This is a genomic window from Dyella sp. (genome assembly GCF_036384435.1).
Taxonomy (GTDB): domain Bacteria; phylum Pseudomonadota; class Gammaproteobacteria; order Xanthomonadales; family Rhodanobacteraceae; genus GSA-30.
This window is the reverse complement of sequence record NZ_DASVMI010000183.1, coordinates 1-52499: the sequence shown is the minus strand read 5'-3', so window position 1 is coordinate 52499 and position 52499 is coordinate 1. Positions and strand designations below refer to the sequence as shown.

The window sequence follows — 52499 nt, the reverse complement described above, 5'->3', positions numbered from 1 at the left end:
AAAGGGATTGGCCACGTTCTGGATATCTTCGTGCATCACAACGCCGAGCTGATCCATGGGAGCACTCCAAATGAGGAAATTGGATGTCTGGCCGCCGATTCGCGGCTTATTTACCCTAGCACGGATTTATTTGGCAAATCGGTCGCCATGCAAGATGACGCCGCAATTATGAAGCAAGTCACATTTTCAAATATATAACCAACAATGGCAAACGTTCCTCTAAAGTGGCCAGACATTCAGAAATCCAAAGTAATAGATACACTATATTTTCTTACGCCGCTAGCTTGCATCGAGCAACCCAATCAAGGCAGGGTAATCAGCTTTCATTTCATCGACGGCGTCATGATCGTTGAAGAGCGCAAACGCCAGAAGTGCCTCGGTGACGACATCCCCTACGGCTTGCGCATCATTGCTCGTAAATCGTTTGGGAATTCTCCCCCTGACTTCATTCACGATCTTCTTGGCGGTGTCACCCTCAATATTTTGCCTGATCCAATCTACGACCGACTTACTGGATGAATCAACAAATTCATTGACCTTATCAGGATCCTCTTCTTCAGCAATTTGATTGTAGACCTTCTCGAACCAGCTGCCTCCGCTATATTTCTTATCGTCACTTGCCGTATGATTCGAGATTGTCACTCCATCATTGACAGTTGCCTTGCTATTGTAGATCGATGCAATCGTCTTGGTCACCGTTTCGTCTGTATCGGTGTTCTTCGCGCTACATGCGAAGCTCGCATTGACCGTTCCCGATTTGGAACCTGCATTGGAATTGTCGCTCGCTACCGATACATTTACCGTGTAATCAACCTTTTGCTTGTCCTTGAGTATCCATTTCTTGACCGTCTTCTCGACATGCGAGTGATGTGCGCTGTTCGCTGAAGCCGTAATAGGGAATAGATTATAGTCTTCGCCAGGTCCGCCGACGTTATGATTCAGCAAATGACCTTTGATATATTTCTCAGTCGACCTCAATTTAGGCGTGGTCGGCAACTTGGCCATAAGGTTTTTCTGGGCGGAAGCCTTGGGCGGACTTCCCATCAAATCACCTACGTCGACATTCTCGTCGTGGAGATTTTTGGCCGTCATGGATAGACCGACATTCTCCGTGCTTCCCTTCAGCTTACCCTCAGTCCATGTGACCGTGGTCTTTTTTGCGCCAGTGCCCACCGTTGTCGTCTTCAGCTGCGCGATGTTTGGAGAGTTTGCCAGGCGATGTTGAATCAATGGCCTAGAGCTTGAAAGCGCTGCGCGTTGCATAGCCCTCTCTCCCATACGGTCTGCTTCACGCTCAAGCCCAGGATCATCATTCACACCCACTGCTGCCAGTTGCCTGGTTGCCTTCACGCGCCCCTGCCGCTGCTGCACAACGTGCCATGCTTCATGCGGAAGATGCTTTTCCTGCCCTGGCCCCAGATGAATCTGATTTCCCTGCGCATAGGCATGTGCATTCATTTGTGCAGGCTGGGCAGAGTTGCGATGGACTACGACATCGCCCATATCCATGCCTGAAAGTGACTCGATGCCCGCGCGCAACTGCGTTGGAAGACCATTGCCTCTTTCCGGATCGCTCCGCATCTGAGTGATGGCTTGATGCTGCGCAAGCTGCCTCTGGCTGCCGTTGACTCTCAGCTGCGTAGCACGCGGCGACATCCCACTGCTGGCTGCGGCCGGCTTAGGACCATCGGCCTGTTGCTGTTGAAGTGGGTCTGTTTGCTTCATGTCACACCCTTGAACGCATTTGCATCGCCAACTCGATCCGGGTTTAATCCGGTGCTATTTCGCTTTTCCCTTCTTCGGCGCCGCTTTCGCCTTACCCTTATCAGTGCCCTTGAGCTGCGCAATATGCGCAGCCTCCTTGGCTTGACGTGGGGTATCGCCGACCTTCTTCTGTACCGCTCCACCCCGGCCTCCCTGTTGCGAGGCTGGCGAGCCGCTTTGTTTGGCTTGCTTGACGTCCTGACTTTTCATGGTCTCTCCACGCGTGGTTTGAGGATGTGGTAGGCAATACTGAGGATCAGGGCAATCAACATGATCAGGAGCAAGGCATTGCCCTGGCGTATGGCCGTCAGCTCCGGGTCGCCAGCAAGCAACACGGCACCCAGGATCAGCACGGGAATCGCGCCGCCCAAGAGCGAAAACTGATACTTGCGCCCGGCCCGGCGAAAACGGCAACTGCTCTGGTACAGCACGAAGGCGATCACCCAGACAAGTAACAGCACTTCGAAGAGCATGCGCAACGGCCAACGGTATTCACACACCAGGGATTGGAACGGCGCCACCTTGGTGGCCTGTGCCAGGAATCCGGACCGGATACGTGTCGACACCATCTTGCCAGTCGCCTGCTCCCGATCCGGTGCGGTCCAAAAGCCTGCCCCACCAAAATTGTCGGCCACATAAGCCATCTCGTCAGCCAGTTCGCTTTCGTTTGCGCTACCACTGGAGACAACGGGAATGACCTTACGCAACAGCATGCGACGATCGTCCTCACCCAGCTTTTTGTCCAGGTCGATGGCAGCGCCGACCGATCGCCTGCCTTGGCGCGTTGGTTCGGTCAGCAGCACCATGTAACGCATCGTAAGATTGGTATTGCTGTGGTACCGGGCACTGCCGATGACCACATGCCCGTCCTTGATCTTGGGCGCCTCAGCCAGTTTGATGTACGAAAGCATGGAGCGGATTTGCCAGATGCCATTCGTGATATCCATATCTTTATCGCGGATCACGATGTTGAGCACATACTCGCGGTCACGGCGACGCAGTTCAGTGATGAGTGCAAGCACCTGCTGATCGAGGTAGGTCATAAATACCGGACGCAATGGATCGTTCGCAGCAGGCATGCGATCCAGGAACAGAGTCAGGCCATCACCAACACGTTCGACCTTGGCAAACCCAGGCACCCAGGCATGACTGCGCGACACCAGATCAGGCAACGGCGAATCAATGAAATCTGCCGACTGCTGCGCCCACTGTGCAGTCAGGCGACTGATATCATTGTTCGCGATGCCTTTGAGGAATTGCCAATCGTTTCGGTATAGCGTGTAATCGAGCTGGGTGCGATGGCGGCGTGCCTCTCGAATAAAGGCGGTCTGTTGCGATGTAGTCCAGGACGGGACCGACAGTTCCCCATTGTCATTGAGCCAGAGCATGGCCAGCTCGATGCGCGTGATCACGGTGAAATCGAGTAGCTGCGGTTTGTCCTGCGTCAGCCAGAATGGATAGAAGCCATAGATCTCACCTTGGAGCTTGCGCGTGCAGCCACAACCATCGCCATTCCACAACGGCGCAACAGGATCGAGCAATGGATGTACTTGGCGCGCCTTTTCGATCAACAGGCTGCGCAGCCCGGGGCTCATGAGCAATTGAGGTAGCATTTTCCAGGGTAAAGGGTCGCTCGGCACGAAGCTGTCCTGCTTCTCCAGTTGTGCCCAGTTGGGCGGACAACCAAAGTCAGCCATGGATGGCGGCGGTCGCTTCTGCTTGTGCGCGGCCGCCAGGATCAACGTTTCGGAAAACCGGCACAGACGAGTATCGAGCGCGGCGCTAAACAGATCGCGGCCCGGATAATCCACACCGATCAACGGCTGGATCAGACGCTTGAACTGCTCCTTGGTATCGGTGATGTCGGTATCGACCTGGTCCTGAGCCACGTCTGCGTCAACTTCCTTACTGGCGGGTGTCGCGACACTGGTGCTTGCACTAGCCGGCTCGTCGTTGACGGATACGTGGGTCGCTGTCGCCGCGCGCGTGGACATCAACTTCAAGGCCGCCTGCACGTCCTTGTCCTCGAAGATGGCCTCGGTGAGCTCATAGGTATCCATACGAGGCGCCAACGATTGTGGCTCATCCAGAGTATCGGAGAGCGGCACCGTCACCAGAGGTTCTGGCGCTGCCGGCTCCTTCGGCGCAGGGGGCTTGGGCTCCGGTGGCACGACCGGCTTGGGCGGTGCCGGTGGCTTGCGCGGCTTCAAAGGAATCGGCGTCGCCGGTATAGGCGTGCTCTTGATCGGATCGATCTTCAGGCGATACGTCTGCTGCGCGATACAGTCGCGTCGATCGCGCACGAGCGCTGTGAAAACCGCGATCAATGGCAAGTCGCTGGGAGCGACCGCCAGTTCTCCGGTCGGGGCGAGATTGAAACCCGCTGGCAGGCTATCGGACTGGAAGATATACGGCGGCACCCCGCCGGTCGCGTAAAGCTTGTACTGATAGTGTTCACCAACCATGCCGGCAGGCAAGGTCACGACACTACCGCCCAACTGCAGTGGTTGCACGCCGGTGGTGCATGATGTAGCGGCCTGCGCGAGGCTGGTAAAAGCTATTGAAACGACGAAGATCGCTGCGCACGCATAGACACGTCGCCTGCTCCAGGACATAGGCTTGAGTCCCTTCATCCCATGGTCCTCCCTTCCTTGCCCAACTCCTTGGCCAAACCCGTGCGCAGATGCCCGGCGGTGATCTGGCTGGCACCACCACGTGCGGCCTGGAGCACCGCAAAGCGCAGCACATTGATGATGGCGCCACCGGAAAGCACATGCTGTTCGGCGATCGCCTCCAGGTCGACATCGCCAGCCAAACGGGCGCTGTCGGGCATCAGCTTGCGCCATAGTTGCAGGCGCTGCTCGGCATCAGGCATCGGGAAATACACCATGGACTGGAAACGTCGTGAAAATGCGTCGTCGATATTGCCGCGCAGGTTGCTGGCTAGAATCACCACGCCGGGAAAATCCTCGACACGTTGCAGCAGATAAGCAATTTCCTGGTTGGCGTGACGGTCGTTGCTGCTCTGCACAGCCCCGCGCTTACCGAACAAGGCGTCGGCTTCGTCGAAGAACAGAACCCAGCGACGGCTCTGCGCCTGATCGAATACATGGGCGAGGTTTTTTTCGGTCTCGCCTATGTATTTGGAAACCACCATGGAAAGATCGATGCGATAGACATCCACGCCCGTGCTCTGTCCAAGCAACGTCGCGGTGAGCGTCTTACCGGTTCCCGGCGGCCCGTAGAATAGGCTGCGATATCCGGGTTTGACCGAACGCCCAAGCCCCCAATCATGCATCAATTGCGCCCCTTCGCGCAGCCAGGTCTGGATGACCATGATCTCGTCCATCACGTCGGGCGTAAGCACCAGATCCGACCATTCCAGGGGCGAAGTGATGCGCTTGGCCGGAAAACGAATGTTGTAGTCGGGCTTGTGCCATACACCGGTCTGTAACCGCTGCAACACTTCTGGACTGATGGTGAGAGAACCGCTCAGCTGCGGCTCGCTGCCGCCACCCTCGGCCTCGATGCGCAGAACATCGCGACTCATCAGAGGGTGTTGAGAATCGAACAGGTCAAGCAAATCAATCCGGCGCTCGATATCGTCACCGGCAACAAGGAAAGCGGCGGTTTCGCCGGTCGGAAGGAAGCCCCCATGACGCTGCGCCTTCCACCCACCAAACTCGGTAAAACCACGCTCAAGGTTCTGGTTGCGCACGAAAAGCAAGTCGAGCACACCGGGCCGAAGATGCGGAGCCAGGGCGAGCGCGAGCACGGCACGTTCCATCGCTTGCAATTGCAGCTCGTCAACCAGATTCGCCAGGGCACTATCCGGTGGCAATGCCGGCGGCGGTGGCGCAGCCTCGAATCCCTCCGCATGCTGCTGGAAATGCTGCTCCAGGCGCAGGTTCAGCACATTTTCCAGCCATGACAGTTCCAAGGCCAGCGCGGCCGCATGCGAAGCGTAACGACGATCAGCGCCAGTCGACATGGATCGCTCCTTTCATCCATGGCAGCTTGATCGTGCCGTAGCCCCAGGGAAGTCGATCGAGTAGCACATCGAATGGACCGGGCTGTACCTTCATTCGCCAGTGCTCACCCTCCAGGGTTTCGTGCTCGACCATGCGCCCGATTCGACGAAGGAAAATCTGTTGCAGGCCCGCCGGTGTCGTTTGACCCAATGATTTCCAGTGCGTGACGACTGCCGTGAGCAGGCTGTCGAGCATTGGCTTGACGTTGTCCATGGATTTGGCTGGGAGCACCGGCTCGTCGATCGCCATGCCGCACAGTAACTTGTTGAGCACCCACTCGTGCTCTTCGCTTTCGACATGGCCATCGGATAGATAAACCAGGCAGTGCACGGCACGATGGCGTGCCGCAGCATCCACGAAGGCGTTGTCTTCAATCAGTCCCAATGCCTGGAACAAGCGAGGCGTAAAAGTGGAAAGCAGCACTAACCCTGCGTTGGCAACGTAAATGGCTTCGTTATCCGGGTGATCATCCGCCGGCGATACCGTACCGTCATTGGTGCGGCTGTTGCGGATCATCGGCCGTTCCGGCGCTTCGGCCGTACGACTGGATCGGCCATCCATCGACAGCATGTGTCCTTCCTCACCGTTGCCGTGAGCCAACGCTTCGACAGCCTGCCGCCATACGCGCTGCCAAGCCACATGATCCTGGGGTGGGCGATCCACGGTTCCCAGGTAGGCCAGGCTATGGTCGAGCAGATATGCTTGTAAGGCGGACAAGCCAAGACCGGCCGCGCGCACCGCGTCGTCATGCTGGTGAGCCAGCGCAAACTGGCGCAGGGATTCATGCCAGCCATTATCGAGCATAAAGCGGTCGGCATCCTGCGCCGCCTCGTTGTCGTGCCTGGCACGTTCGTCGGCCGCCTGCCGCGCGGAAGCTGATTCACCGGGTGGCAGGCCTGAAAGTTTTTGACCGATGCCAGACAACAGGCTGCGCAGGAGATTGGATGCGTCCGCTGCCGCGCCAGTCGCCACCTGCACGCCATCAAGTGGCTTGCCGCCCAGTTGCGTGACAAGGGTATCGGCGAGCGTTGTCATGAGCAGGCGCAAGCGCGATACCCCCAACGTACTGCCGCCCTGCCCCCATAATGCATGCAGGCCAGCTACCCGCCAGGCCTGGCGCACCTGACTGATCTGGTAAAGACTTAAGCGCCCCTGCGAACGCAGGGGTTCGAGCAACGCCCCATCGAGTGCCGACAACGACCTGGCCAACTCTTCGTGCCGCGACGCCAGCAAGGCTTGCAGGCCGTGACACGGCGTGATGATAGCCAGTCTTTCGAGCGCTCGATCGGCGTGCGGCAGTTTCTGCAACGATTCCCACAGCCGCACGCCATCACGTCGTGCCAACTGTTCGAGCCAATCGGCCATGCCACCCGGTGCCAGCGGCGGCATGGACCAATGCAGGCGACCATATTGCAGATAGAACAGAAAATTGTCGCGCTCGTTTTCCTCCGCACGACGCGGCGAGTGCACGCTGCGCTCGATACCGGCCGATTGCGCGGCCTCCTGTCGCAAGCGCCGCAACGCCGTGTCCAGTGCCGCATCCAATTGCCTACCCAGAGCCTCGTCGTCCACATCGGCAGGCGTGTGTCCAAGGTCAACTTCCAGACTATCGATGCGCCACACCTCATCGCGCGGCGACAAGCGATCGAACAATGCCCCCAATGCCTGGCCGCCTTGCCCCCGCAGGAACTGACTCAACCGCTGCTGCTGAGCCAGGGCAAGCGAGCGATCACTGCCAGCAAGCTCCCAGGACAAGGTTTCGATGACGTGACGACTCATGCATCGCCCTCCCCATCGGCCGTGCTGCTGGACGCCGACAATTGCCGCCAGATCACCCAGCGCAACAAGCGCGTCCAATTGTCCAGGCTCCGGGCGTTATTGCCGCGTTGATCCTCTGGCTTGTGCAGCGCTCCGCAATACGCCTGGTTCGCCTCAAGCCAGGCGGACAGGCAACGCTCGAAGCGCAGCATGGCAGGGGCATCGAGCCATAACGCATGAATGCGCAAGTGCGCGGGGGCATTCAGCGCGAGAGTCTCCTCGGCGATACGCCGGAATGATAGATCACGTCCGCGTGCGGTCCAGCCCGGGAACACTGCGGTGATCTGGTGGCGGTAGAAATCCTCCGAGATGTCGGTATCGTCCTTTTCGCGCGGTCGCAGCAGGATGTGCTCGACCACATGCATGCCCTCGCATTCCAGCTGCATACGGCAAGCCAGTTCGTGCAATGACATGGCTACCGCCTCGGCGGAGGTTTGCGCCGAGCGCAAACGCAAGCCCCACCAACGCCCCCTTTCATCCGGGCCAAGCCATAGGCCTCGACCGGGCACATGCTGGTAACGCTCGGCATGCACGGCGCAACGTAGCAACGCCGGTGGCAACGCCCGCATGTTCAATTGCGGCAGATGCTGGCTGACCACGCGCGCAGCCGATGCCAGGTCATGCCCCATCGAGGCGGTGACGCGATGGCGACCGGCACCCCACAGCGCCAATGCGCGCCCCTGGGCAGGTGCCTCCGATGCGGTGTGAAAATGATCTGTTTCCGCGGCAAGCCCAAGGTCTGCCTGCGTCAAGGACTGCATCAGCAGCCGACTGTGGTACTGCTTGAAGGCCAGCAACAAGCTGGTACGCTGTTGCAATACACAGGTATTGCCGCGCCTTCCCAGCGAGCGGCGACTGTAATCCATGCCACCGTACCGGTCGCGCGTCAGCGTAGCGATACGCAGCAGCATCTGCCGCTTTTGTTCGAACAAGTGCAGATCCCAGGCCCTGGCGCTGAAATACCAGCCGAAGGCTCGGATGCTGCCCTGCCCGCAGCCATCACCATACAGAGCAAGTAGATGATCGAGCACGCGGTTGCGACGTTCAAGCGAATCATCGGCTGATGCAAACACCGTTTCGCGTACTTTTTCGCGGTCGTCGACATACAGGTCGGCAAGTCCTGGCATGTTTTCGTTGCCCAACACCTGCCACGCATAGCTGGGCTGCATGGCACCACCGACCGTATACAACTCGCGCATATGGCGCGTATGGGCGGCACCATGGGCCAGCCATTGCTCAAGCAACGCCAGATAGGCCTGGAACTGCGCCTGGTCATTGGCCTCGGCTGGCGGCAGCGCGGCATCGAAACGTTCACGATAGATGCGTGGCAGGTGCTGATACAGGGAGACATATGGTTGCGCAGGCATGAAATGGCCACGGGGACGTGCCAGCAGCGAACCCGCCATCTCAGGAGCACTATCGGCGGAAGCTCGGCCTCCCGTACCACGGCGCAGGTCATCCAGGCGGTGAAGCAAGGGCTCGATAGGCAGCGCAACAAGGTTTCCACGCCGCGTGATACGCCATCCAGCCAGCGCTTGCGCGTCATCGGGCCACCACAGCCGTAATACGCGGCCATCTTCACGACGCGGTAGGCTGCCCTCCGAGTTATCGAGCCCTTCGCAGATCAGGCTGACCCGACGAGCCTCCACGACCCCATCAATGCTCATGGCCAGACGCGTCAGGTCACCAAAATAAACGCGCTGCTCCACGTCGGCGGAATGGCTGGCGACGTCGATCCAGCCTTGCCGGAGTGGCGGCCCTTCCAGGGCATCGGCCAGGGATACCACGTTGCCACTGGCCATGCGTTCGCGCAGTGACAATCGCTGCGGCATTCCATCAACGTATTCGGCACAACGAGCCACCAGCTCGGCAAGTATGTCTTCCGGCGCCCGCGCGCCTTCCAGGCTGATGTCGAGATGGAGGTTGCACCAACGCGGCTTGAGCACGTTCGGTAGTTCGGCGAGATCTTCGCCCAGGTTGCGTTGCGCCCAATAGGCACGCGTGGCCGCGGCCACCGCGGCGTCTTCCGGCTGCGTTGCGCGCACTTCAAGATGCATGCGCCACAAGCCGTCGGCGTCGGGCATGCTGGCATGGGCCTGCAAGGCCCCCGGAACGCGATCGAGCAGCCAGCACACGTAATCCGTGGCGGTATCGGGCCGGCAAGGAAGAATCTGCTCAGCGGCATGCAGGCCAAGCCGTCGGTAATGAATCCGCCCATCGGCCGCGGCGAGCTGGTCGACCAACGGCTGGCGTGCGCCAAAGACATCCTCGGTCAACGCGTAACAGAACGCTTCCAACAACGTGACGCCAGGATCATGGTGGTTGAAATCGGTCCACAACTCACCACTGAGCGCCTGGGCCTGGGCCAGGCCTTTGGCTCGCAGCGCCTCATAGGAAAACGGATCCTCGCCGCGCTTCCTGGCAATCACCGCTGGCGGCGGGCGCGCACCGGGTGTACCCACGACGTCCGTCGGTGGCGACGGCACTACGCCGAGCAAGGCATCTACGGGCGTACTCATGGCTGGCCCTTGTCCATGTGCGGATCGAACCAGAGCCGGGTCAGGTTGGCCTGAATCGTGACGTGTTCACCAAAGTCGCATCCCGTGCGAATCTGTAGCCGATAACGTGCGTCTCGACCATGCGTGCCATTCCAGCGCAATTGCAGACGGTCGCATCGGCGCGCGTAGAAGGCGTGATTGCTCTTGATACCCCGTTTGCGATTGATGAAATCGAAGATGCCCAGCGTTGGATTGTAGGTATTGAGGGCGACGGCCTGGAGCAGGGAAAACCGTCCGTGGCCGCGATGACCAACGCCGGCCACTATCTCGAAGGCCTGGCAGCCGACCAGGTCATCGGTGAGGTCCTGCCATTCCCCATTGGCCTTCAACGGCTTGGGATTGGCGCGAGCATCCGCGCCACGTCGTCCGGTGCTTCGCACCACGCCATCGACATCCAGTTCGGCTTCCGGCTCGCTGCGTCGTACACCGATCCGACCAGCCGGGTCCATGCACCACAAAGGCGAGGCGGTCTTGTCTTGTTCTTCCTGTTGGTCCTGGTTGGCCCGGATCAACAACTGGCCCCTCGCCCCGCCAAAGCCAACGTTCCATAGCGGCAGATCCGGGTCCTGGTCGCGGAAGAAGCTCAACAGCGCCTCGTAGCCTGAAGCTGCGGAAATCTCAAAGCCCCGTTCCACGGACTTGCGAAAACCCTCGTCGCTCATATTGAGCATCGAGTCGATCAGGTCGGCGAAATGTTCCTGCGACGGCAAGGCGCCATCGCTGAAGTAATTCCTTAGCGATTCGCGGTTGCGGATGGTCATGAAGTCCCCCGGCTATCGCCCGGTGCCGGACCGAGAATGAACGTGCCGCCAATGGCAAGCTTGCCCACGCCGGTGGCCTGCGCCCGGGTTACGGCGGGATGGCCGATCAATTCGATCAGGTGCCGCGTCGTCGGCAACACCAGGCTCCAGGGCTGTGCTGGACGTACGCGACGCAAGGGCTCCTTGTCGCGAGTGCGCGCGGTATCGCGCAAGTGGTAGGTGTTGTCGTCGGTGCTCACGATATGCAGCAGGGATATGGGACCCACCGTTTCGACGTCGTCCAGTTCGCGCAATCGCGCCTCGATGGTCTCGGCACGAATTTCCCAATCGAAATTGGCGTGACATCCTTCCGCATGCCACGGCGAAAGAAATTCCACGATAGCCTGGTTGATGCGAATCAAGGCCGCACCAGGATGCGTACCCGTGGTCAATTGCAGGGCGCAGCGCACCTGGATGCGTTCATAGGCAGCGTTGCGTACGAGCAGGCGAACTCCTGGCGTACTGCGTTCACGCAGGTAGGCAGCCATCCGCTCAAGCACGGCCGCATCGAAACGTGGCGCCTCAGTGCTGTGAAACAGTGCGCCCTGACGCGGAGACGGCACCACAACCACAAGTACGCCGCCAGGCTGGGAGCACACTGCCGATCCTGGTGCTTCGCCATTGGCGAAGCACTTGACCTTGTAGGTCTCGGGAAATCGATCCAACAACAGGCGTTCGTAGTCCCATGGCGTGCTGGCACGCATCTTGTGCCGGAGGCGTTCGGCGGTACGCACACGCAGGGCGTTGCCCACGTCCGGCTCATGCAATCCGAATGAAGGGCCGACCTGCGTGACGCCACGCAGGCCGCCAATCGCACGCAGGGGCGCTTTGACGGTGCCGGGTGACAAGGGCATCTGCACATCATCCTGGGCGCGTGGCGTTACCCGGCTGGCGCTGATGGCCTGGGTGTGCACTCCATACAACCCGGCCAGGCGCTCCAGCGCACCATCCGCGCTCAGGCGCAACCAATAGAGTTGGCCAGGCAGGCGTGGACAATTCCGCGTCATGCCCGCGGGTAGGTCGAGCACCACGATGCCGCTACGCAGGAACCCCAGCGTGCCATCGGAGAACATTCGGCCTGGCTCCAGCGCACGCCAGCCATCCTCGCACCATACCGACCAGGTCAAATGCGGACGATCACCATCCCAGCACTCGGCAGCGCTTTCCGGACGCAGATGGAAATACAGGCTCAGTGCACCCTGCGGGTTAGAACCGGACAGGCCAATGACCAGGTTGCCCTCGCGCATATACCTCGGCAGCAAGGGAACACCATCCGTACCGGCATGAACCCGGGGGTTATCCATACCGAACGGGTGAAGATGCAAGAGCTGCCCAACACTGGATGCATTGGGCTTGAAGGTCACCAGACGCCCGGCCGTGTAATCGAGCGAGATCTGTTCGATGACCGGTGTGTAGGGCTCCTGCGGCAGAGGCGCCATCAACCGGGTTTTCTTCAAGCGTGCATTGCGGGTCAGGGCGTCGGTCAGCAGCCGTGGATAAATGGCATGACCGAAAGCATGCTCGGGGGCGGTTAGCTCCAGGCGAAAGAACCCGTTGCGGGTATTGCCGTCATAGACAAACGGCTGCACGGGGCTAGCCTGCGCACGGTGATAGCGCATCAGGTCCGGCTTGGGCAAGGCGATGCCATTCCATTCCTCGACCTTATGCCTGCCGCGGAACAGTTCGAGGCGGCCAGAGCGCTCACCTCGCCATTGACCGTCGCGCAATACCTCGGGCCGCACTTGGAAACCGGATGTCTCCCACTGCCCAGGATAGCCCTCGTAGCGCTCGGCAAAGCCGGCTTCGCCGTTGGGTAACTGCCCCCAACGTACATTCAGGCGCAGCGAGTTCAAGGGCTTGGCGGACAACTCTTCGTTACCGACCACCCAATATGATCCCACCGCGGGCATCGGCCCAAACGGCAGGAACGGCTTGGCGGCATCCAGGCGACCCAGCTGGTTGTACAGCACGAGGTCGCGTACGCCGCGCACGTCGACGTCCAGCGCGATGCCATGCAGGATGAGCTGTTGCAACAGGCTGTAGGCATACATGCGTGTGCGCGACTGCAACACGAGCTGGATGACCGGCTGTGCCGGCCAGCCTGCGCCATGGACGGCCGGTTTGCACGGCACGACCGAAGGCTGCTCGATACCCAGATGCATGACGATTTCGATGCGTGCACCCTGCCCTGGGCTTATCTCCTCTCGACGCCGCACGAGTGCCTCGTCAAGCGGCAGCCAGCCGGCAGGCGTGCTGCACGAGGCCTGCCAGATGCCACGGAACACGCGCGAGAAGATCAGCCCTCTATCGGGCAGGTTGTGCCCAGGTATGCCGTCATCGTGTTCATGGGGATAGATCAGGATCAGCGGATCATCGATCTCTACCCGCTGGGTGTCATCTCCGGACAGCAGCACCGCGTGCTTGCGCAAGGCATCCACGTCGGCCGGATGAAGATCCTCGCTGGCCGCGGTCAACCAGGCGGCAAACAGACGTCCCAGGCGATGCTGGAACAACATGGTGTCCTTTGCCGCCAGGCATCGGGCAAGCAAGTAGCACAGTTGTACATCGCCTTCGAGCCTGGCCGCACGCGCCCAGGCATCCTGGGCCAGTGACGCAGTCGTTTCATCGGTCATCGTGATCAACGACAATTGGTGACGTGACTCGTAGCGCTCCAGGCGCGCGAACATCTGGCCAAGCCACGACGCGTCGCGACGATCGCCGCTCATGCGCAGCAATGCGGCGATGCCGTCATCATCATGCGCTGGATGCGACAGATGCAGGGTAATACAGACCCGACGATCGCCTTCCTTGAGCGCAAGCAAGGGCGACGCCAGCGCAAAACCAAGCGTCGCGTTCTGCGCCTTCGCGGCCGAACCCTTGGCTTGACCACCGAGCAGCGGCCACCACTTTGGCACTTCGGCGTACGCCGCCTCGGGCGCCAGCAGCGGAATGGACTGCGACACCACGCGCGTGGCGTAGCCAAAATCCCGCTCCGGGGAAATCAAACGATCCTGCTCCAGTCGAAGGCTGTAAAGTGCCGCGACTTCGTTGTCAGTCACTTCCAAGCTGCTATCGGCAGCAAATTCAATCGTCCGCCCCTGGCTATCCTTGCCACCCACGAAACGTGTGCCGAATGGCACGTGTACGGCCGAGTGATGGCGCGGGTCGCGCACAAGACACAAATGCACCCGTTCCACTGCCGGCATGCGCGGACGCATATGCAGGAGTCTGAGGTAATAGAAGTCGGTCAGCCGTTCCGGGAAACGGTTCAATTCCGCACGCGTGTCCTGATAAAGCTGCAACGCCGTCAGCAGCAAACCCATGGCCGGCTCGTGCTTGCCGCTGGCCAGGCTAGCCGAAAGCCGCGATTGTGCAAGCGGCTTGAGCTTGTCCACTGCCAGGCACAACGCACCCCATACCCGGCGCAGCAATTGCAACCGCTGCTCAGGGGACAGAGGGCTCGCGGGCTTGTGCATCAAGTGCTTATCCATACGCCAGACGCCGTGCATGGCACGCCACTGACCGTCATCGAGGCCGAAACAGTGCACGGCTTCATGCAACTGGTCGCGCGCGCTGCCGCTAATGGCCGCCATCAGCGTCTGCAACACCAATGTGGCAGTGGGTGTCTGGTGACGCGCGAGCCATTGACACCAGCGATCGATCGTGAAAAAAAGCCGCTTCACCCGCCACCACAGGTGCTTCTCTCCAGACCACGGCCAGGCATCTGTAAAGCCATTCTGCATGGCGCCGAGTGGAAACGAAGCAACTTCAGCCAACAATACCGTCTCGTCGCGCAGCAAGGCATCGTTCCAGCATCCGGCACTGTCGTCGCCAGCGAAACGCAACTTGGCTGCATACGCCAATGTCAGACGAATGCGCTCAGCCAACGTGAATTCCTCGGGCTGGATATAGCCCGGGGTCAGCGCGGCGGCGAGACGTTGGTCCTGTTGCGTGCCTGGATGCATGATGGGAAGTCGGGCCTCAGGTGCGAACCGGATGAGTGGCCTGGTGCAGATAGAACGGATAGACCAGGTTGTGGCGCGTGTTGGTGGTGCGAATCGTGTAATCGATCAACAGGTCAAGCCGGCCATCCAGCGGATCGACCACCTGGGCATCGATTCGATTCAAGATGACGCGTGGCTCGAAAAACAGGATGGCCTTGCGAATGATGTCCTTCATCTCGGTGATGGTCTGCTCACTGATTTCCTCGAACACCATGCGCCGTAACCCGCAGCCATACGCGGGAAGCATCACCCGCTCGCCCGGATTGGTCGAAAGCAGGATAAACAGGCTCTCGGCGATATCGTCGGCACCGGCCACCATCACCGCATCCTTGCTGCGAGGATCGAAGCGGGGAGGAAAACTCCAGCCACGTCCAAGGAAATTCTCCATCGTCAGCCTCCGATGATCACGGTGGGACAGCCAAGCACGATGGCGCCGCCGTGCGCGGTGGTGTCCCCGATGCGCGCGGCCGGACGGCTGCCAATCAAAACCGTGGCCGAGCCCTTGACGATCACGTCCGGCGGACCCACGCAAACTGCGTTGTCACCCACCACAGAGGCCGGCAAATTGCAGATCAGCACCGTAGGGACACCGGGGCCCACGATCGGACCGCCCACATGCGGGATCGGTGGCAGGCCCGGCGTGACCATCGGGCAGGTATGCATATCGGTGAGGCGGGCGGCGGGCGGCATGCGATGTCCTCAGTTGATCATGACCATGGCGCCCTTGACGCTGGTCTGGCCTGCCGCAGACAGTTCAGCAGTTGCCGAACCCTTTCCGGTAAAGCCGACCTGGGCTTCGCAGCTGACGTTGAGACCCGCAACTTTCACATCGGCCTGCGCGGTGGCACTGATATTCGCATTAGCGGTAATGGTGACGCTGCCCTGGGCGGTGAGCTTGATGTCAGACTGGCTGACCAGCGCGATACCACTACTGGACAGGGTGATGCTGTTGTTGTGCTGATCCTGCACGGTGATGGATTGGTTCTTGTCGTCCAGCACCATCTGGTTGTTACCCGGCGTGATCACCGTGATGATCTTGTCCTGTTCGTTGAACTCGATCTTGTGCAGGCAGCGCGTGACGATGGCCTTGGTATTGTTGGCCGCCTCGATGGTGTAGGCAGGTGCGCGGGCACTGCTGTAGAGCGATCCCAGGACCACCGGATGACTGGGGTCCCCATTGAGATAACCCAGCAGCACCTCGTCGCCGACTTCGGGTAGGAAGAAGGCGCCAAATGTATTCGATGCATAAAACTGCAACAGACGTGCCCAGATACCCTGGGTCTGTGCCTGCAAGACCGGCACTTCGACCTGAATGCGCTGCTCGCCTTCTGGATCGCCATCGAGTTTGAGCACGACGCCAATCTGCAGTCCGCTGACACCAGGCAACAGCCCACCGTTGACCGGCGCCATCACGTCATCACGTTCAACATGCCATTGCGGATTCAGGCCAAACTCGACCTGGGTCGTCCAATTGCCGCCGTTGATGCGATGTTCGGCGGCAGCCACGTAGACCGTTCCGCTGAAGCGCGCGCCTACGCCCTTGACCTCGAGCAGGCTATCGGGGACCACGCTGGCATTGCCTAGGATACCCAGGCTGCCGCGAATGCGTGCCAAGGTAGCCTTCTGCTGCATGGCCTTGGCCCACGCATTGAGGGTATCAAGCGGTTGCGTGGCACCGCTCTGCAAACCATAAGTGGATGGGCTGGTCACGCCAGCGAGCGTGGTGCCGCTCAGGTTACCCTGCTCATTGAGCGTGGTGGGGCTGGCAGAATCGCCCTGCGCGATGGCCTGTTGCTTGGGATCCCAGGAGGTGGCTTGGACCGCGGTCAATTGGGTTCGCGCATCGATATCCGCCTCGAATGCGAGCAGATCCGTACCCCAGGTAACCGTCAGGGACGCCGAACCGGAAGTGCTCGGTGCCTTGACACTGACCTTTCCATCATCGACGTTGACCAGCAATCCGTTGATTTCCGCACGCGAAAGCATGAAGTCCCAGTCGCTGCAATAGAACTGAACGAGTTCGTCGTACTGGACGGTCGTGGCAGTCACGTCGGCGGAAAGACCCTGCCCGCTGATCAACGTGGAAATGATGTCGCTATCTTTCTGTTGCAGATAATTGGCGTTGCGACGACCGATGGTCATCTTGGTGGCCTTGTCCCTGCATTCCAGGATGAGACGCGAATTGTTGCCACTATCGATCTTTACGCCATGGCGCACGACGATGCCACTGAACAGCGGTTGCGTCGTCGTACCGAACCCGGCATTGATGGTTATCTCCGATCCTGGCGTGAAATTGGCACCGTCGCTCAGTGGAAAGTCACCCGTGGGCATGTTGCCGTCGCTCAGGACAATCTCTGCCCATGGAATGCGATTGATGGCACGGCGAACGATGACGGAGACCACCGGCTCGACACTCAAGGTCTGCCCATTGACCGTAAGCGTGACGGTGACCACCCCATCGGTGTTGGTATTGGACTCGGCCATAGCTCAGTCCAAGGGGGGGAAATGCAAGGTCATGCCAGGCCGTAGCGCACGGAAACCAGGCAATCCATTGAATCGGGCCACTTCGGCGTAATAGTGGCTATCGCCATAGATGCGATGGCATAGCAGGGGCAAGGTGTCACCGTCCCGCACCACAACCGCATGGCTGAGATCAGGCGACGAAAGACCCGCCTCCAGTATCGCCTCCTGTTTGGATTTGTAACCCTGGAAGGCGAGATTTACCTTGGCGCGCAAGGGAGCGCCACTCGGCCGGAACAGCGTGTAGTCGACATCGATATCAGTCAGCCGACCCTCGAACAGCAGCGTTCCCCAGACGATCTGGACGACATCCGGCTGGTGCTCGGTGCCGTCGTAGGCCACGACCGCCATCAGGTCGTTCAACTGATCCTCGACTTCCGGCTTCAGGTTCATGCCCAGTGGCACTGGAACGACGCCCGTGCCGTCGAATGTGGTGGAGAAGCTCAGCTCATCCGGCATCACGCGATTGAAGTTGCGGCCGCTGCCCGGATCACCGAGGGGAACGCATCCGCTGAAATCCACCTTTCGTTTGAAACTCAGCTCGGAGGGATTGATCAGCAGCGACACCGCCCGGGAAGGATCGGGCGATGGGCTGTCACCCTGCATGGAACACGCGGTGATCTTGAGCGAGGCCTTCTTGCCCGCAAGGCTGGGAACAATAGACATCTATCGCTCCCGCAGCCGTTCGAGCTCAGCCAACAACGCGCTGCGCAAACGCAGACCTTCGTCGCCCGACGGTTGCTTGCCACCGCAGTCGCCGTCATCGCAGCTGCAATCGCCCGCCTTTGCATCAGCGGCCGACTTCTTCTTGTCGGCCGCCTTGTCAATATTCGACTTGATGACCATCTGGCGAATTTCCAGCGTCATGACGCTCCCTCAAAGCATGCGTTGGGCGTATTGGTAAGCCAGCTCGATCGTCTCCACGGCCACCTCGTTCTTGGTGGAATTGAAGGCATCAATGTCCCAGCGAACCGGATAAGCGTTGTTGTACAGCCAGATGCGTACCGGGAGCCCCGAACCGTCGAGCAGGCTGATGGTCAGAGGCATCAACACGATCGGCATGGTCAATCCCCCTTCCAGCGTGGCCTTGCACCAGGCAATCAGCGGAGAACTCAGCGCGGTCACGCCGCGCTTGAGCATCAGCTTCTTCTGTTGCACGCCCTTAGGCAGTTGGTGCACGAACCGGTTTTCGCCGCCTTCGCGAAGTTCCTCCACATCCATCGTCTGCTCCAGCCCCGATACCTCCTGAAAGGAACTATCGATACCCGTGGGTACTGCACCAAGACTGACGGTGAATTGAAATGCAACCGGAAAGAACGCATCCGACAAACCAGCCTGCCCACTCATGCCGCGATCTCGCCTTAGCCGTTGGCGATGGTCAGGCCTTCGTGCACGACCTCGATCGACTCGATCGCCACTTCGTTGCCCTGGGCTTTCAGATCGGTGCCGGTAATCTTGCTCGGCCACGCATTGGTCAAGGTCCAGACCATGGTCGGCTTGCCCGACTCATCGAGCAGGCTGATAGTGACCGGAACACGCTTGATCGTATTCATCTTGATCTGGTTGAACCAGTCCCAGAACTTGTTGTCGCCCTTGAACACACCCTTCTTCATCGTGATGTTGCCGTACTTCTTCAGCCCGGGCATCTTGATGGGAGCGAATACCGGGCTATCGCCATGCCTGTATTCGATCGGCTGCGATTCGGCATCCAGGCCGGACACTTCCTCGAAGGACATCACGGCCGAGTCCCACTTCACTTCGAAGTAGAACTTGGGCATCGGCCATATATTGGGTGACTGTTGCGAACCATCATCTGCCATGGTGACACTCCGTCAATGCGAAATTTGGTAATACCGCGGGCGTCATCGCACGACGCGCCCGCGCCCGATCACGATTTCTGCATCTGCTGCTGGAACGTGATTTCGATGAACTCGGCCGGACGCACCATGGCGACCAGTACCGTCACGCGCAGGATGCCTTCGAGGATGTCGTTGGGCGTCATCGTTTCGCCCAGCCCGCAGAACACGCTGAAAGCGTCTTCCGGGATGGCACCGGCCAGGCCACCACGCTTCCAGATACTGGTGAGGAAGTTCTGGATCATGCTCTTGATGGTCACCCAGGTGTTGGCAACGTTGGGCTCGAACACCAGGGCCTTGGCCGCCAGGCGGCAGGACTCCTCCAGCATGATCATCGTGCGGCGCACGTTGATGTAACGCCAGTCGAGACTGTTGCCATCGAGGGTACGAGCACCCCATACCAACACGCCTTCGCCCACGAAGGTTCGAATAGCGTTGATCGACTTACCCTGCGTGGTGACGTTGAGGTCTTCCTGGTCAACCGACGAAATACTCACCGAAGGTGAAACCACGCCAGCCAGACTGACATTGGCCGGAGCGCGCCAGACGCCGCGGCTGTTGTCGACCATCGTATAGACGCCGGCCATCGCCGCACTGGGCGGCAGCAGATTCAGCTTGGTACGCACCAGTTCCATGATGGTATTGAACATCGGGCTGATCGTGCTGAGGGTCTTGTTCAATAGCGCCTTGTTGGCCAGGATGGCATCGCTCGACGGCTTGGGATCACCCGCGCTCCAATCCTTGGTGATGTCCGCAATCGCCTGGATCTGCTCCTTCTCCTTGAGCGTGGCCTTGTCTGGCGCAGTCTCGGGCAGGTTCAAATCACTGCGAAGCAAGGCTTGCAGGACATCGGCCGAGGCGATGTTCTCGTAGCTCAACTCTTTCTCGCCGACCACCGTGGTATTGAGCCAGGGATAATAAGCGGCAGCGTAATTGAGGAAATTGATGCCCAGTCCGTTACGGAACTGGTCGATCGGATCGCCATCGGGATCGTTGCGCGGCTTGTAGCCACCCCAAACATCGAGAATGGCGACACGGTTCTTCATCTTCTCGCCGCAATGGGCGAGCATATTCTGCTGCAAGCTGATGCAGTCCGGTTCCTTGAGCAGCACGGCCTCGGGAATGACCACCATCGTCGGCTCCTGTTCCTTCAGAAGCTCGTTGATGCCCTTGTTGAAATTGTCCGGGTCCAGATCTGACTCATAATCGCCTACCGAAACGATGTAACACGGGCCACCGCCATTCTGGAAGAAATGGCGCATCGCGTTGTACAACATGTAGCTTCCGCCGTCCTTGCCTTCGGCTTGCTCGACCACGTATTCGGTGAGCTTGTCGTCCTTGCCTGGCGCCTTGAAATCGGCCAATGCGGATGGATCGGATTTTTCGACGATATTGAAGCGCGGGTTGGGACCCATGCCGAAATACTGGTGGAACTCGGCCATGGAACTGATGCGCCACGGCTTGAGCGTGAGAGGCTTGTTGCGATTGTCGGCTTTCTCGGTGTGTCCGATGAATGCAGGCACGGCGGTAGCCACTTCCACCACCGAGTTGGGAAATGCATTCTTTTCGACGATATAGACACCCGGTGTCTTCATTGCACCCATCGGTGGGCTCCTGTCAGTGGGTTAGCTATGGACAAAGATTTCCGACACGGTGGTCGGCTGGCCGCCCAGCATTTCACGCCACAGGCGCTGCGGCTGGGCGCCTGGCAATCTTGAAATCAATACGCGTTCAGGCGCTTCAGTCACGTCACGCAACTGGAAACGTTGCGTGGGTCGCTCCTGTAGAGCAATCGGAACAGTGGAGCGCGCCACCAGCACCGTCTGCCCATCAGGCAGACGTTCGGCTTGTGGCGGCGTGAATTGCACTTCGCCACGCTGGTCGACGATGGATAGCGTGCGGCCGCGCCATTCTCCGACCAGCAGGTATTTCCAGATCGTGCGACGACTGATCAGCCGAAGGCGATAATGGCTTTGCTCTTTCGTCCAATCATCAAAGCCAATATCTGGCGAGGACAGCAACGGCAAGCCCATGATGGCCAATGGCGGCGATAACTGCGCGCGAGGTTCAAGCAGAGGCACCGGGCGAATACCGCCCTCCTCCGCTGAGGATTCCCCTGTATCGGCTACGTCAGTGTAATACGCGCTCGAAGGATCGACCGAGTGCACATCAAAACACAAACTTCGGATCGCCTCTCCTTCCTGGCGCTCGCTCCAGATGCCTGGCAGCTTCGACTCCTCGACACTGACGACCAGGCTACGGCTATCGCTTCGCAAAAGCATGTCGAAACGCTTGAGAAATGTTGCGGTATCGGCCTGCGGCGTGAAACGCAGACCGCGCGCGTCACCATCAGCAAAATAGTCGTGACTGACGTCAACCCGAGCCAGGATACGGTAGCGCTGCATGGCTAGCACGCTCCCAGCGGATGAATGCACCGGGTCGTCATGACTGCACCGCCCCGACGTCGGTACCTGTAGCGGCAGGCGCACGACCACGAATAGCGTCGCTATCGAGGGTTACCAGGCGCACACGAAACAATGCCGACGGCAGATAGCGCCCTCCGTGGATGCTCCAAAGACTATGCATCTCCTGGCTGCTGAGGTTCTCCATATTGAGAGCCAGACGCTCCAACCTGCGATCCATATCGGGCGTATTCTGGTGATCGAACACAGCATTGCCCTGGAAGAACGCAATCGTGCTTGCCAGGAACTTCAAGGCTTCCGGGTAATGCGTGCCGCTGAAATTGGCCGCGCACATCACCAACAGATTGAGATAGACCGGCATAACCTTCTGAAGCACGCCATGCTGCGGCGCCGTGGGCACGGTACCGGCGCGATGCGCCAGGGTGTCGCGCTCGATGCCACTGAGAAACAACACCAGCCGATTCGCGGACGAGGCCACCGCAGCACCGCCGACTTCCTGCAGGTTACTCACGACAACCATGTCCTCGGCCACCTGGAATTGCCTCCGAAAGTGACCATTGAGATGTGTCGCCAGATGTTCCAGCGCGCGATCGATCACCGTTAGCCCCTGTTTCAGACGGCGCCCTGAGGGGCGCCAGATCGCGCAACGCATGACGGGAAAGACAATCTCCTGAGCCGGATGCCGTGATACGCGCCGGATCAGGACGTCATGGATGCGTGAATACAGGTTACCGTTGCGGCTACGACGACCCTATCGGCAATTTGCTGATATTCATCGCCAGCGACAGGCAAAGTGATGCGGCTCGCAAAATGATGCGAGGTCGTGAAGGATGGTGGGCGCGTCATCATTCGACAGCGTCTCGCAAGCTTCTAAAGCCGCACGCTCAATATGGCGTGGCCATGGCAGAACGCAATCTCGCCGCTTAAAAGCCTTGTCATACATGCAAGGAGCTTCGTAGCTATACCAGACTGTCGCCGTAGTCAGCCTCACCCCAGGAAAAATACCCAATCGGATGACGAGCCGCGCAGTAGCACTACGCAGCCCTCATATCCGATAAGAAATATCCACTAGTCGAGCCTTTTTCAACGCGCCAATCACTATTTTCTGTGATCGTTGCCGAGGGCCATCAAGACAACTGGTATTCACGGCTCAAAATTTAATTCAGGCATCCTAACTTCGATTCCCGGTTAAAAACATCGCCATTTGGCGCCAGCCTGCCACGACATGAGAAAAAATTCTTAACGGTTAATGCTGCAATCGCTGTTTACTCAGCTGACGACACCTTGCTGCAGAACAAGCAGCCAACATATTCGGCGCAGGCCGATCCAAACGTGACGCCCAGACCCCGGGACGTTGGTTGTACCGGGCCTTTGTTGGCTATTCCGCACTGGGCGGGCCAACTGTCACGAAAAAGGAAATCGACCTGATCCTGTACGTATTGCTTGCCTGATCGGCGCCACAGGCCACACACATGATTGCGCCCTTCCCCGCATCATGCCGCCGGCTGCCACACGTAGCCGTCTCCTTCGCGGCATACGATGCCAAGCCCGGGGAACGGCGCATGCGCCGCGGCAATGCAATCGCCGCGATGCGCGGCTTCCTTGAGAAATGCGACACGCGTTGCCTTTGCCTGGGCCGGCTCGCTGTCATAGCAGACCGTTACGCCAGGATCGGCCAGTTGCACGGCGGCGACGTGAAAGAGGTCACCGCAGAACAGGACGTCCTGCTTGCCTGTGCGCAGCCGAAATCCTGTGTGACCATGCGTATGCCCCGGAAGCGCCAGTGCGTTGATACAGCCATGCCAGGAAGCTTGCGCGTCGAACAGGCGCAGTCGATCGGTTGCGATGTACGGTGCCAGCACTTTCCTTGCATCGGCGAAGGTAGCTCGCACGCTGCCATCCACGCCGTCGGCCGAACCACGTTCGAGCCAGAATGCCGCCTCGGCGCGTGACACATGGATCCGTGCGCGCTCGAACACGGCCTCACCGCTTCGCGTCAGGCCTCCGATGTGGTCGGGATGCAAGTGCGTCACTAGTACGGTGTCGATATCCCCGACGCTGTATCCGGCCGCAAGCAATCGCCTGGCCATGTCGCCCAGGGTCGAACCCTGTAGATCGCCGGCTCCGGCATCGATGAGTATCCGCTTGTCGCCGGTATCGATCAGGAATGCATTGACGTGGCTGGGTACGAGTTCTTCCAAGCCCGCTCGTGCCAACAAACCATCCAGGGGGCTGGTATCGCCGCGCAATACCTCAGGCGTGGACAGTAAAAAGTGCCCATCGCATAGCACGACAACGGTTGCTTCCCCCAGTAACAAACGATGAATCCCGGGGCCAGTTGCTAGCTGCGAATGATGGTTGCCCCGGCGCAAGGACAAGGCATGATGGTCACCGCACATATGAAAGCTCCAGATGAAGGAGCGCATAGCGTGCGCGCGGTTGTCACTCGCGCCTACTGACAGGCATGTGCGCCACCCTTTCAGCTTTGTTCACAGGCGCTCTCCCCGCCCAGCAAGCGCTGGGCAATCGATGCCAACGCGCGCACTCGGTCCAGACCACGCATGTCCTCGTGGTAGCCCATCCAGATGTGTCGCGATGGCGGTGGCTGACCAAGATCAAGCAACGTCAACCCGGCAGTCGCGTCGCCAACGACGCGCGGTAGCACGGCAAGCCCGAGGCCCTGCCGGCACAAGCGCGCCTGCAAGGCTCGATGATTGGAGATGGCCGACGTCTTCGCGTGCGGCAATACCTGCCGTAGCCAGTCGATCTCGGGGTAGCGATGCTCGGAAGCATCCATCAGAATGAGCTTGTTCAGGCTGCCATCACCCACGATGGGTGTCGCGACACCTTGCCCCGCGTATAGCCCGTAGTCGATACGCATGAGCCGGCATTGCACGACACCAGGCTCCTCGAATGGCACGACCCGGAAAACCACGTCCGCTTCCTGACGAGACAGATCGTAAAGCCGCGAACTGACTTGCAGCTCTGGCACGATACCGGGATGTTCGTCGATGAGGCATTCCATGACCGGTGGCAGCACATAGGTGGCAAACCAGTCCGCCGAGGAGATACGCAAGGCACCCACCGGGCCTTCCGCGCCGGCAATACGGCGTTGAAACGCCAGCGCGGATGCCTCCATATCCTGAGCCAGCCTGAGAACATTCATGCCGGCATCGGTAAGTAGTACACCGTCCTGGTGGCGTTGCAGCAGGGGCTGATCCACCGCTTGCTCCAGCGCACGCACGCGGCGCGCCACCGTGGGATGGCTGATCCCAAGCACACGTGCCGCCGCACCCAACGAGCCTTCACGGGCTACGGAAAGGAAAATACGAACGTCACTCCATTCCACGCGTTGATTCCTGCCGATGGGAACCGAGACTTTGCGCGAGTGCACTCCCTCCTGCAAGCCATGGTCAACCCGGGCTCAGAGTTCGATCACCGGCCCGACGATGGCCTGCCGGAAGCGCTCGCACACCGCTTGCACGGCTTCGGGCGTGTGCGGCGTGGGTAACTGGCCCATGGCTTTGAAAAACGCATCGTGTCGCGATGGTGATGACACCAGGATCACGCGCGCGTGTTCCTCGGTCGCACAGGTAAAGCCATGCACCGCGCCGCGCGGGACGAAGACCTGTTCTCCCGCTTTGACGAGCAGCCGCAGTTCGTCAACCATAAACAATAGCTTGCCTTTTTCAATGACAAAGACCTTGTCCTCGTCAAACGAGATGTGCGCCGGCGCGCCCTGCCTGGGTGCCACCAGCATCGACATCACGGTGAGCGGCGCCTGTGAGCCACCCAGCAGGATGTCGGCAGTGATGCCAGAAAAGGTCGCACGCTCGGCGGCCATCAGGCGGCCACCACGAAGACGAGGAAATGGATGATCGGAAGTCATGGGAGGCCTGTCGCCGGAAAGAGCGTCATATATAACGAGAAAGTGTCTGCATGATTAGCCGTACAATCATGGAATGATCAGCCAGAATTCTGGACAATGTTGAAGCTCGATCCATTGCAGACGTTTGTCGAGGTGGTGCGTGCCAAGGGTTTCTCTTCAGCGGCTCAACGCATCGGCATGCCTCGTTCCACGGTGAGTCTTCAGGTGAAGGCGCTGGAAGAAACCCTGGGAACACGACTGCTGAAGCGATCGACCCGCTCGCTGGCGCTGACCGATGAAGGCCGCCGCCTGTTTGAGAGCGCATCTGGTGCGATCGATGTGCTGGCGCACGCTTTGGAGGATGTCCGAGGAGAATCGGGTGTATTGCGAGGTCTGATCCGCATTACTGCACCGGCGGATTTCCCCACGAGGATTCTGGCGACTGCCATCACCGAATTTCGCCAGCAGTATCCACAGGTGCGCTTCGAACTTACGTTGACCAACGCGGTACTGGATCTCGTACGTGAGAACGTCGACATCGCCATTCGTGCGGGATCACCCGCCGGCATGGATTCGGTGGAACGAACCTTGTTCGAATTCTCTTGGCGATTCCACGCCAGCGCCGAATGGGTCGCGCTCCATGGTAAACCCGCCAGCATCGACGCGATCGCCAGCTTCATTGCGCCGACGCCTTTATTGCGGGCCTATCTGGAGCGCACCGTGCTCGGTGGCCAGACTTTACCCGCACCAGCCATCGAAGTAGATAGCCAATTCCTTGCACGGGATCTGGTACTGCAAGATTTTGGGATCGGGCTCCTGCCTGAAGGGCTGTTCGCTCAGGCCGACATCGACAAGGGCAACATCGTGGCCTTGCTCGATGAGACGATCCGGCAGCGCAGCCGCATGAACCTCACGTTTCCAACCCGGGCGGATATGCTGCCGCGGGTCCGGGCGTTCGCCGACCATCTGTGCGGCCTGTTCGACCCAGTGGACTGAGGCGCAACCCAGCATCGAGACTGGCTTGTCGCCATCCAATAATTATGAAATGATAATTATTCTTATTTGAGTAGGGTGACACGGTGCAGCGCGGAGATGGGCGTGGATGAGGACCCCCACAAGCCAGATGGTCGGGGTCGTTTGCTGCGCGCGCTCCAGGCCAACTACGACTCACTGCGCCGTTTCGCCGAGCGCCGGATTCGCTCTCGTGAATATGCCGCCGATGTGGTGCAGGAAACCTACGTGAGGATCGCCACGCTCGACGAGCACGCGACCATTGAAAATCCGCTGGCTTTTCTCTATCGCGTGACCGGCAACCTGTCGATGGACTGGCTGCGCGAGCGTGAAGTGCGCGAACGCCACGTTGAAAGTGGCGCCCTGCCCGAACACGTGGTCGATGGCGCGCCCGACGGCGAGGCCAGATTACTGTCACAGCAGCGGCTGGAGGTACTGGCCGTAGCCGTGGCCGAGCTGCCTCCGCGCTGCGGCGAGGTATTCCGGCTGCGTAAGCTCGAGCACCTGAGCTCTCAAGACATTGCGCAGCGCCTGGGCATCAGCCGCAACATGGTGGAAAAGCACCTGCGCAAGGCCTTGCTTCATTGCCAGGCCAAGCTGGACGAAGCGGAGGCATAATGCCCGCTATCTTCCGGCCAGCCTCCCGCTCCATGCAGCCAACCGCCAACGACATGCTTCGCGAACAGGCGGCGCAATGGGCACTGAGACTGGACGCTGGCGATCTGTCACCGCACGAACACGAGCGCTTGATGGCGTGGCTGGCACAGGACACCGCACATGCGCCCGCGCTGCAACGGGCCATGTCGATATGGCGCGCGCTCGATGAGGTTTCCCTGCCCTATGCCCCCGGACGCGCTGATACGCATCGAATTTCGCCCCGGCCCCCTATCAGAAAGAGGAGAAGGGCCCGGCTGGCACTCGCCGCCAGCGCGGCATGCGTGTTGGTAGCCCTGGGTTATTCGCAATGGCAGCGCGTTGACGTCTGGATGCATGCCGATGCGCGCACGGGAGTTGGAGAAACCCGCGATATAAGCCTCTCCGGCGGCAGCACCGCGCGCCTGGATACCGGCTCGGCCATCGCCATTCGTGATAACGCGCAATGGCGCGAAGTGAAAGTGCTCGCCGGCACCGTGTCCTTCGATGTCGGACATGCCGATACCCGGCCGTTCCGGGTAACCGCCGGCTCGCTGGTGGTCACGGATATAGGCACCTCGTTCCAACTGGTAAGCCATGGATCATCGACCCAGGTGATCGTCGCCAGCGGCCTGGTCGAGATACGCACGCCTTCGGGAGTTCGACGCGTGCACGCCGGAGAAGAAGCCGTAGTGCCCGGCGACGGCGGCCGTGTCGATGTTCGCGCCACTGACGTGGATGCCGCAACCGCCTGGATGCGTGGACGCCTGGTATTCGTCGATCGCCCGCTTCGCGACGTGGTGGACGAACTCAATCGCTACTACGACGGGCACATTCTGCTGCTCGATGACCTGGCCGGTAGCCGCCGGGTCAGCGGCGTGTTCAAGACGACCGAGCCCTTGGCCGCACTGGATGCTATCCAGCACAACCTGGGCATGCGCAGCAGCCGGCTCGGCGCGGGATTGATCCTGCTCCAGCGCTGAGCGGAAATAATTTTTGCCCGCGGACATCCTCAAACAGGTAACTGGCTCGTCTTAGGAATGAGAACGATCCTCATTCCCTTACCTTACGGGCGGTTTTCATGTCAGCTTTCGATCATTCCCCTCATCTTCCGCCAGCAGGTCGCTTTACTGTGCGCCAGTTACTGCTGGCCTTGGGGCTGGCCCTGAGCGGCGCTGCCATGGCCACAGACTCGCCAGACGGCAACTGGCAGGCGCCGCGTGACTTCCACATCCAGGCCGGCCCCCTGGCCCTGGCCCTGAATCGCTTTGCCGAACAAAGCGACACCGTGCTGATCTATGACGCAGCCCTGACCACCGACCTGCAAGCCTCGGCACTCGATGCGCGGCTACCAGCAAGCGAGGCGCTCGACCGTCTTCTGAATCACTCCGGCCTGGAGTACCGGATCAGCCCGGATGGTTCGGTACGTATCCAGCGAGGCAGTCAGCCGGCAGCGGCGTCGCCCCCGGTCAGAACGGTGGCTCCAGTCGTTGGCACTGCGTCGGCGCCCCGGCGACGTGGCGACAAGGTGTCGGATCTGGAAGGCATGGAAGTCCAGGGTATTTCCGAAGGCTACGCCGCCAACGAGGCCTCGTTCGGCAAACTGGCACTCGCACCGCGGCAGTTGCCCAACTCCGTATCGGTCATTACGCGCCAGCGCATGGACGACCAGAACATGGCCACGGTCTATGACGTGCTGAGCCATACTACCGGCATCACCGCTATTCCCTATGGCGTGGGTACGTCGTATTTCCAGTCGCGCGGCTATCAGCCCGATGTGCAGTTTGACGGCATTCCCGCCAACAATGGCCTGGAATACCAGTCGCAGTTCGACCTTGCCATGTATGACCGGATCGAGATCTTCCGTGGCCCGGCCGGCATCCTGCAAGGCCAGGGCAGCCCGGGAGGCACGGTGAACCTGATCCGCAAGCGCCCGCAGGATCATGCCACCTGGGGTGGCAGCGTGTCGGCGGGTTCTTGGAACAACTATCAGTTGACGGTTGACGGCAGTACGCCATTGAACCGCAGTGGTACGGTGCGCGGACGCATGGTGGTCTCGGCGCAGGATCATGACTACTTCTACGACAAGGCCAACTCGCGCCATCAGTTCGCTTATGGCGTCGTCGAATTCGACCTGTCTCCATCGACTCTGCTGACCCTGTCCACGGCGTTTCAGCATGAACATAATGGCCCGCTCGATTGGGGACAGTCGGTCTATGCGATTGCGCCGCATGGCGTGCGCCTGGATGCCCCACGCTCGCAGTTCTACGGTACGGACTGGAGCTATGACCGTCCACAGATGAACGATCTCTATGCGGAACTCGATCACGACTTTGGGGGTGACTGGCATGGCCGAGTCCACGTCGATCGGCGCGGCATCCAGGATGGCTCCAAGTACGGCTACATCGATGGGCTGGTGTCACCCATCGGCAATCACGCCCAGTACTGGTTGCAGCGCCAGTTGACGCGAGCGACCTGGATCGGCGCCGACGCCAATATATCCGGCCCGTTCGAACTGTTCGGCCGCACCCACCAGGCGGTCATCGGCGTCAATTACGCCAGGCAGACGCAAGACAATTACAGCGGCGGGTTCGATGTCCCCGGTGGCGCAGACGTCATGAACCTGGGCGGCATCGCCGAACCCGATATTCCCTTCAGCGATCGCAGCCAGACCAGGACCACGCAGTACGGCATCTATGGCGAGGTACGCCTGCGCCCATCCGATGACTGGAGCGTGCTGCTCGGTAGCCAGTTGACCGACTATCGCAACAAGAGCCGCGATGGCACGCCAAACAGCCTGGGTAACTGGGTGCAGGATCCGGGCGTGGACCACAAGGCCTCGCCTTACGCAGGCGTCGTCTATGACATCAATGCGTGGTTATCGGCCTACGCCAGCTACGCCACGGTGTTCGTACCGCAGAATAACCTAGTGTTCGGTGGAGGCACGCTCAAGCCGCGAACTGGCAAGCAATATGAAACCGGCCTGAAAAGTGATTTCATGGATGGCCGCTTGAGCGCCACGCTTGCCGCCTTCCGCCTTCGCGACGAGAACCGCGCCTATGATGACCCCAGTCATCCAGGCTATTTCATCGCGGCAGGCAAGGCGCAGAGCCAAGGCTGGGAAGCGGAGGTCACCGGGCGCATGCTACCGGGCTGGGATCTTTCGGCCGGCTACACTTACCTGCTCACACGCTATCTGAAGGACACATCAAGTCAGGGGCAGATCTTTGATTCGGAAGAGCCGAAGAAAACGCTCAAACTCTGGAGCGTGTACCGTTTCGAAGGCGACAACCCGCATGGGTGGCGTATCGGTGGCGGCGCGCGCATCGTCAGCAGCACCACACGCGGAACGATCACCCAGAAAGGCTATGCCGTATTTGACGGCCAGGTCGGTTATCAGTTCGATCGCGACTGGTCATTGACACTCACCGTCAACAACCTCTTCGATCGCGCGTATTTCGCGCGTGTTCCGGCCACGTACTTCGGCATCTACGGCGATCCGCGAAACACGATGGTGACCTTGCGTAAGGCGCTCTGAGAACATCATCAAATAGCTTGCATGGCCTGTGCGCCATCCCCCCCGGCATGGCTGGAGGAGATGGCGCGCCAAAGCGGCAGCGTACATGGATCGGCGATCGTGGCGACGAAGAAGGTCCAGAAAAATGCATTTCGATTGCACGCATGTCGGTAATGACTGGTGTCGTCCAGTCTTCGTAAACGACCGGATGATCGTATGACCAAGCTCACGCTCTACGGCCACTTGTTTTCTTCTTACACGCAGAAGGCACTGATCGCACTGTACGAGAATGGCACTCCCTTCTCGTTTCGCAGCATCGGACCCGAGACGCCAGAGAATACAGCCGAATGGCTGAAACGCTGGCCGATACGTAAATTCCCCTTGCTCGTCGACGGCGAGCGTAGCGCGGTGGAAACCAGCATCATTGTTGGATATCTCCAAGTGGCGCATTCAGGCTCGACGAGGCTGCTTCCAGATGACGCCCTCGCTGCGCTCGATGTACGCTTCCTGGATCGTTTCTTCGACCCGCATGTGATGAATGCAGCCCAGTGGGCCGTTGATGGGGCACTCACCGGCAACGCCGATCGGCAGCGTGAAGGGCTGGAAAAGGCCACAGAGAAACTCGACCGCGCCTATCGCTGGATCGACCTTTACCTGACTGGTGAAACCTGGGCTGCTGGCGACCGCTTTACATTAGCCGATTGTGCGGCTGCACCTTCGCTGTTCTATGCCGACTGGGTGTCTCCCATTCCAGCCACGCTTACGACACTGGGCGACTATCGTTCGCGCCTGCTGGCGCGCCCGTCTTTTGCTTGTGCTGTTGAAGATGCACGTCCCTTCCGCTCATCTTTCCCGCTGGGGGCACCGGACAGGGATTGATCGCAGGCGCCACCGGGCTCAAGGTGTCGTCCAGACACCGTCGCGCTCGATGTAACGGGTCATATGGCCTTCTTCACGCTCCCGGCTCAACTCGCGCTCGGTAAGGCGCAGATAGAGCACCGACTCAGACAGGCAGCGCGTCGCATGGATATCGCCTGGCAGGTATACCCTGCCCTCGCCTGGCATTACGCGATAAGTCTCGCGCTGCACCAGGCGCACGTTGCCAGCAGGAGATTCCATGCGGCCGTACGTAGTCATTTCCATCTCGCCTTGCTGCACGGCGTAGATGACCCATGAACGGCCATGATCGTGCGGCGGCCATGCATGCCCCCGGGCTTCGGTATGCGCAAGCACCAGGAACCCATGAATGGGGTCGCGATAGAGCTCCTTGCTGGCAGGCATGTCTTCATGCAATTGCGCCAGCCAGCCCTCGCTGGACGGCGCCCTGGCCAGCGCCTCGATTTCCGTGTGGCATCGGGCAACCAATGAAGACGACAACGGCCCCCACGATTCCCGTACGTTATCGATGAATGTTTCCAGCGTGCTTGTGACCATGCTTGGATGTCCGGCGAGTTGACGATTGCGGTGTCGCTTACTTTAGGCCCGACCATGGCATGGCGGAGCGCGCGTGGTGTGCATGTTATTCGTGCATCTGACGCCATATCATGCCGATGCCGACCAGGAGCGCCCATGTCCGAGTTCGACTTCAACTTGCTGGTCACACTCGACGCTCTACTTGCCGAAGCAAGCGTCGCAAAAGCCGCGCAGCGACTGAAGCTCAGCCCTTCCGCCATGAGCAGGGCGCTGGCGCGGTTGCGTGCAGTCACGGGCGATCCCTTGCTGGTACGAGCCGGGCGCGGACTGGCCCTGACGACGCGCGCCATGGAGCTACGCGATCGCGTTGCAGACCTGGTACGCGATGGCGAAGCAGTATTGCGACCATCCGAACAACTCAACCTCGCGCAACTCACGCGCACCTTCACACTACGGGTCGGCGATGGCTTCGTTGAGAATTTCGGAGCCACGCTCGTCGCCCGCGTTGTCCGCCAAGCGCCCGGCGTCCTCTTGTGCTTCCTACCCAGGACGGATCGAAGCAGCGCCGGTTTGCGGGACGGCAGCGTGGACCTTGAAACAGGCGTCGTCAGCACAAGGACAGGGCCCGAGGTGTGGACGCAAACCCTGTTCCGCGATCGCTTCATAGGGGTCGTGCGCGCGAGTCATCCGCTGCGCGAAGGCCTGGTTACGCCCGCGCGTTATGTCGCATGGGGTCACGTTCTCGACGCCAGACATCATACGGACAAGGGGCCCATCGACGAATCATTGAAAGCACTGGGCATGGAGCGAAAAGTCGCCGCTGTCGTGGGCGGATTCTCCAGTGCCCTGGCACTTGCACGCGATAGCGAACTGATTGCCACGGTACCGGAACGGCATACGCAAAGCTTGCGCTTGGGGATGCACGGTTTTCCGCTTCCCTTTACTATGCCGGAAATCGTCGTATCCATGCTTTGGCATCCGCGCCAGGATGCCGATCCAGCGCATCGCTGGCTGCGCCAATGCGTGAAGGCTACGACAGCTCCAGGGGAACACCCAGTGAGACAAGCGAATGATCATGATCCGGCGGTGAGCCGTCGATAGCTCCCGAATCGGATATCACCTGTCCGTTCGCCAGCGTGATGACCCGATCGGCAAGCTGGAAATAACGGTCATCGTGGCTTATCGCAACGATCGTCTTGCCCCGGCTTTTCAACTCCGGCAGCACATGGCGATAGAAATGATCGCGAAAATGGATGTCCTGGTCCGCCGCCCATTCGTCGAAGAAGAAGATATCCCGATCTTCCGCGTAGCATTGCAGCAGCGCAAGGCGCTTTCGTTGCCCCGTGGATAGCGAAAGCCTGGAGAGCTCACCTTCATGCACCTGGACCTGTTCCTCCAGGCCAAGCAACGACAACCATTGCCTGATTCTTGCATCGGATAGCACATGGCCGGCCTGGTCGAGCACGTGCGGAAACAGAAAGAAATCGCCAAACACTCCCGTGAATCGCTCGCGATAAGCGCCGATGTCAGCATCGACAGATACGCCATCGATGCATATCGTGCCGGCATGTGGGGCGAGCAACGAACTCAGCAACAGGAGCAAGGTGGATTTACCACTGCCATTACCGCCAACGATGAAGACCATCTCACCCCGCGTGATGCGCAAACTGACAGGCCCTAATGCAGGCTTGGCCGCAATGCTGTCCGGATAGCTGTAGCAGACACCCTCCATGTCGATGCGGCACCAAGGATGTGGCCGGCTCTCTCGCTGGCTGCCGATGTCACGCGGCATGGTATCCAATTTCAGGCCGACACGTTCAAGGTGACGAAGGCTGGCTGCCCCCAACGTCGCCTGACGACCAGCGCTGACGATGAAGTTGACCGGACCGCCCAGGAAGATCGCGCCGATCACGAAGTGAATGATGGTCCCCTGCGGCAACGCTAGAAATGCATGCCCAAGATAGACGATCAGAAAGATCGACCCGTACATCACCGTCATCGACCAGGCTTCGTTGAGGCCAAGGCCGGTATGTACCTTGACCATGTTCGAGCGCGCGCGCACGACGGCCGGAAGCATCAGTTCCCGCATGAAATGCGTCGCCCGCGCCGGATTCAGGCTCATCTCCTTCTTGCCGTCGCTGATGAACCGGAAGTACTCGAATACTTTTTCGTTGGCTTGCCGAAGTTCGTCGAACTTTGTGCGCATGATGCGCTCAAGGCAGATCGATGCGGCAAAGGTGGCCGTCAAAAACAAGGCAAGAATGCACAACAAAGTGACTGATACGGTGGCCAGGTAGCCAGCGTACAGCATGGCCAGCAATAGATTGTAGGCCAACAGCGGAGCGACCAGGGCCAACGGTGCGATATTGGCAACGTCTTCGATCAATGATCCGAAAACGGCGTGCTTCCTGTCCGCCAGTTTTTCGTAGTCCATCTCGATAAACTGCCGCGAAAGCTCGCTGCGCAACTGCGCCACCAGGTCGCCGCCCAGGCGAGCGAGCATCCATTGCGACGACGCATGGGTAACCAGCAACACCACGAGCCAGAACAGGCCGATCCATAGTGGCCCGGCGACAAGCGCGCCCATCGAAAATGCCGGGGCTCCGCCTGACGCGAGCGCATTGATATGCGATAGCAGCACTATCGTTGTTCCGGCACTGGCACAGGAAAGCGAGGCGGCTCCCAGCAACGATCGGTAGTGCCTGCGAACAAAGCGCTTCAGGATCATGGGCGATATCAGGCGGTAAGCAATTCGCGCTCGAACATCCCGTTGCGCTCGTACTCACCCACCCGGCATTCCATCAGCAACGGCGAAGGAATATCGCACTCCGGATGCATCCGGGCCAGTTGATGGATAGACCCGGAAATACCACTCATCAAGCCTGGCGTGAACGCATCCCTGGCCAGTCCTCCAACGATGCCGTGTTCCTCGATGCTGGACAGGATGATCGCACTGCCGGGCATGATCTCGGGCGCGACGATATCAGGCGCTACCTTGCTCGCGCGCATCAGCAGCTCCCACATGCTCAGGTCGCCATGGCAAAGCGTATGGCTGTAGCCCCACCCGCTGCGCTGGGCAGCCTGCACGGCCCGCGCCAGCGTATCCAGGTGCCGATCCTCGCCGGTGCGGCCATACAGATCGCAGGCGGCCAGGCCAATACCAACGCTGCCATGGCACCATGTATTGGGAAAGTCGCGGCTGTCAGGCTTGCGTACGTCAATCCAGTTACGCGCTTGCCGATGGTAAAGCGTTTCCTCGAAATCGAAGGCGAGTCGCCCCAGCGATAACCAGCGACGACGATCGGTTTCATGGCCTGCGCCACTGAGACCAAGCCGCGTCAACGCCCAACCGATGCCGGTGGCTCCGTGCGCAAACCCACCCAGAGGTTCGTTGAAGACTGTTGCCGGCCAACGCGCACCCCGCTGATCGACAAGGGCGGCCTGCTCGAGTCGACGGCCCGCCAATGCCGCCAGGTCGAACCAACGCCGATCTCCTGTAGCCTCGGCCAATTGCAGCAAGGGCACGATGGCACCAGCGATGCCTTCGAGTATGTCGAACTTGTCTTCGCGGTCGAACTCGCTCGACTCCATGGCTTGAGCCTGCATTACCGCGCGCTCCAGCGCACCACGTCCCGGACATAGGGCATCGAGCGTCAGCCAAGTAATGATCTGCGAACCCAGGCCTATGAACGCGCCAACCGCCTCCGTAGGCCTGGCTTCCTCCGTACGACGCAAGACATCAAGCACACCTTCGAGAGCCTCTTCTACTCCGTCGACCTCATCGGCTCGCCCATGGGCACTCTCGTGCAGGTAGCCCGCCAGAGCGATGGCGATGCCGCCTAGGCCCACATAAAGGTTGGCTTCCAGGCTACGCATGGCCCAGCCACCACGGCCTAGCACCGGACTGATCCAAGTTACGCCGCCATCGTGGCCGCGAACGGACAATTGCAGCAACTGACGCACAGTCAGCGCAGCCATCGCCCTGCGTCGCCTGTCCAATTGTCCGGCGTGCGGATGATGGGCAGTGATGTCGTATACCGACCGTTTGTCATCATTGAGCCGCGTGTTCAGATGTGCCGTGACCAGCGCGCCGCGAATGGTCAGCTCTTCCAGGTCCAATCGCATGGAAAGCCAGCCTTCCAGCACCTCGTCGAGTTGGTGCTGCTCCAGGGCATGCGCGAACACGGGAACATCCCCGTAAAGCATGTCCTGGATTTCACCGGCGATGACCGCCGGATCCGAGGGCGCCATAGTGAAGACTGCGGCGTTCTGGGCCAACAGATCACGCGCACGCTCGATCGCCGCGGGCTCGTCATGCAACGAAGCCGGGTGCCACAGCATGCGCATTACCTCAACGTAGACATGCGTCGGACGCCGGATGCGGCGGATTCGGCAGCCGGGAAAGCCAGCCAACGCAGCGGCAAGCTTGCCTTCGGCATGCAGCTTCATGAAGCGCCGGGTAAGCTCCTGGAAGCCGACGACGATGTCCGGCCAGAACTGGGAGATGTCGGGATTATCGCAAGGATGGTTCTTTGCCTTGCCCAACTCGATGTTTACCAGATCGACGTGCGCTTCGGTCGTTCCATGCTGGACAATCTCCGGCACACGAATGCTCGGCTGTTCACCGGGTAAGGCGCCGATCGCTGAGATATCCACGCCATCCAGGCCAAGCACGGGTGCACGAAATGGCACCAGGCCGGTACGCAGAACGGATGATCGGATCATGGCCTCGGCCAGATCCACGGCATGCCCCAACCCGGTAGGGTGTGTCGCCGTTTCGGGAACGAACATGCTTTCCACGTCGACCACGCAGGGCACGGGACCGCAGGCAATCAGGTTTTCATGATGCACGTCGGTGCCGCCAAGCAGGCGCATGACGGCCAGCCAGTGCCCAATGTTGCGATAGAAGGTCTTCAGTTCATGAACATCGGCACAGTGCCTGTGCTCGACGAAGGCCGCCCAACCGTATTCACCGCGATCGAGCACAGCCGGTACGCGGATGGCTTGCGCCTGATCGTGGAAGATACCTTCCAGGAAGGCCTGCAATGCCGCGTCGATACGTAACGAGCGTGGCTTGTACATCACGGTGCCATGGGCGAAATCGAGTCTTGCCACGGTCTGTCCGCCGTCATGGACATCGCCTTCGCCAATCGAGACCGCCTGAAGGCTGCCAGGGTCTCGGCCGAGCAGGCTCGCCAGCACCGACCGATCAGCGGCCACGCGTTGGGCCAGACGCATCATGGCCTGGCTCTGCTGGGTCATGACGTGTGCTAGACGACTTTCCAGCACAGGGTAACGTCCGCGCAAGGTCTCCTTGAACTCCGGGCGCGTGGCCAGGGCAAGAAACTGGGTGAATCGTTCAGACTCCTCGGTAGCCGTGAGTTGCCCCATCAGCTTGGCTGCGTGCAATTCGAGCAGGAGCACGCGATTGAGCTTGCGTTCGGCACTGTCATGCAGGGCTCGATGGGCTTCTTTTGTTAGCACTGCCGCCTCGGCGGCATCCAGACCAGGCAGCGCCAGGATGCGTGCCATGACTGATTGCCGGGCATCGGCCGTGAGGAAATCGATGACTGTGGCAAACGTCGTTGACGGCACCTGGTTCATATCCGCACCTGGCAAGGCAATCGAGGGAGAAGAGCTGTCGGCCCGCAAGACAGCCGTGACACCAAGGTCACGGCTGCCGGGATTGCATTGATCAGCAGCAATAGCCCGGCCGGGAGGCCGTACAGCCGCTGCAGTTGGTCATCAGAGCCATATCCGTATTGGTAACGGCGGCAATGGTTACCGACTGGCCCTCGGTATAGAGAGGACCCGCCGGATTGCTGTACCCATTGACGCTCTCAGAGCCCTTCAGCCAACCCTCGATGATGTTTTCGGTCTGCATGATGTGTACTCCTTACGTTGAGTGGATTGAAACGGCGCTCACGATGACCGCACAAGCCATGACCGCGGTGAGCGCATCCGCGGCGGCATATCGTTTATTTGGAAATTTGCCGCAAAATAGCCGACCCCATATCGGCCAGAATGACACTCAAAAGAGGAATGCTTATATTGCGTCAGATAAAGACTTCAAAAATCATCTACGACAAAGCGGCATACATTCACACACGCATATAGTGAGTGCGCGTTTCTATGGAAACCCAATCAGGAAATCGCTAAACAGACCCCGTTGTCAGGCCACAAGCCCCTCTTTTGTTCGCTCATGAAGGTATCCAGATCTTTCTCATTGACTGGCACCAACCCGGCCGTCGACCTCTGAACATCCTGAATAAACCATTCAATCTGTCACCCCTCGAAGGAGGCATTGGAATGCCGATATTCACGGGGCTTTTTCGGACTCCCTTATGAGCCGCAGTTTGGTCGATATGCTGTTTTGATGAGGATGATGTGATTTTCGCCAAAGGATCGCGGCGTCCGTCACATTATTCAAATTTGTAACGCGAAGTCATGACCGCCCATACCTCCAGCCGTCGAAGCGGTATTGAGCCGATACACGGAAAGCCCCCCTCAGGGTTACTCGGCCATGACGGATAAAAGGGCACCCACCATACAGAAAAACCAAGACAAGCAAGCCTGATGCAAGAATAAACGTCGCCACCCACGACATGAATGGCAAGGCACCTCGAAGGCGAGAGGAAACCCAGAAACCCTCGAGTCGAATCGTAAAGCGCGGAATCTCTCAATGGGAGCCAGGGCCGGAATCCAGCGTAACTTCATCGAATCCAAGATCGTTGATCTGGTAACTTCAAGGCGGTAAGACTTTTGTCGAAGCGGCGAATATCAGAATTTTTCAGGTGATGTCGTTGCGCAGGAGTCAGCAAACTTAAATGAGAACTATTTTTCGTGAAATTTATAAAGGAGCCGCGGTTTCCCGGGGCATGGATGGCAACGATGAACCCGCCAGGCTTCAGGATCGAGGCGATCATAGCGGTGAATGTCTTCATGGATAGCCGCTAAGGCGGGCAACGATTGTCCGGGCTGCGATTGTCACAAAGCCTGACACGATCCAGGTACTCGATGGCCGCATCGGCTTGCTCCCGAGTGGGTGCATCGCGATACGTCCAACGTACGATATAGCTGCTGTCCTTGCCCTTGATGTACTTGAAGTACACGCTTTCCGATGCGTGGTCGGCATCCTGCTGGCAGGTCTGTGACCATACCTGGAAAGCATGACCGTATTTCATTCCGTCGCTGATATCCTTCGTGCGTGCGTGATCGCAAATGCCTTTCTCGCCTTGTACGAAGAGCTTCTTGAAGCCATCGGCGCTGGTGTCGGTCATGCCGACATACACTTGGCTGGTGATCTTCTGGGTCCAGTTGTCAGGCGCATCGTCCTGCGGAATCATCTCGGTGATTTCAACGCCACGCAATGTCTTGCCCTGGTTGATCACCTTGAAACCGATCGGGATACTCTGCATCAGGATCTCACCATCTGCCGCCACGCTCGCTCCATGCGCCGGCGCCGGAGCGGCCGTGTCATTCGCAGCACCATGCACCACCTTGGCCGACAGCAGGACCGTGATCGCATCGGCAGTTTCCGTATCCTGCGGATGATGCGCCAGTTCCTCCATGATCACGTAAGCATTGCGGCCACTTTGCACCAGACGCAAGAAGGCATAGTGCGGTGGCGATGAAGGGCTCTTGAAGCGACAGGCCTGCAACCAGACGTGGCTCGGCAAACCATCGACCTTGTCTTCATTGATGGTGGAAGACGCCGTGTCGTCACAGTCTTTTTTGTTAACGGCCTCGATGCGTGCGCGGTAGTCATCGTAGAACCCGGGGCCTGCCATGCCCTGGTAGACCTGGGTGGTGATGCGGCGCGTCCAGTGATCGGTGGATTCTCCTGGCGGCAACATTTCGATGCCCGATACCGTCTGCTGCGTCAGTTGAAAGCCCACTGGAACGGGCAATTGCAGATGCTCGTCATTGGCCCCTGCCGCCAGGGCGATGGACATGGCCTGGCCGCAAGCGAGGGCAACAATCCATTTTGCGGGCCTGTGTCCATGCATGATTCGAGATTGCATCGTGGTCAGCCTTCCTGAAATCCCCGGCGAGTGCGACCGCCATGAACGGGCGCACGCGAAAAGGCGGCATGATAACCTTTTGGTTCGCCCGTGCCGTGCTTACCAAAGCAGTTCCTGAAGAGCTTTGACGACCTCTGCGAGGCGCGCTCTTGCCGCGCCTCGCATCGCCACCGAAGTCGCTCTCAAGTCAACGGTGAGCCTGCGACTTGAGGCTCGGTTCGGTCAGGGCAGCATGTCACTGGCGACTTCGTGCATCTCGCGCGGCAACGTCGATTGTGCTTCGATCAATTGCAGGCGCAAATAGCGGACGTATTGGTATACGCGTCCGGTAGCGGCATCGGGGATATCCAGCGCAACATGCCAGTTTTCGCGATAACGCCGATGCAGTTCGTGACGGGCCATGCGCACCAGCGCGGAAAGGCGCGCGCCCGCCTTGGCGAAGGCCTGGAAGGCATCGCTCAGGCTGAGCGCGGCCGCGCTCAGCCGATGGTCGCCTTGCTCATCCAGCCAGGTGCTCCAGATCGAGGACATGGTCTCCCAGGCATGCACCGGCATGGCGATGGCATGCGAGCCGCCCAGTTCGTCGCGGACGGCATCCATGCCCACATGAGCCTCGTGACCGAGCAAGGCCACCAGCAGGCGTGCCTGCACGCGAATCTGTTCGGCATCGCCAAGCAGGCTTGCCGCCTTGGCCAAGCCTGGATGCGCGGTCTGGCGACACGCACCCTCTGGTATCGACGGCACTCGCCAATGCCATGCGAGCACATCGCGCAGGAAAGATGCAGGCTCCCAGGGGGCGTGGATGATCCCCCATGCCTGGGCCTGCTGCTGATAGTGACGCAAAGCCTGCTTGGTGCGTTCACGCGCCACGCCCACCTGTCTCAGACAGTGAGAGAGCAGGAGTTCCGCGCTATCGGTGCGCTTGGCCAGTACGCGCGGCACCAAGGCCTCGGATGCATGCCGCAGAGCCTGAATCAGCGACTCGTACGCGGCATCGGCCACCGGCTCGGCGCCCTGAGCCAGCGCGCGTTGACGCTGTAGCAAGCCTGAGGCGACACGCATGGTAGCGTTGACCGTTACGTCGTGACCACGATCAAGGAATGGCCCGAACGCCGCGAGGAAGCAGGCCCGACGCTGCATGCTCTCCCAGAATGGTCGATGCGTTTCGTCGATCGCCGCAATGTGCGTATCGTGCAGCAGCCCGGCCAGCCAGTTAAGGTCCAGGCGAGCCGCCTGTTCGGCTTCCGTCCGGTGCACCGCGACGCTTTGCACGAGCCGTGCTTCGGCGTCGGCAAGCAATCCGGCCAACGGCGCTCGCACCGCCGCCAGGACCGCGGCAGCGTAGACCTGTGTGACTGGCTTGACAAGAATGAGCCCCTGCGCATCGGTGTCGAACTGCAAATCCTCGAACAAGGTGCGCTGACGGCCATCGGCAGCAACCAGGCGGATAGCACCGCGCACGCGGGCGGCCAGGCATAGGAAATCATCGAGCGAGGCCGAGGCCAGTGACACCGCGGGCACACAGTCGTCCGTACCGGCGGCATCCACCTCAAACGCCAGCCAGATGATCCGGGTACCCGGCAAGGCGACTGCACCTTCTGCGGGCACCACGATGCGACGCGCAAGCAGATATAGCGTATCCGCCTTGCCCAGGCGGGCCTGGAACGCCGCGTCCAGCCGGATGGTATCGCCACAGGCCAGCACACCATCTGGCGTGGCGCACACCAGCATTTCGTCGTCCTGGCTGACCGGACCGGAAATCGCCGTATAGGTGCGCGCGGGAAACGGCATGCGGATGCTGTCGCCATACTGTTGGATCAGCGCGCCCTGGAACGTACGCTCCCAGATGCCAGCGTGCCGTTCATCCATGTATGGACTATGTTGTGTGAGCCGCATGCCCACGACGGCATTCTGCGTGCAGGCATGCAAAGGCGAAACACCCTGCTCCGCCGATTCCAGCCAGGGCAGCAGCAGGTTTTCCTTCACTTCGTGCGCTGCATCATGCCATACCCCAACTTCTTTCAATGACGACAAGGCTGGATCAGCCGCCGCACTGGCGATGCGCCCATACCCGGCCATCCATTCGCGTCCCATGTAGGTATTGAATGCGACCGCGGCCTGCAGCGGATCGAGGGGCGCCATCTGGCGCCACAGGGCCTTGAGCAGGCCGTAACGCTTTGCGTGGCAGGCGATGACCTGGTAGACCTGATCACCGAGCGCGACATGTGATACGAAATGCGTCCCATAGCGATGCAGGTGATCGGCGTAGCGTTGCAGGTCATGCTGGCGCGACGCCAGGGCACCGCGCTGGGGCTCAAGAGCACAAAGACGGCCGACTGCGTAACGCCCCTCGCACGTCCAGTAACGTTCAAGCATGCCATGGGGAATGCTGCCGTTTTCTGCTACTTCATAGCGATGCACGGCGTCCTCACGCCGACAGCGCAACAGCACCAGGCCGCCTCGCTCGATCACGCCGATCGGCAACCCCAACAGTCGACTGAGGGCTGCCAAGGCTGCCGGCCGCTGCTCCTGGCGCAACATCAAGCTGCTGACGGGCGCTTCGAAGCGCCCCTCGTGGCCAGCCAAAGGCTGGACCTGATAATCGAACAGGTTGTCGATCAGCGAGGCCGCGTCGTCGTGGAAGCTGATCTCCGGAGCACTCCAGGCACCGCGCTCCAACGGAGCCAGGCAAGCGAAACTACGAAATGCACGATGCTCAAGTACCGCAAACGGGGCTCCCCCCAAGCCGCCCGCCCAGCCAGGATGTAATCCGGCCAGCAGGTCAAGGCTATCGCCCAGTTGCAAGGTGAAAGCCCGATCGGCGACGGTTTTCATGTTCATGGGCGCCCCCCCATGGGAGATGCACCCATATCGCCACATGCCCAAGGCATGACCGCCCGATGGGCGCAGGCGATGACACAGTTGACGGTCTGTTGCGGCTGCGACGAAGTATCCATGTCTTCCCTTGCCAACGAGCGTTACTGGAACAACGGGCGATTTACATGCCAATGCACCACCAACACGCAGGCACAACCAAAACCTGCGCATTCGCGCGGTTAACTGCGTGGGGAAAGACCCTGGATTTTGATTCACCCCAGCGCATAGTTGAGCCAACTCCGTCGTGAAAGTGGCGTGAAGCAATTCACATCTGCGGTTATCGGAGAAAATGAGGGAGTAGTCAATGCCGCAAGAAAATACGAATATCGGCTTTAAGGCCGTCGACAAATCGCATGCCATGCGCCGGCGTAAAGCCAAGACACCTGACATGTCGACTAATCGCGCTGGCACGATCGCGCAAATAGAGTGCTAATAAAAAAAAGCGGCCCGAAGGCCGCTTCTTTCGTTCAACGCGAGACAATTATTCCGTCGCCGGACATGGGCTTTCCTTGCTGCGCGAATCGCAGACGCGAATCTGCTGCAGGTATTTGACCGCCTCGGTGACTTGGTCGCGACTTGGCTCCAGATGAAAGGCACGCTGCACGACGTAAGAGCTGTCCTTGCCCTGGATATACTTGAAAAATGTAATCTCCGGCTTGGCCTTGACGTCGCTCTGATGGCAGCTTTGCATCCAGACGTGGAACGCATAGCCATTTTCTTCGCCATCACGGATGTTCTGCACGTCCGCCTGCTGGCAATTATCCTTGAAGCGCTTGGCCATTTCTGCCTTGTACGCGTCGAAATAATCGGTCACACCCAGGTAAACCTGCGTGGTCACCATTTGTGTCCAATTGTCGACGGTCTCATTCTGCGGAACCATTTCTGTCAGCTCCATGCCTGTTGCCGACCTGCCGTGATTAGCAATCTTGAAACCGGCAGGGAGACCTTGCAGCAGATTTTCACCGGTCAGGCCGCTTTCGGTCGGCGTATCAGCTGCAGGTTTTTCAGGTGCATCCTTGACCGCATAAGGGTTATCAACGGCGGGTTTGGCATCGGTTACCACCTTGGCCGATTCGAGAATGTCAGTAACGTTCTTGAGCTGGCTGTCGGAAGGCTTGAACTTGACTTCGGCAATGACGATGTACGCGCCATCGTTGCCCTGGATGAAACGCAGGAAGGAATAATCCGGCGGTGTGGCTTCATTCTTGGGTATGCACTTCTGAATCCACACGTGATTCTGCAAGCCCTCGATCTCCCCTTCCTGGATGGTCGTGGTGGGCGCGTCCGCACACTGTTCCTTGCTGAGCTTTTCAATGTAGGCGCGGTAATCGGGGTAGAACTTCGAACTGACATAGCCGCCGAAGATCTGCGTGGTCACCCTGCGTGTCCATTTGTCTGCCGACTCGCCAGTCGGAAGCATCTCGACACCCTTCTTGTCCTGCTTGATGATCCGGAACCCGTCCGGTGTCGGAAGTTGCAAATGCTCGGCGCCCGAAGCCCCTGCGCCCACGGCCGGCAGGGCCAGTGCTAAACCGACAGCGCCAAGCAAAAACCCCCTGAAGATGCGCCCGGATAAAACGATATCGCTACGTCCCATGATATTGATCTCCCAATGTATTTGACGCCCCACGCCCCGGAAATCGCCCGCCCATACCAAAAAGCCCACCTTGCATGGGCCATGTGCTGAGCCGAAAGAGCCAAACCCGGGAATGCCGCCATGGGTGCGTCGGCATGATACCTGCTTCGTCCAGCGTTCTCGCGTGCTGTTTGGCTATCGGAACATCAGAACTGGGCGAGCCACTCCCTCCTTCGCCCACCATGCTGCGCCAAGCGTTTTCTTATGATTGCCGCATCTGATCGGCCTGGGTCGAATGCGTTCGCGAGGTCATTGGCGATTGGATGGTCGGTTACATCGCACACAAAAACCTCACTGAAGACATCAGTGCTGGGGTCGACGCTCCGCTTTGAGTAGCGGGCCAGTTTGATGTCCGGAATTACTTTGACCCATAAGAACTGCTCACCAAGCTTTTGAGCAAGCTGTTGCAGCAAAGCACCGCGCGCACGATCGTCAATCCGGATCGCCTGTTCAGCGAGGTGGAACGGGTGCGCCGGCGTGGCTGGGCCGACGCACCCGAAGGACTATTCACCGAAATCAACGCCCTGGCTGCGCTGATTTTCCACGCAGACGGCGAACTGTTCGGCACGATCGCCATCGTTGGTTCCGTGCACTACCTGCCGACCACACACGACCGGCCACACGTCGACGCGCTGCTGCGCGCGGCGGCCGATGTTTCTTCCACCGTCCGGTACACCGGCTCAACCGCGCGCTGATTCCGGCTGCCCGGCTCTACGCGGGAGCCTTGCCCGCCTGTTGGGTGTAGCGCTGCGCCAGACGCACGGCCAGCGCTGCACCTTCCATGGCCACGCTCATGGCTTGCTTGGCGTAACGGCCGGCATCTTCATCGGCCGCCTGCCCCGCAAGAATGGTGGCAAGCACTTCGGCACGTGTACGCGCCAACTGCGCGGCGACATCGTCCTGCGTGGGATAGGTCATATCATTGAGCGTTGTCGCGCTCATGCCGTGCCACCGTCGCTGGACTTGCGCCCGGCCTGGACATCCTTCATCAGTGCGGCCAGGCGTTCGAGTGTGCTCGCCACGTCGTCACCGGCGAGCATTTCGCGGGCAAAGCGCACGGCTTCCTCGGCATTCGATTCCAGGATGGTGCGCACGACGGCCGTGGTGATCGCGTTGCGCAAGGTATAGAGATGCTGTTGCTGGGCCACGGCGTTTTGCATAGCCATGCCAATGGCCTGCGCCATCACCTGGTCGGTCATGGCTTGCGCAACGGCGGCCGACGATCCGAGCACCTGGGCGTTGACTACCTCAACCGCCTCGACGACCTGCCGATTCAAACCCGGCGCGCAATCCACACCGGAATGCCCTGCTTCCTGGTTCTCGCTCATGGCGTAGCCTCGTCGGCATGAGGTGTCGTGCTCAATAATTGGGCACTTCGCGTGACGACCGCCATCGCGATGGAACTCACACTCTGCTGGTTGGCTACCGCGTTTTGCAGGCCGAGCCCCGTGGCATGAGCGATATGCTGATAAAGCGCGGCGACCGCCATGGCTGGCGCCTCGCCGACGACCTTGACGTTGGATTGCGTGACAGCATCCGTGATTTGCGGATTGACTGCAGTCATTGCCCCCTCCCTTTCCCTGACTGGTGCGTGATCCGGCCGCACAGTACGACGACCGCGTGACCAGCCGCAAGACGGGGCGACCTTACCCTGGCACTGATGACGAAGCGATGTCACGTCAGCGCTTTCAATGCAGGCCGGATTCGAGATCCCAGGCTGGTCCATCCCCGCCCCTCCAGGCGTGAGCCGCCTGGAGGGGCGGGGATGGACCAGCAAGGCCTCGCTGGCGATATACTCCCCACCAGTATTAGGAGATCGTCTTGCCGCACACCGCCCAAGAGAAGAATCGCGTCCTGGCCCGGGTCCGTCGCGTACGCGGCCAACTCGATGCACTCGAACGCGCCCTGGAGGCCGGGGCCGAGTGTGGCCCGGTGTTGCAGCAGATCACCGCCGTGCGCGGCGCCATCAACGGCCTGATGGCGGGCGTGCTTGAAAGCCACCTGCGTGAGGAATTCGCGCAGGCATCGGTCCAGGGCAAGCGTGCGCCGGAGGTGGTCGAGGACATCGTCACACTGGTGCGCACCTATCTACGCTAATTCTCGCGATTGGATAGACGATCATCCGACCGCTTCGTTCTTCAACATCATGTATCTAAGAGGACTACCCATGAAGTCACGCGCAGCCGTCGCATTTGGCCCCGGCAAGCCCATGGAAATCGTCGAGATCGATGTCGCCCCGCCGCGTGCGGGTGAAGTGCTGATCAAGATCAGCCACACGGGCGTCTGCCATACCGATGCTTTCACGCTGTCCGGAGACGATCCGGAAGGTGTGTTTCCGGCCGTGCTTGGACACGAAGGCGCCGGCGTGGTTGTCGAAGTGGGCGAAGGCGTGACCAGCGTCAAACCCGGCGACCATGTGATTCCGCTCTATACCGCCGAGTGCGGGCAGTGCCTGTTCTGCCAATCGGGCAAGACCAATCTTTGCGTGGCGGTGCGCGCCACCCAGGGCAAGGGCCTGATGCCCGATGGCACCACGCGATTTTCCTATAACGGCCAACCGATCTACCACTACATGGGTTGTTCGACTTTCAGCGAGTACACCGTAGTCGCCGAGGTGTCACTGGCCAAGATCAACCCCGCAGCCAATCACGAGCAGGTCTGCCTGCTTGGCTGCGGAGTGACTACCGGCATCGGCGCCGTGCACAACACCGCCAAGGTGCAGCCAGGCGACTCGGTGGCGGTATTCGGCCTGGGCGGCATCGGCCTGGCGGTGATCCAGGGTGCGCGGCAGGCCAAGGCCGGCCGCATCATCGCAATCGATACCAATCCGTCGAAATTCGAACTGGCTACACAGTTTGGTGCTACCGACTGCGTCAATCCGAAAGACTTCGACAAACCGGTCCAGCAGGTGATCGTGGAAATGACCGGCTGGGGCGTGGATCACTCCTTCGAGTGCATCGGCAATGTCAACGTGATGCGTGCTGCACTGGAATGCGCACATCGCGGCTGGGGTCAATCGGTGATCATCGGTGTCGCAGGTGCTGGTCAGGAGATCTCCACTCGCCCGTTCCAGTTGGTGACCGGGCGCTCCTGGAAGGGCACCGCCTTCGGTGGCGTCAAGGGACGCAGCCAGTTGCCGGGCATGGTCGAGGATGCCATGCAAGGAAAGATCGAGTTGGCCCCCTTTGTTACGCACACCCGTTCGCTGGAGCAGATCAATGAAGCGTTCGACCTGATGCACGAAGGCAAGTCGATCCGCACCGTGATTCATTTCTAAGCCACGAACATCGAGCCCCTCGCTATCCTGGCAAGGGGCCTTACATCATGTGGAGCGCACACATCGCGGCGACTCCCCTTTTGTGAAAACGATCACTATTTTCTACAGCCGCAAGATCTTAAGCCGATAAAGAGAGTGCCGACCCCAGGACCTCTCCATGAAGATCAGCACACGTATCACCCTCCTTCTCGCCCTTGCCGTCACAGTCGCCTTGACCGTCGGTACCGTGGGCCTGGTAGCGCTGAGCCAGACTCAAGCGCGACTCGCTTCGCTTTATCAAAGCAACCTGATCCCGATTACCGAAGTCACGGAAATCCAGCATCTGTTCAGCACCAATCGTACGTTGCTCAATCGCGCGCTGCTGCAATCTACAGACGAAGGCACACGATACGAAATGGACAACGCGGCAATCAACGTGCAGCGCATGAATGCCTTATGGGACAGCTATTATCCCGCGCAGATCAAGGACGCCGACGAAAAAGCGGCAGCCGAACAATTCATGCAATCGCGCACTGCCGCGCGTGCCTTGCAAGCGCAGGTCAACGATCTGCTCAAGGCGCGCAACTATGGTGCGGCAAAGAGCTTGATGCTAACCAAGGTGGGTCCATCGTTTGAACAGGAAAACGTAGATATTGCCCACATCGTCAGCGCAAATAAAGCCCAAGCGGCAGCCGACTTCGAACGTGCACAGGTCATCAAGGTACGCACTTGGTGGTTTCTGGTGGCCACGCTGTGCTTGAGTGCACTTGGCCTGCTGGCTATCGGCGCGGTGCTCGCACGCTCCATCCTCAAGCCTCTACTCAGTGCCAGACACATTGCGGCCAGGATCAGCCAGGGTGAACTCAACCACGCACTGGATGTGCAAGGCAGGGATGAGGTTAGCGATACCTTGCGCTCGATCAGCACCATGGATCAGCAATTGGCCCAGATCGTCAGAAAGGTACGCGACAATGCCCATCAGGTAACGCAGACGGCGCGGGACATTTCGGCAGGCGCCGACGATCTTTCTTCGCGCACTCAGGAACAGGCATCCTCCCTGGAAGAAACGGCGGCATCCATGGAGGAAATGACGGCCGCCGTACGCCAGAACGCCGACGGCGCGGTCCAGGCCGAGCGCCTGGCTGCAAGCCTGCGCGACAGCGCACTGCGCAGCCATGGCGTGGCCAGCCAGGCGGTCGATGCGATGGACAGGATCACGCGCGCCAGCGAGGACATCGCCGACATTGCCGTGCTTATCGATGAAATTGCCTTCCAGACCAACTTGCTCGCACTCAACGCCGCCGTGGAGGCGGCTCGTGCCGGAGATGAAGGCCGCGGCTTTGCCGTGGTAGCCGGCGAAGTGCGCGCGCTGGCTCAACGCAGTGCATCGGCCGCCCGCGAAATCAAGGGACTGATCCAGGAGACGCGCAGCAAGGTACAGGACGGCGCGCGGCTGGTCCGCGACACCGGCACAGCGCTGGGCGACATGGAGTCCGTGGCGCGACATGTGTCGAGCATCGTCACCGAAATCGCCGCGGCGTCCGACCAGCAGTCGTCTGGGATCACCCAGGTCAACAACGCCCTGGCATCGCTGGACATGGTCACGCAGCAGAATGCGGCGCTGGTCGAGGAAACCAGCGCGGCAAGTCGACAGGCCCTGGAATTTGCCGAAGACCTGATGAAGCAGGTGGCGTTCTTTACCGTGCACAGCGAGGCCGGCGTGACCCGGTCAGCACCACACAATGAGGCGCCTGGGGCAATCGTTGTGCCCGGGCGGGCCCTGGCCGTTGCAAAGGCTCTGCCCGCTGCGCAGTCGGTCGAATCTGGTGTATGGCAGGAGTTTTGATGCCATCGCGACACGCGACCGGGTAAGACTCCATCATGCTGGATGCGGCTGAAATTCCTCGGCCGACCACATCCTCCCTGTCACGAGTGCTCGCCCATGCCGCATGGATATAACCGCCCGATGCTCGCCAGCATGGTCGCATCGTCCTCGCCAACCAACGACTTGCCCAACCGGCCAGTCGAAGTATTGGACCTTGCGCGTTATCTGGGCCAATGGCACGAAATCGCGCATCTGCCCATGTTTTTCCAGTGTCGATGTGCCGACCGCATCACGGCCACTTATGGATCGCTACCTGGCGGGCGCATACGTGTTTCCAATGCCTGCCGGCAGCATGACGGCCGCATCGCCACGGCCGAAGGGATCGCGCGGCCAGCCGGGAACGCCGCAGGTGCCTTGAAGGTACGCTTCGCACCGGGCTGGCTGGCTTGGCTCCCGTGGGTGTGGGCCGACTATTGGATCGTCGAACACGATCCGGCCTATCAATGGGCCGTGGTCGGCAGCCCTGGCCGCCGATATTTGTGGATATTATCTCGTGAGCCATCGATGGAAGGCACCCTGTTCCGGGCGATCATCGATCGCAGCGCGCGGCGCGGATACGCCATCGATCGACTGGTCATGGCCGCGCCGCTGCACTGAACAACGCCCGCTCGCCACCAAGGCAAGGAACAAGGAGCGAGCGCCGCGCATGGAGTGTCGCCTATTCCTTCGGCGCAAGTCCCATCTTGGCAAGCGTCGGGGTTTCATCGGCCCTGCCCCAGCCGCCGTCGGCGACCTCCTCTACCAGCACCATGGAATAAGGCCTGACTCCTTCGCCGAAATATTCGACGAATAGCGCCGTGGTGCGATGGATGATGTCTTCCTTGCGTTCGGCATCGATGATGCCTTCGGGGAACTTGAAATTGGCAAAGGGCATGGCCCGGTCCTCGTGCGTTTGGTCTGTCGATGAGCCGGCGCCTTGGTTCGTCTTGCGCCGTGGCGGAAGTCTGTGCGCACCAGGGGCACGGATAAACCCCGCGTATCCGCCAACATCATTCGGACCGGGCAAACAATCGTCAGCCATGTCGCGAGCTGGACATCGCACCTCGCCACACTTCCCGGACGGTGCCAAAACCCGCATAATCAAGAGTGATTCTTATTTGCAAGTAAGGGACCTGGCTTCCATCATGACGTCCGCGCGTTCGCTCAAACGGTGGTATGCGGTGCACAAGTGGAGCAGCTTGATCTGCACCGTGTTCTTGTTGCTGATCTGCCTGACGGGACTTCCCCTCGTCTTCCATGAGGAGATCGACAACTGGTTGCAGCCCCACGAATACGAGGCACTGCCTGCCGATACACCCACGGCCAGCCTGGAACGCTTCACTGTCCTGGCCCATGGCTTGTATCCCCATGAGGTGATCGCCTCGATATTCGTCGATACCGACGAACCGCAGGTTTTCATCTGGATGGCGCCGTCTTTCGCGGCGTTGAAAGCCGATCCGTCGGTCATGCACCCGATCCGGGCCGACGCCCGCACCGCCAAGTTGATTGACGCCGGAAAGGTTTCCGGACGCTCGAAGACGTTCATCGATACGATGCTGGCCCTGCATTCGGACCTCTTCATCGGCCTGCCAGGCGAGCTGTTCCTGGGATTGATGGCCGTGCTGTTCGTGGTTGCCCTCGTGTCCGGCGTGGTGTTGTACGGGCCATTCATGAAGAAGCTCGACTTCGGCACGGTACGGCGCGGGCGCGCCAACCGACTCAAGTGGCTGGATCTGCACAACCTGCTGGGCATCGTGACGCTGGCATGGGCGCTGGTCGTTGGCGTAACCGGCGTATTGAACGAACTGTCCACTCCCTTGTTTGGCATCTGGCAGCAGACCGACGTCAAGCAGATGCTCAGCGCCTATGAGGGCCAGGCAAAAGCACCGGCTCAAGCCGATCTGCCTTCGGTGCAGATGGCCATGGAAACCGCGCGCCACGCGGTGCCCGGGATGCGCATCGACAGCGTGGTGTTTCCTGGCAACCCGTTTGGCAGTCCTTATCACTACCTGTTCTGGGCGCACGGCGATCGCACGCTGACCTCACGCCTGTTCAGCCCGGTGCTGGTGGATGCCCGTAGCGGGCAGTTGAGCGACGTCGTACGCATGCCCTGGTATCTGCGCGCGCTGGAGGTATCGCGACCCTTGCATTTCGGCGACTACGGCGGCTTGCCACTGAAGATCCTGTGGGCGTTGCTGGACCTGATCACCATCATCGTGCTGTGCAGCGGCTTGTACCTATGGGTGGCGCGACGCCATACACAATCGGCGCGCCTGGCCCAACTTGCCGCGGCCCATGAAGCGATTGCCGCGGCAAGGGTGAGCGCATGAACACACATGGCAGCTTTCGCAAGGTGTGGGGCATCCCGCTCGTGCTGGCGGTATTGACCATGGCAGGCCTGCTGTCCGCCCTGCTAGGCGAACCGATGGTCTGGAAAGTATTGGCCTGGGCAGGATTGGCCATACCCGTCACTGTTTGCCTGTATTTCAGCCTGCCACTGAAGCGACAGGCCTGAAGGATAGCTATCGCGCAGGAGTGACTTCAGACGCGAAAAGCAAGACGCGACTCAGGTCGCGGCTTGGCGGTTTTCAGAGCCCCATCTGCGACTGAAGCGCTTTTACGCGCT

Annotated in this window: 48 protein-coding genes; 15 read left to right on the top strand and 33 right to left on the bottom strand. The window is 60.0% G+C overall.

Features of this window, described 5'->3' with window-relative positions; translation table 11 throughout:
• The coding region (locus tag VF436_RS19640; protein ID WP_330905744.1) for a hypothetical protein at positions 1–198 on the top strand (198 nt) is incomplete at its 5' end.
• An 81-nt stretch (positions 199–279) separates the two neighbouring features.
• Here VF436_RS19640 and VF436_RS19635 read toward each other — a convergent pair.
• The 18 genes from VF436_RS19635 to VF436_RS19550 form a co-directional block, all read right to left on the bottom strand.
• Positions 280–1725: a DUF4157 domain-containing protein gene (locus tag VF436_RS19635; protein ID WP_330905743.1), complete on the bottom strand. Its 1446-nt coding sequence runs from the start codon at positions 1723–1725 to the stop codon at positions 280–282.
• A 54-nt stretch (positions 1726–1779) separates the two neighbouring features.
• Positions 1780–1974, bottom strand: coding sequence for a hypothetical protein (locus VF436_RS19630; RefSeq protein WP_330905742.1), 195 nt, complete (start codon positions 1972–1974; stop codon positions 1780–1782).
• Positions 1971–4397, bottom strand: coding sequence for a hypothetical protein (locus VF436_RS19625; protein ID WP_330905741.1), 2427 nt, complete (start codon positions 4395–4397; stop codon positions 1971–1973). Before VF436_RS19625 ends, VF436_RS19630 begins: the two co-directional genes overlap by 4 nt.
• On the bottom strand, positions 4394–5755 hold the full coding sequence (locus VF436_RS19620) for an ATP-binding protein (RefSeq protein ID WP_330905740.1): 1362 nt from the start codon (positions 5753–5755) through the stop codon (positions 4394–4396). The genes VF436_RS19625 and VF436_RS19620 overlap by 4 nt, the downstream gene beginning before the upstream one ends.
• On the bottom strand, positions 5739–7574 hold the full coding sequence (locus VF436_RS19615; protein WP_330905739.1) for a contractile injection system tape measure protein: 1836 nt from the start codon (positions 7572–7574) through the stop codon (positions 5739–5741). The genes VF436_RS19620 and VF436_RS19615 overlap by 17 nt, the downstream gene beginning before the upstream one ends.
• Positions 7571–10132: a hypothetical protein gene (locus VF436_RS19610; protein ID WP_330905738.1), complete on the bottom strand. Its 2562-nt coding sequence runs from the start codon at positions 10130–10132 to the stop codon at positions 7571–7573. The genes VF436_RS19615 and VF436_RS19610 overlap by 4 nt, the downstream gene beginning before the upstream one ends.
• Positions 10129–10932 (bottom strand): hypothetical protein, encoded by an 804-nt coding sequence (locus tag VF436_RS19605; RefSeq protein WP_330905737.1) that lies wholly within the window; start codon positions 10930–10932, stop codon positions 10129–10131. Before VF436_RS19605 ends, VF436_RS19610 begins: the two co-directional genes overlap by 4 nt.
• A complete protein-coding gene (locus VF436_RS19600) occupies positions 10929–14936 on the bottom strand; it encodes a hypothetical protein (RefSeq protein WP_330905736.1) in 4008 nt (1335 codons plus the stop codon). The genes VF436_RS19605 and VF436_RS19600 overlap by 4 nt, the downstream gene beginning before the upstream one ends.
• 16 nt (positions 14937–14952) lie before the next feature.
• On the bottom strand, positions 14953–15363 hold the full coding sequence (locus VF436_RS19595) for a GPW/gp25 family protein (protein ID WP_330905735.1): 411 nt from the start codon (positions 15361–15363) through the stop codon (positions 14953–14955).
• A gap of 2 nt (positions 15364–15365) precedes the next feature.
• Positions 15366–15665 carry a PAAR domain-containing protein gene (locus VF436_RS19590; protein WP_330905734.1) on the bottom strand — a complete coding sequence of 100 codons (300 nt, stop codon included), beginning with the start codon at positions 15663–15665 and terminating at the stop codon, positions 15366–15368.
• Positions 15666–15674: 9 nt separating this feature from the next.
• Positions 15675–17459, bottom strand: a complete 1785-nt coding sequence (gene vgrG / locus VF436_RS19585; RefSeq protein WP_330905733.1) for a type VI secretion system tip protein VgrG — start codon at positions 17457–17459, stop codon at positions 15675–15677.
• Between the two features lie 3 nt (positions 17460–17462).
• Positions 17463–18161, bottom strand: coding sequence for a hypothetical protein (locus VF436_RS19580; RefSeq protein WP_330905732.1), 699 nt, complete (start codon positions 18159–18161; stop codon positions 17463–17465).
• Positions 18162–18362, bottom strand: a complete 201-nt coding sequence (locus tag VF436_RS19575) for a hypothetical protein (RefSeq protein WP_330905731.1) — start codon at positions 18360–18362, stop codon at positions 18162–18164.
• Positions 18363–18371: 9 nt separating this feature from the next.
• Positions 18372–18842: a phage tail protein gene (locus VF436_RS19570; RefSeq protein WP_330905730.1), complete on the bottom strand. Its 471-nt coding sequence runs from the start codon at positions 18840–18842 to the stop codon at positions 18372–18374.
• A gap of 14 nt (positions 18843–18856) precedes the next feature.
• Complete coding sequence (locus VF436_RS19565) at positions 18857–19315, bottom strand: phage tail protein (protein ID WP_330905729.1); 459 nt, start codon at positions 19313–19315, stop codon at positions 18857–18859.
• Between the two features lie 68 nt (positions 19316–19383).
• Positions 19384–20955: a phage tail sheath family protein gene (locus VF436_RS19560; protein WP_330905728.1), complete on the bottom strand. Its 1572-nt coding sequence runs from the start codon at positions 20953–20955 to the stop codon at positions 19384–19386.
• Between the two features lie 21 nt (positions 20956–20976).
• Entirely contained in the window at positions 20977–21756 is a 780-nt protein-coding gene (locus tag VF436_RS19555) for a hypothetical protein (protein ID WP_330905727.1), read from the bottom strand.
• 37 nt (positions 21757–21793) lie between these two features.
• A complete protein-coding gene (locus VF436_RS19550) occupies positions 21794–22372 on the bottom strand; it encodes a DUF4255 domain-containing protein (protein WP_330905726.1) in 579 nt (192 codons plus the stop codon).
• A 119-nt stretch (positions 22373–22491) separates the two neighbouring features.
• Here VF436_RS19550 and VF436_RS19545 point away from each other — a divergent pair, with 119 nt between their 5' ends.
• A complete protein-coding gene (locus VF436_RS19545; RefSeq protein WP_330905725.1) occupies positions 22492–22701 on the top strand; it encodes a hypothetical protein in 210 nt (69 codons plus the stop codon).
• 566 nt (positions 22702–23267) lie between these two features.
• Here the strand turns inward: VF436_RS19545 and VF436_RS19540 are convergent.
• The 3 genes from VF436_RS19540 to VF436_RS19530 form a co-directional block, all read right to left on the bottom strand.
• Positions 23268–24173 (bottom strand): MBL fold metallo-hydrolase, encoded by a 906-nt coding sequence (locus VF436_RS19540; RefSeq protein ID WP_330905724.1) that lies wholly within the window; start codon positions 24171–24173, stop codon positions 23268–23270.
• Positions 24174–24253: 80 nt separating this feature from the next.
• Complete coding sequence (locus VF436_RS19535) at positions 24254–25123, bottom strand: LysR family transcriptional regulator (protein WP_330905723.1); 870 nt, start codon at positions 25121–25123, stop codon at positions 24254–24256.
• A gap of 75 nt (positions 25124–25198) precedes the next feature.
• Positions 25199–25618, bottom strand: coding sequence for a cupin domain-containing protein (locus VF436_RS19530; RefSeq protein ID WP_330905722.1), 420 nt, complete (start codon positions 25616–25618; stop codon positions 25199–25201).
• Positions 25619–25759: 141 nt separating this feature from the next.
• On the opposite strand from VF436_RS19530, the gene VF436_RS19525 reads away from it, so the two are divergent.
• The 5 genes from VF436_RS19525 (at position 25760) to VF436_RS19505 (ending at position 31682) form a co-directional block, all read left to right on the top strand.
• On the top strand, positions 25760–26638 hold the full coding sequence (locus VF436_RS19525) for a LysR family transcriptional regulator (protein ID WP_330905721.1): 879 nt from the start codon (positions 25760–25762) through the stop codon (positions 26636–26638).
• A 102-nt stretch (positions 26639–26740) separates the two neighbouring features.
• Positions 26741–27271, top strand: a complete 531-nt coding sequence (locus tag VF436_RS19520) for an RNA polymerase sigma factor (RefSeq protein WP_330905720.1) — start codon at positions 26741–26743, stop codon at positions 27269–27271.
• On the top strand, positions 27271–28269 hold the full coding sequence (locus VF436_RS19515) for a FecR family protein (RefSeq protein ID WP_330905719.1): 999 nt from the start codon (positions 27271–27273) through the stop codon (positions 28267–28269). Before VF436_RS19520 ends, VF436_RS19515 begins: the two co-directional genes overlap by 1 nt.
• Positions 28270–28367: 98 nt before the next feature.
• A complete protein-coding gene (locus tag VF436_RS19510; RefSeq protein ID WP_330905718.1) occupies positions 28368–30824 on the top strand; it encodes a TonB-dependent siderophore receptor in 2457 nt (818 codons plus the stop codon).
• A 195-nt stretch (positions 30825–31019) separates the two neighbouring features.
• Complete coding sequence (locus VF436_RS19505) at positions 31020–31682, top strand: glutathione S-transferase family protein (protein ID WP_330905717.1); 663 nt, start codon at positions 31020–31022, stop codon at positions 31680–31682.
• Between the two features lie 18 nt (positions 31683–31700).
• Here VF436_RS19505 and VF436_RS19500 read toward each other — a convergent pair whose 3' ends face one another.
• Entirely contained in the window at positions 31701–32237 is a 537-nt protein-coding gene (locus tag VF436_RS19500) for a hypothetical protein (RefSeq protein WP_330905716.1), read from the bottom strand.
• Between the two features lie 135 nt (positions 32238–32372).
• On the opposite strand from VF436_RS19500, the gene VF436_RS19495 reads away from it, so the two are divergent.
• The gene (locus VF436_RS19495; protein ID WP_330905715.1) at positions 32373–33317 is read left to right on the top strand and encodes a LysR family transcriptional regulator; all 945 of its coding nucleotides are present in this window, start codon (positions 32373–32375) and stop codon (positions 33315–33317) included.
• Here the strand turns inward: VF436_RS19495 and VF436_RS19490 are convergent.
• The 7 genes from VF436_RS19490 to VF436_RS19460 form a co-directional block, all read right to left on the bottom strand.
• On the bottom strand, positions 33247–34944 hold the full coding sequence (locus tag VF436_RS19490) for a cyclic peptide export ABC transporter (RefSeq protein ID WP_330905714.1): 1698 nt from the start codon (positions 34942–34944) through the stop codon (positions 33247–33249). The two genes, VF436_RS19495 and VF436_RS19490, sit on opposite strands and share 71 nt — an antisense overlap.
• 8 nt (positions 34945–34952) lie before the next feature.
• Positions 34953–37820 (bottom strand): type 2 lanthipeptide synthetase LanM, encoded by a 2868-nt coding sequence (gene lanM, locus VF436_RS19485; RefSeq protein WP_330905713.1) that lies wholly within the window; start codon positions 37818–37820, stop codon positions 34953–34955.
• 91 nt (positions 37821–37911) lie between these two features.
• Complete coding sequence (locus VF436_RS19480; protein ID WP_330905712.1) at positions 37912–38100, bottom strand: DUF6229 family protein; 189 nt, start codon at positions 38098–38100, stop codon at positions 37912–37914.
• Between the two features lie 829 nt (positions 38101–38929).
• Entirely contained in the window at positions 38930–39160 is a 231-nt protein-coding gene (locus VF436_RS19475) for a hypothetical protein (RefSeq protein WP_330905711.1), read from the bottom strand.
• Positions 39161–39169: 9 nt separating this feature from the next.
• Entirely contained in the window at positions 39170–40171 is a 1002-nt protein-coding gene (locus VF436_RS19470) for a hypothetical protein (RefSeq protein ID WP_330905710.1), read from the bottom strand.
• Between the two features lie 291 nt (positions 40172–40462).
• Complete coding sequence (locus VF436_RS19465; RefSeq protein WP_330905709.1) at positions 40463–43081, bottom strand: hypothetical protein; 2619 nt, start codon at positions 43079–43081, stop codon at positions 40463–40465.
• Positions 43082–43598: 517 nt separating this feature from the next.
• Positions 43599–44714 (bottom strand): hypothetical protein, encoded by a 1116-nt coding sequence (locus tag VF436_RS19460; protein WP_330905708.1) that lies wholly within the window; start codon positions 44712–44714, stop codon positions 43599–43601.
• A gap of 431 nt (positions 44715–45145) precedes the next feature.
• Between VF436_RS19460 and VF436_RS19455 the strand changes: the two genes are divergently transcribed.
• Complete coding sequence (locus VF436_RS19455) at positions 45146–45448, top strand: IclR family transcriptional regulator domain-containing protein (protein ID WP_330905707.1); 303 nt, start codon at positions 45146–45148, stop codon at positions 45446–45448.
• Positions 45449–45464: 16 nt separating this feature from the next.
• Here the strand turns inward: VF436_RS19455 and VF436_RS19450 are convergent, their stop codons facing one another.
• Genes VF436_RS19450 through VF436_RS19440 form a run of 3 tightly spaced genes read right to left on the bottom strand, consistent with a single transcriptional unit; the run spans position 45465 to position 46317 of the window.
• Positions 45465–45695: a hypothetical protein gene (locus VF436_RS19450; RefSeq protein ID WP_330905706.1), complete on the bottom strand. Its 231-nt coding sequence runs from the start codon at positions 45693–45695 to the stop codon at positions 45465–45467.
• The gene (locus VF436_RS19445) at positions 45692–46081 is read right to left on the bottom strand and encodes a RebB family R body protein (RefSeq protein WP_330905705.1); all 390 of its coding nucleotides are present in this window, start codon (positions 46079–46081) and stop codon (positions 45692–45694) included. Before VF436_RS19445 ends, VF436_RS19450 begins: the two co-directional genes overlap by 4 nt.
• The gene (locus VF436_RS19440; RefSeq protein WP_330905704.1) at positions 46078–46317 is read right to left on the bottom strand and encodes a RebB family R body protein; all 240 of its coding nucleotides are present in this window, start codon (positions 46315–46317) and stop codon (positions 46078–46080) included. Before VF436_RS19440 ends, VF436_RS19445 begins: the two co-directional genes overlap by 4 nt.
• A 257-nt stretch (positions 46318–46574) precedes the next feature.
• Between VF436_RS19440 and frmR the strand changes: the two genes are divergently transcribed.
• From frmR to VF436_RS19420, 4 genes are all read left to right on the top strand, one after another.
• Positions 46575–46850: a formaldehyde-responsive transcriptional repressor FrmR gene (frmR, locus tag VF436_RS19435; protein ID WP_330905703.1), complete on the top strand. Its 276-nt coding sequence runs from the start codon at positions 46575–46577 to the stop codon at positions 46848–46850.
• Between the two features lie 70 nt (positions 46851–46920).
• Positions 46921–48030: an S-(hydroxymethyl)glutathione dehydrogenase/class III alcohol dehydrogenase gene (locus VF436_RS19430; protein ID WP_330905702.1), complete on the top strand. Its 1110-nt coding sequence runs from the start codon at positions 46921–46923 to the stop codon at positions 48028–48030.
• Between the two features lie 157 nt (positions 48031–48187).
• Positions 48188–49855 (top strand): methyl-accepting chemotaxis protein, encoded by a 1668-nt coding sequence (locus VF436_RS19425; RefSeq protein ID WP_330905701.1) that lies wholly within the window; start codon positions 48188–48190, stop codon positions 49853–49855.
• A 96-nt stretch (positions 49856–49951) separates the two neighbouring features.
• Entirely contained in the window at positions 49952–50491 is a 540-nt protein-coding gene (locus VF436_RS19420; RefSeq protein WP_330905700.1) for a lipocalin family protein, read from the top strand.
• Positions 50492–50552: 61 nt separating this feature from the next.
• On the opposite strand, the gene VF436_RS19415 is transcribed toward VF436_RS19420, so the two are convergent.
• The gene (locus VF436_RS19415) at positions 50553–50768 is read right to left on the bottom strand and encodes a tautomerase family protein (RefSeq protein WP_330905699.1); all 216 of its coding nucleotides are present in this window, start codon (positions 50766–50768) and stop codon (positions 50553–50555) included.
• Between the two features lie 250 nt (positions 50769–51018).
• Here VF436_RS19415 and VF436_RS19410 point away from each other — a divergent pair, with 250 nt between their 5' ends.
• The gene (locus tag VF436_RS19410; RefSeq protein WP_330905698.1) at positions 51019–52203 is read left to right on the top strand and encodes a PepSY-associated TM helix domain-containing protein; all 1185 of its coding nucleotides are present in this window, start codon (positions 51019–51021) and stop codon (positions 52201–52203) included.
• Entirely contained in the window at positions 52200–52388 is a 189-nt protein-coding gene (locus tag VF436_RS19405) for a hypothetical protein (RefSeq protein WP_330905697.1), read from the top strand. The genes VF436_RS19410 and VF436_RS19405 overlap by 4 nt, the downstream gene beginning before the upstream one ends.
• Positions 52389–52499 lie beyond the last annotated feature (111 nt).

What these genes read in the sequence shown, in the direction of transcription:
- VF436_RS19570 (WP_330905730.1), bottom strand. Translation starts at nt 18,842, where the DNA reads ATGAGTGGGCAGGCTGGTTTGTCGGATGCGTTCTTTCCGGTTGCATTT.
- VF436_RS19635 (WP_330905743.1), bottom strand. Translation starts at nt 1,725, where the DNA reads ATGAAGCAAACAGACCCACTTCAACAGCAACAGGCCGATGGTCCTAAG.
- VF436_RS19630 (WP_330905742.1), bottom strand. Translation starts at nt 1,974, where the DNA reads ATGAAAAGTCAGGACGTCAAGCAAGCCAAACAAAGCGGCTCGCCAGCC.
- VF436_RS19560 (WP_330905728.1), bottom strand. Translation starts at nt 20,955, where the DNA reads ATGGGTGCAATGAAGACACCGGGTGTCTATATCGTCGAAAAGAATGCA.
- VF436_RS19555 (WP_330905727.1), bottom strand. Translation starts at nt 21,756, where the DNA reads ATGCAGCGCTACCGTATCCTGGCTCGGGTTGACGTCAGTCACGACTAT.
- VF436_RS19525 (WP_330905721.1), top strand. Translation starts at nt 25,760, where the DNA reads ATGTTGAAGCTCGATCCATTGCAGACGTTTGTCGAGGTGGTGCGTGCC.
- vgrG (WP_330905733.1), bottom strand. Translation starts at nt 17,459, where the DNA reads ATGGCCGAGTCCAATACCAACACCGATGGGGTGGTCACCGTCACGCTT.
- VF436_RS19620 (WP_330905740.1), bottom strand. Translation starts at nt 5,755, where the DNA reads ATGTCGACTGGCGCTGATCGTCGTTACGCTTCGCATGCGGCCGCGCTG.
- VF436_RS19430 (WP_330905702.1), top strand. Translation starts at nt 46,921, where the DNA reads ATGAAGTCACGCGCAGCCGTCGCATTTGGCCCCGGCAAGCCCATGGAA.
- VF436_RS19495 (WP_330905715.1), top strand. Translation starts at nt 32,373, where the DNA reads ATGTCCGAGTTCGACTTCAACTTGCTGGTCACACTCGACGCTCTACTT.
- VF436_RS19615 (WP_330905739.1), bottom strand. Translation starts at nt 7,574, where the DNA reads ATGAGTCGTCACGTCATCGAAACCTTGTCCTGGGAGCTTGCTGGCAGT.
- VF436_RS19470 (WP_330905710.1), bottom strand. Translation starts at nt 40,171, where the DNA reads ATGTCCATCGCCCTGGCGGCAGGGGCCAATGACGAGCATCTGCAATTG.
- VF436_RS19420 (WP_330905700.1), top strand. Translation starts at nt 49,952, where the DNA reads ATGCCGCATGGATATAACCGCCCGATGCTCGCCAGCATGGTCGCATCG.
- VF436_RS19510 (WP_330905718.1), top strand. Translation starts at nt 28,368, where the DNA reads ATGTCAGCTTTCGATCATTCCCCTCATCTTCCGCCAGCAGGTCGCTTT.
- VF436_RS19575 (WP_330905731.1), bottom strand. Translation starts at nt 18,362, where the DNA reads ATGACGCTGGAAATTCGCCAGATGGTCATCAAGTCGAATATTGACAAG.
- VF436_RS19610 (WP_330905738.1), bottom strand. Translation starts at nt 10,132, where the DNA reads ATGAGTACGCCCGTAGATGCCTTGCTCGGCGTAGTGCCGTCGCCACCG.
- VF436_RS19590 (WP_330905734.1), bottom strand. Translation starts at nt 15,665, where the DNA reads ATGCCGCCCGCCGCCCGCCTCACCGATATGCATACCTGCCCGATGGTC.
- VF436_RS19505 (WP_330905717.1), top strand. Translation starts at nt 31,020, where the DNA reads ATGACCAAGCTCACGCTCTACGGCCACTTGTTTTCTTCTTACACGCAG.
- VF436_RS19540 (WP_330905724.1), bottom strand. Translation starts at nt 24,173, where the DNA reads ATGTGCGGTGACCATCATGCCTTGTCCTTGCGCCGGGGCAACCATCAT.
- VF436_RS19475 (WP_330905711.1), bottom strand. Translation starts at nt 39,160, where the DNA reads ATGAAGACATTCACCGCTATGATCGCCTCGATCCTGAAGCCTGGCGGG.
- lanM (WP_330905713.1), bottom strand. Translation starts at nt 37,820, where the DNA reads ATGAACCAGGTGCCGTCAACGACGTTTGCCACAGTCATCGATTTCCTC.
- VF436_RS19565 (WP_330905729.1), bottom strand. Translation starts at nt 19,315, where the DNA reads ATGGCAGATGATGGTTCGCAACAGTCACCCAATATATGGCCGATGCCC.
- VF436_RS19410 (WP_330905698.1), top strand. Translation starts at nt 51,019, where the DNA reads ATGACGTCCGCGCGTTCGCTCAAACGGTGGTATGCGGTGCACAAGTGG.
- VF436_RS19450 (WP_330905706.1), bottom strand. Translation starts at nt 45,695, where the DNA reads ATGAGCGCGACAACGCTCAATGATATGACCTATCCCACGCAGGACGAT.
- VF436_RS19580 (WP_330905732.1), bottom strand. Translation starts at nt 18,161, where the DNA reads ATGTCTATTGTTCCCAGCCTTGCGGGCAAGAAGGCCTCGCTCAAGATC.
- VF436_RS19405 (WP_330905697.1), top strand. Translation starts at nt 52,200, where the DNA reads ATGAACACACATGGCAGCTTTCGCAAGGTGTGGGGCATCCCGCTCGTG.
- VF436_RS19500 (WP_330905716.1), bottom strand. Translation starts at nt 32,237, where the DNA reads ATGGTCACAAGCACGCTGGAAACATTCATCGATAACGTACGGGAATCG.
- VF436_RS19490 (WP_330905714.1), bottom strand. Translation starts at nt 34,944, where the DNA reads ATGATCCTGAAGCGCTTTGTTCGCAGGCACTACCGATCGTTGCTGGGA.
- VF436_RS19480 (WP_330905712.1), bottom strand. Translation starts at nt 38,100, where the DNA reads ATGCAGACCGAAAACATCATCGAGGGTTGGCTGAAGGGCTCTGAGAGC.
- VF436_RS19605 (WP_330905737.1), bottom strand. Translation starts at nt 10,932, where the DNA reads ATGACCATCCGCAACCGCGAATCGCTAAGGAATTACTTCAGCGATGGC.
- VF436_RS19625 (WP_330905741.1), bottom strand. Translation starts at nt 4,397, where the DNA reads ATGAAGGGACTCAAGCCTATGTCCTGGAGCAGGCGACGTGTCTATGCG.
- VF436_RS19425 (WP_330905701.1), top strand. Translation starts at nt 48,188, where the DNA reads ATGAAGATCAGCACACGTATCACCCTCCTTCTCGCCCTTGCCGTCACA.
- VF436_RS19445 (WP_330905705.1), bottom strand. Translation starts at nt 46,081, where the DNA reads ATGAGCGAGAACCAGGAAGCAGGGCATTCCGGTGTGGATTGCGCGCCG.
- VF436_RS19465 (WP_330905709.1), bottom strand. Translation starts at nt 43,081, where the DNA reads ATGAACATGAAAACCGTCGCCGATCGGGCTTTCACCTTGCAACTGGGC.
- VF436_RS19595 (WP_330905735.1), bottom strand. Translation starts at nt 15,363, where the DNA reads ATGGAGAATTTCCTTGGACGTGGCTGGAGTTTTCCTCCCCGCTTCGAT.
- VF436_RS19530 (WP_330905722.1), bottom strand. Translation starts at nt 25,618, where the DNA reads ATGGCCGCCGAGCGTGCGACCTTTTCTGGCATCACTGCCGACATCCTG.
- VF436_RS19415 (WP_330905699.1), bottom strand. Translation starts at nt 50,768, where the DNA reads ATGCCCTTTGCCAATTTCAAGTTCCCCGAAGGCATCATCGATGCCGAA.
- VF436_RS19515 (WP_330905719.1), top strand. Translation starts at nt 27,271, where the DNA reads ATGCCCGCTATCTTCCGGCCAGCCTCCCGCTCCATGCAGCCAACCGCC.
- VF436_RS19600 (WP_330905736.1), bottom strand. Translation starts at nt 14,936, where the DNA reads ATGCATCCAGGCACGCAACAGGACCAACGTCTCGCCGCCGCGCTGACC.
- VF436_RS19440 (WP_330905704.1), bottom strand. Translation starts at nt 46,317, where the DNA reads ATGACTGCAGTCAATCCGCAAATCACGGATGCTGTCACGCAATCCAAC.
- VF436_RS19460 (WP_330905708.1), bottom strand. Translation starts at nt 44,714, where the DNA reads ATGGGACGTAGCGATATCGTTTTATCCGGGCGCATCTTCAGGGGGTTT.